The sequence below is a fragment of the Pseudoalteromonas sp. SR43-5 genome (genome assembly GCF_014163835.1).
GTDB lineage: Bacteria > Pseudomonadota > Gammaproteobacteria > Enterobacterales > Alteromonadaceae > Pseudoalteromonas > Pseudoalteromonas distincta.
The window spans coordinates 115,343-173,013 of record NZ_JACJEA010000003.1 but is presented as its reverse complement, the minus strand read 5'-3'; the positions used below and the strand labels follow the sequence as shown (position 1 = coordinate 173,013).

55 protein-coding genes and 1 tRNA gene (1 of these 56 cut by a window edge) are annotated in these 57,671 nt (G+C 38.7%); 20 read left to right on the top strand and 36 right to left on the bottom strand.

Annotated features, from left to right (window positions below; all coding sequences use genetic code 11):
* Window positions 1-3, top strand: partial view of a BCCT family transporter gene (locus tag H5090_RS03170; protein WP_182695004.1) — the 3' end only. Its footprint begins 1,578 nt before the window's first position; only the last 3 of its 1,581 coding nucleotides appear in the window; the start codon falls outside the window, past its left edge; it ends in the stop codon at window positions 1-3.
* Window positions 4-83: 80 nt separating this feature from the next.
* Here the strand turns inward: H5090_RS03170 and H5090_RS03165 are convergent, their stop codons facing one another.
* The 3 genes from H5090_RS03165 to H5090_RS03155 all read right to left on the bottom strand — a co-directional run bounded on the left by H5090_RS03165 (window position 84) and on the right by H5090_RS03155 (window position 3,849).
* Complete coding sequence (locus tag H5090_RS03165) at window positions 84-794, bottom strand: 3'-5' exonuclease (protein WP_154903181.1); 711 nt, start codon at window positions 792-794, stop codon at window positions 84-86.
* 3 nt (window positions 795-797) lie between these two features.
* A complete protein-coding gene (locus tag H5090_RS03160; protein ID WP_182695003.1) occupies window positions 798-2,693 on the bottom strand; it encodes a DUF294 nucleotidyltransferase-like domain-containing protein in 1,896 nt (631 codons plus the stop codon).
* A 148-nt stretch (window positions 2,694-2,841) separates the two neighbouring features.
* A complete protein-coding gene (locus H5090_RS03155; RefSeq protein ID WP_002961191.1) occupies window positions 2,842-3,849 on the bottom strand; it encodes a rhodanese-related sulfurtransferase in 1,008 nt (335 codons plus the stop codon).
* A gap of 208 nt (window positions 3,850-4,057) precedes the next feature.
* On the opposite strand from H5090_RS03155, the gene H5090_RS03150 reads away from it, so the two are divergent.
* Window positions 4,058-5,386: a DEAD/DEAH box helicase gene (locus H5090_RS03150; RefSeq protein ID WP_002961190.1), complete on the top strand. Its 1,329-nt coding sequence runs from the start codon at window positions 4,058-4,060 to the stop codon at window positions 5,384-5,386.
* 2 nt (window positions 5,387-5,388) lie between these two features.
* Window positions 5,389-6,222, top strand: coding sequence for a S1 RNA-binding domain-containing protein (locus H5090_RS03145; protein ID WP_002961188.1), 834 nt, complete (start codon window positions 5,389-5,391; stop codon window positions 6,220-6,222).
* A 39-nt stretch (window positions 6,223-6,261) separates the two neighbouring features.
* On the opposite strand, the gene H5090_RS03140 is transcribed toward H5090_RS03145, so the two are convergent.
* From H5090_RS03140 to gyrA, 10 genes are all read right to left on the bottom strand, one after another.
* Complete coding sequence (locus H5090_RS03140; RefSeq protein ID WP_024595713.1) at window positions 6,262-6,636, bottom strand: hypothetical protein; 375 nt, start codon at window positions 6,634-6,636, stop codon at window positions 6,262-6,264.
* 93 nt (window positions 6,637-6,729) lie between these two features.
* The gene (pyrF, locus tag H5090_RS03135; protein WP_149602755.1) at window positions 6,730-7,434 is read right to left on the bottom strand and encodes an orotidine-5'-phosphate decarboxylase; all 705 of its coding nucleotides are present in this window, start codon (window positions 7,432-7,434) and stop codon (window positions 6,730-6,732) included.
* A 44-nt stretch (window positions 7,435-7,478) separates the two neighbouring features.
* Window positions 7,479-8,615: a lipopolysaccharide assembly protein LapB gene (lapB, locus tag H5090_RS03130; RefSeq protein WP_002961182.1), complete on the bottom strand. Its 1,137-nt coding sequence runs from the start codon at window positions 8,613-8,615 to the stop codon at window positions 7,479-7,481.
* A gap of 2 nt (window positions 8,616-8,617) precedes the next feature.
* Complete coding sequence (locus H5090_RS03125; RefSeq protein WP_039489780.1) at window positions 8,618-8,899, bottom strand: lipopolysaccharide assembly protein LapA domain-containing protein; 282 nt, start codon at window positions 8,897-8,899, stop codon at window positions 8,618-8,620.
* Between the two features lie 21 nt (window positions 8,900-8,920).
* Window positions 8,921-9,208: an integration host factor subunit beta gene (gene ihfB / locus H5090_RS03120; protein WP_002961178.1), complete on the bottom strand. Its 288-nt coding sequence runs from the start codon at window positions 9,206-9,208 to the stop codon at window positions 8,921-8,923.
* A 67-nt stretch (window positions 9,209-9,275) separates the two neighbouring features.
* Entirely contained in the window at window positions 9,276-10,943 is a 1,668-nt protein-coding gene (gene rpsA / locus H5090_RS03115) for a 30S ribosomal protein S1 (RefSeq protein WP_002961176.1), read from the bottom strand.
* 95 nt (window positions 10,944-11,038) lie between these two features.
* Window positions 11,039-11,749, bottom strand: a complete 711-nt coding sequence (cmk, locus tag H5090_RS03110) for a (d)CMP kinase (RefSeq protein WP_154903185.1) — start codon at window positions 11,747-11,749, stop codon at window positions 11,039-11,041.
* A gap of 106 nt (window positions 11,750-11,855) precedes the next feature.
* Window positions 11,856-13,133 (bottom strand): 3-phosphoshikimate 1-carboxyvinyltransferase, encoded by a 1,278-nt coding sequence (aroA, locus tag H5090_RS03105; protein ID WP_182672604.1) that lies wholly within the window; start codon window positions 13,131-13,133, stop codon window positions 11,856-11,858.
* Window positions 13,133-14,215, bottom strand: coding sequence for a 3-phosphoserine/phosphohydroxythreonine transaminase (gene serC / locus H5090_RS03100; protein ID WP_182695002.1), 1,083 nt, complete (start codon window positions 14,213-14,215; stop codon window positions 13,133-13,135). Before serC ends, aroA begins: the two co-directional genes overlap by 1 nt.
* A 158-nt stretch (window positions 14,216-14,373) precedes the next feature.
* Window positions 14,374-17,073: a DNA topoisomerase (ATP-hydrolyzing) subunit A gene (gyrA, locus tag H5090_RS03095; RefSeq protein WP_002961163.1), complete on the bottom strand. Its 2,700-nt coding sequence runs from the start codon at window positions 17,071-17,073 to the stop codon at window positions 14,374-14,376.
* Between the two features lie 176 nt (window positions 17,074-17,249).
* Between gyrA and ubiG the strand changes: the two genes are divergently transcribed.
* The 5 genes from ubiG (at window position 17,250) to yfaE (ending at window position 22,799) form a co-directional block, all read left to right on the top strand.
* A complete protein-coding gene (ubiG, locus tag H5090_RS03090; protein ID WP_024597262.1) occupies window positions 17,250-17,960 on the top strand; it encodes a bifunctional 2-polyprenyl-6-hydroxyphenol methylase/3-demethylubiquinol 3-O-methyltransferase UbiG in 711 nt (236 codons plus the stop codon).
* Entirely contained in the window at window positions 17,960-18,640 is a 681-nt protein-coding gene (locus tag H5090_RS03085) for an HAD family hydrolase (protein WP_182695001.1), read from the top strand. The genes ubiG and H5090_RS03085 overlap by 1 nt, the downstream gene beginning before the upstream one ends.
* A 408-nt stretch (window positions 18,641-19,048) precedes the next feature.
* Complete coding sequence (gene nrdA / locus H5090_RS03080) at window positions 19,049-21,331, top strand: class 1a ribonucleoside-diphosphate reductase subunit alpha (protein ID WP_002961160.1); 2,283 nt, start codon at window positions 19,049-19,051, stop codon at window positions 21,329-21,331.
* A gap of 65 nt (window positions 21,332-21,396) precedes the next feature.
* Window positions 21,397-22,527 (top strand): class Ia ribonucleoside-diphosphate reductase subunit beta, encoded by a 1,131-nt coding sequence (gene nrdB, locus H5090_RS03075; protein ID WP_002961159.1) that lies wholly within the window; start codon window positions 21,397-21,399, stop codon window positions 22,525-22,527.
* Window positions 22,527-22,799: a class I ribonucleotide reductase maintenance protein YfaE gene (gene yfaE, locus H5090_RS03070; RefSeq protein WP_182672601.1), complete on the top strand. Its 273-nt coding sequence runs from the start codon at window positions 22,527-22,529 to the stop codon at window positions 22,797-22,799. Before nrdB ends, yfaE begins: the two co-directional genes overlap by 1 nt.
* Window positions 22,800-22,834: 35 nt before the next feature.
* On the opposite strand, the gene H5090_RS03065 is transcribed toward yfaE, so the two are convergent.
* Together H5090_RS03065 and H5090_RS03060 are read right to left on the bottom strand one after the other, a co-directional pair.
* Entirely contained in the window at window positions 22,835-23,422 is a 588-nt protein-coding gene (locus tag H5090_RS03065) for a DUF1287 domain-containing protein (RefSeq protein WP_182695000.1), read from the bottom strand.
* Window positions 23,423-23,449: 27 nt separating this feature from the next.
* Window positions 23,450-23,923, bottom strand: coding sequence for a hypothetical protein (locus H5090_RS03060; protein WP_182694999.1), 474 nt, complete (start codon window positions 23,921-23,923; stop codon window positions 23,450-23,452).
* A gap of 292 nt (window positions 23,924-24,215) precedes the next feature.
* Between H5090_RS03060 and H5090_RS20775 the strand changes: the two genes are divergently transcribed.
* The 5 genes from H5090_RS20775 (at window position 24,216) to H5090_RS20760 (ending at window position 26,178) form a co-directional block, all read left to right on the top strand.
* Window positions 24,216-24,440, top strand: a complete 225-nt coding sequence (locus tag H5090_RS20775; RefSeq protein WP_259395033.1) for a hypothetical protein — start codon at window positions 24,216-24,218, stop codon at window positions 24,438-24,440.
* Window positions 24,441-24,677: 237 nt separating this feature from the next.
* Entirely contained in the window at window positions 24,678-25,025 is a 348-nt protein-coding gene (locus H5090_RS03050) for a hypothetical protein (protein ID WP_182693641.1), read from the top strand.
* Window positions 25,026-25,189: 164 nt separating this feature from the next.
* A complete protein-coding gene (locus H5090_RS20770) occupies window positions 25,190-25,549 on the top strand; it encodes an alpha/beta fold hydrolase (RefSeq protein WP_259395032.1) in 360 nt (119 codons plus the stop codon).
* A gap of 96 nt (window positions 25,550-25,645) precedes the next feature.
* A complete protein-coding gene (locus tag H5090_RS20765; protein ID WP_259395031.1) occupies window positions 25,646-26,044 on the top strand; it encodes a hypothetical protein in 399 nt (132 codons plus the stop codon).
* Window positions 26,017-26,178 (top strand): alpha/beta fold hydrolase, encoded by a 162-nt coding sequence (locus H5090_RS20760; protein WP_259395030.1) that lies wholly within the window; start codon window positions 26,017-26,019, stop codon window positions 26,176-26,178. Before H5090_RS20765 ends, H5090_RS20760 begins: the two co-directional genes overlap by 28 nt.
* Before the next feature lie 137 nt (window positions 26,179-26,315).
* Here H5090_RS20760 and H5090_RS03040 read toward each other — a convergent pair whose 3' ends face one another.
* Entirely contained in the window at window positions 26,316-26,744 is a 429-nt protein-coding gene (locus tag H5090_RS03040; protein WP_002961147.1) for a hypothetical protein, read from the bottom strand.
* Window positions 26,745-26,943: 199 nt separating this feature from the next.
* On the bottom strand, window positions 26,944-27,123 hold the full coding sequence (locus H5090_RS03035; RefSeq protein WP_002961145.1) for a hypothetical protein: 180 nt from the start codon (window positions 27,121-27,123) through the stop codon (window positions 26,944-26,946).
* 280 nt (window positions 27,124-27,403) lie between these two features.
* On the opposite strand from H5090_RS03035, the gene H5090_RS03030 reads away from it, so the two are divergent.
* Window positions 27,404-27,793, top strand: a complete 390-nt coding sequence (locus tag H5090_RS03030) for a YkgJ family cysteine cluster protein (RefSeq protein ID WP_024597255.1) — start codon at window positions 27,404-27,406, stop codon at window positions 27,791-27,793.
* 215 nt (window positions 27,794-28,008) lie between these two features.
* On the top strand, window positions 28,009-30,378 hold the full coding sequence (locus H5090_RS03025) for a TonB-dependent receptor (protein ID WP_182694998.1): 2,370 nt from the start codon (window positions 28,009-28,011) through the stop codon (window positions 30,376-30,378).
* Window positions 30,379-30,739: 361 nt separating this feature from the next.
* Here H5090_RS03025 and H5090_RS03020 read toward each other — a convergent pair whose 3' ends face one another.
* From H5090_RS03020 to H5090_RS02990, 7 genes are all read right to left on the bottom strand, one after another.
* On the bottom strand, window positions 30,740-31,360 hold the full coding sequence (locus tag H5090_RS03020) for an FKBP-type peptidyl-prolyl cis-trans isomerase (protein WP_002962890.1): 621 nt from the start codon (window positions 31,358-31,360) through the stop codon (window positions 30,740-30,742).
* A gap of 69 nt (window positions 31,361-31,429) precedes the next feature.
* Window positions 31,430-31,816: a hypothetical protein gene (locus H5090_RS03015; RefSeq protein WP_024597253.1), complete on the bottom strand. Its 387-nt coding sequence runs from the start codon at window positions 31,814-31,816 to the stop codon at window positions 31,430-31,432.
* Window positions 31,817-31,868: 52 nt separating this feature from the next.
* A tRNA-Ser gene (locus H5090_RS03010) sits at window positions 31,869-31,959 on the bottom strand.
* A 144-nt stretch (window positions 31,960-32,103) separates the two neighbouring features.
* Complete coding sequence (locus H5090_RS03005; RefSeq protein WP_024596649.1) at window positions 32,104-32,481, bottom strand: hypothetical protein; 378 nt, start codon at window positions 32,479-32,481, stop codon at window positions 32,104-32,106.
* A gap of 203 nt (window positions 32,482-32,684) precedes the next feature.
* Window positions 32,685-33,233, bottom strand: coding sequence for an NAD(P)H nitroreductase (locus H5090_RS03000; RefSeq protein WP_138489000.1), 549 nt, complete (start codon window positions 33,231-33,233; stop codon window positions 32,685-32,687).
* Window positions 33,234-33,359: 126 nt separating this feature from the next.
* A complete protein-coding gene (locus H5090_RS02995; protein ID WP_182694997.1) occupies window positions 33,360-34,043 on the bottom strand; it encodes a DoxX family protein in 684 nt (227 codons plus the stop codon).
* 93 nt (window positions 34,044-34,136) lie between these two features.
* A complete protein-coding gene (locus tag H5090_RS02990) occupies window positions 34,137-36,098 on the bottom strand; it encodes an FAD-dependent oxidoreductase (RefSeq protein ID WP_182694996.1) in 1,962 nt (653 codons plus the stop codon).
* Between the two features lie 219 nt (window positions 36,099-36,317).
* On the opposite strand from H5090_RS02990, the gene sppA reads away from it, so the two are divergent.
* Both sppA and ansA read left to right on the top strand, forming a co-directional pair.
* On the top strand, window positions 36,318-38,183 hold the full coding sequence (gene sppA / locus H5090_RS02985) for a signal peptide peptidase SppA (protein WP_182694995.1): 1,866 nt from the start codon (window positions 36,318-36,320) through the stop codon (window positions 38,181-38,183).
* Between the two features lie 82 nt (window positions 38,184-38,265).
* Complete coding sequence (gene ansA, locus H5090_RS02980; protein ID WP_002962901.1) at window positions 38,266-39,276, top strand: asparaginase; 1,011 nt, start codon at window positions 38,266-38,268, stop codon at window positions 39,274-39,276.
* A gap of 68 nt (window positions 39,277-39,344) precedes the next feature.
* Here ansA and gndA read toward each other — a convergent pair whose 3' ends face one another.
* Window positions 39,345-40,718, bottom strand: coding sequence for an NADP-dependent phosphogluconate dehydrogenase (gene gndA, locus H5090_RS02975; RefSeq protein WP_024596644.1), 1,374 nt, complete (start codon window positions 40,716-40,718; stop codon window positions 39,345-39,347).
* Window positions 40,719-41,095: 377 nt separating this feature from the next.
* Here gndA and pyk point away from each other — a divergent pair, with 377 nt between their 5' ends.
* The gene (gene pyk / locus H5090_RS02970) at window positions 41,096-42,532 is read left to right on the top strand and encodes a pyruvate kinase (RefSeq protein WP_024596643.1); all 1,437 of its coding nucleotides are present in this window, start codon (window positions 41,096-41,098) and stop codon (window positions 42,530-42,532) included.
* 276 nt (window positions 42,533-42,808) lie between these two features.
* Here pyk and H5090_RS02965 read toward each other — a convergent pair whose 3' ends face one another.
* From H5090_RS02965 to thrS, 10 genes are all read right to left on the bottom strand, one after another.
* A complete protein-coding gene (locus H5090_RS02965; protein ID WP_024596642.1) occupies window positions 42,809-43,633 on the bottom strand; it encodes a LytTR family DNA-binding domain-containing protein in 825 nt (274 codons plus the stop codon).
* Window positions 43,626-44,702, bottom strand: coding sequence for a sensor histidine kinase (locus tag H5090_RS02960; protein ID WP_024596641.1), 1,077 nt, complete (start codon window positions 44,700-44,702; stop codon window positions 43,626-43,628). Before H5090_RS02960 ends, H5090_RS02965 begins: the two co-directional genes overlap by 8 nt.
* 249 nt (window positions 44,703-44,951) lie before the next feature.
* Window positions 44,952-46,508 (bottom strand): SulP family inorganic anion transporter, encoded by a 1,557-nt coding sequence (locus tag H5090_RS02955; RefSeq protein WP_024596640.1) that lies wholly within the window; start codon window positions 46,506-46,508, stop codon window positions 44,952-44,954.
* A 129-nt stretch (window positions 46,509-46,637) separates the two neighbouring features.
* Entirely contained in the window at window positions 46,638-47,096 is a 459-nt protein-coding gene (locus H5090_RS02950; protein ID WP_002960703.1) for an Lrp/AsnC family transcriptional regulator, read from the bottom strand.
* A gap of 106 nt (window positions 47,097-47,202) precedes the next feature.
* Window positions 47,203-47,844, bottom strand: coding sequence for an MBL fold metallo-hydrolase (locus H5090_RS02945; protein ID WP_182694994.1), 642 nt, complete (start codon window positions 47,842-47,844; stop codon window positions 47,203-47,205).
* A gap of 1 nt (window position 47,845) precedes the next feature.
* Window positions 47,846-49,663, bottom strand: coding sequence for a M14 family metallopeptidase (locus tag H5090_RS02940; RefSeq protein ID WP_182694993.1), 1,818 nt, complete (start codon window positions 49,661-49,663; stop codon window positions 47,846-47,848).
* Between the two features lie 441 nt (window positions 49,664-50,104).
* Window positions 50,105-50,464, bottom strand: coding sequence for a 50S ribosomal protein L20 (gene rplT / locus H5090_RS02935; protein WP_002960711.1), 360 nt, complete (start codon window positions 50,462-50,464; stop codon window positions 50,105-50,107).
* Window positions 50,465-50,479: 15 nt separating this feature from the next.
* Window positions 50,480-50,680 (bottom strand): 50S ribosomal protein L35, encoded by a 201-nt coding sequence (gene rpmI, locus H5090_RS02930; RefSeq protein ID WP_002960713.1) that lies wholly within the window; start codon window positions 50,678-50,680, stop codon window positions 50,480-50,482.
* 211 nt (window positions 50,681-50,891) lie between these two features.
* Window positions 50,892-51,452, bottom strand: coding sequence for a translation initiation factor IF-3 (gene infC, locus H5090_RS02925; protein WP_002960714.1), 561 nt, complete (start codon window positions 51,450-51,452; stop codon window positions 50,892-50,894).
* A gap of 59 nt (window positions 51,453-51,511) precedes the next feature.
* Window positions 51,512-53,422 carry a threonine--tRNA ligase gene (gene thrS, locus H5090_RS02920; protein ID WP_024595638.1) on the bottom strand — a complete coding sequence of 637 codons (1,911 nt, stop codon included), beginning with the start codon at window positions 53,420-53,422 and terminating at the stop codon, window positions 51,512-51,514.
* A 354-nt stretch (window positions 53,423-53,776) separates the two neighbouring features.
* Here thrS and H5090_RS02915 point away from each other — a divergent pair, with 354 nt between their 5' ends.
* Both H5090_RS02915 and H5090_RS02910 read left to right on the top strand, forming a co-directional pair.
* Complete coding sequence (locus H5090_RS02915) at window positions 53,777-54,223, top strand: DUF3010 family protein (protein ID WP_024595637.1); 447 nt, start codon at window positions 53,777-53,779, stop codon at window positions 54,221-54,223.
* Window positions 54,224-54,408: 185 nt separating this feature from the next.
* Window positions 54,409-56,142, top strand: coding sequence for an AMP-binding protein (locus H5090_RS02910; RefSeq protein ID WP_182694992.1), 1,734 nt, complete (start codon window positions 54,409-54,411; stop codon window positions 56,140-56,142).
* A gap of 142 nt (window positions 56,143-56,284) precedes the next feature.
* Here the strand turns inward: H5090_RS02910 and hflX are convergent, their stop codons facing one another.
* Window positions 56,285-57,634 carry a GTPase HflX gene (hflX, locus tag H5090_RS02905; protein WP_024595635.1) on the bottom strand — a complete coding sequence of 450 codons (1,350 nt, stop codon included), beginning with the start codon at window positions 57,632-57,634 and terminating at the stop codon, window positions 56,285-56,287.
* Window positions 57,635-57,671 lie beyond the last annotated feature (37 nt).

Below are 57,671 nucleotides of genomic sequence, written 5' to 3'. Positions count from 1 at the left end.
TAATACCTTTAATGAGTAATACTTTTAATTAGTAACGAAAACGCCGCAATTTTTGCGGCGTTTTTTTGTTTGGTCATTAAAAGCTAGAACCACAGCTCTGAGATTGGAGTATCTACACGATAATGATAACTCAGTTGCGCTTGTAAAAGTTCTGCTGTAGCAAGTGCATCCGTTAACGCATTGTGATTTTGATATGCTGGTAGGGAATAACGCGCACGGCAATCTGTTAGCCTAAGAGAACCTAATTTTGTGTTAAACAATCGCCCTAATAAACCCTGCCTTACTTTTAGTGCTCTTTTTTCTATTTCCATTGTATCAACAAGTGCAAACTCAATACCTTCTTTAAGCCTTAACAATAACGCATTATTTAAAAAGTGACGTTCTATTGCGGCATAATGCACCACGACAACTTTACCACTGAGCGCTTCAAGTAAAGGCTCTATAATTTGATTAAAGTCGGGGGCGTCGTCCACCTCAGAGTGCGTTATTCCATGTATTAAAATAGACTCTTCATGAAGGTTGCGCCTAGGCTGCACAACCCAATGCCGACTGTGCTTACAATAAATACGCTCTAAATTGAACGGCACCAAACCAACACTCACTATATCGTCGTTTTGGCTATTTAAGCCTGTTGTTTCAAAATCCATTGCTACAAAAGGCACGTCTTTTATTGCAGCTTTGTCTTGATTATAAGCACCCGCATAAAAGTGTTTTAAGAGTTTATTTTTGGTGCTATTGGCAAGCTCGTTATACCTAGCTTGCCAATCAATTGCTTTATGATTACGCGGATTCATAGGCTACTTCACACCAGAGTTTGCTGTGTAGCTAAATTTTAAATAGCTTTGTGCTTTTTCTAAAATGGCAAATGCCTCTTTTAAGTTTCGTTGCTCGAACGGAGAAAGTAAATGTGGATCTAAGTCGTTATCGGGCTCTTCGCCCTTCTCTATTTGCCACGCTTGATGGCGAATTCGCATCATGGCAATATACTCAAGTGCGTCACGTAAATCTTGCGCTTTACCCTGTGGTAACAGCTTAGCTTCAATAATATCTTCTAGCCGCTCAAACGAATTTTGTTTACGTGAGCCAATAGCCAATGCGTGCACGCGAATAACATCAGAAAGAGGTGCAGTCCCTCTTCGCTTTAAGTTCATTGAACGCTTATGTTGGCCATTATGCTCCATAACAAAGCCTTTAAAGAAACCTAGTGGAGGTGTTCTATTTCTAGCATTTGCTGCCATATTAGCTAAAAATACGCGATTTACTTTACTTTGTTTTGCTATAAATATTTTAAGCTCGTCGGCCCACTTGGTTTTACCCCACACACCGTCTAAGTCAAAAAATATAGAACTATTAAGCAATGCTTGTGGTTTTGGCTGCGCGATCCAATCTGCAAATTGATCGAACCACTGTGAGCGAGTTTTACGCCATTTTTTAAACGACGCCATAATTTCTCCATCACAGTAGGTGTAACCACACTGCGCTAAACCATCACACACAAAATCGGCAATATTTTGAAAATACGCGTTATGTTTTTCGTCGTCATAACTGTCATCTAAAATAAGCGCGTTGTCTTGATCGGTTACAATAAGTTGCTCGTCTCGAGCCATTGAGCCCAGAGCAATAAAACAGTAAGGCACAGGAGGTGGACCAAACTTTTCTTCAGCTAATACAAGCAATCTTTGTTTAAATGTACGACCGATAACGGCCATGGCGGTGCCAACCATGTGAGAGTTTGCATCTTCGTTAACCATACGAACAAATACGTTGGGCAACTGGCGCGCATAATGTGCCAAATCCTCAATTGTTTGTTGAGCAAGTATACCGCGCACAAGCAATAAGCTACTTTGCGATTCGTAACGTAAAATGTCAGAGAGAGAGATAACGCCTATAGGGCGCTTTTTTTGTACTACAGGCAAGTGATGTAAATTATCTCTAAGCATGGCAAGTACAGCTTCAAAAATATAGTCATTAGCGTCTAAGAGCACTAAGTTAGTTGACATAATATCTTTTGCTTGTGTGTTAAAGGCAAGGCCTTTAGCCACTACTTTTGAGCGTAAATCCCTATCGGTTATTATGCCAACGACCTGTCCATCATCTTCCTCAGGATCATCGTTTATAGGCTTATTTACGTCGGTTACCAAAACTGACGAAACCGCCTCTTCGGTCATTAATTTAGCGATATCTTGTATTGTAGAGGTTGCATCTACGGTGACTACATCTCGGTGAATTAATGATTTCACTTTCGCAGTTGTAAGGTCATTGCCATCAGCTTGTTCAACAATAGCTTGATGTAAACGCACATTACCATCTGTTTCAAAGTAATCAGCAAACGCATCAAACTCATCACAGTAACGATTAAATAGCTCAACGTTTATGCAGTATACTAATGTATCTTCAAGAGCTGTTGCAGGAAAACGTACCTTACGGTTCATCAATAAACCCATTTGACCAAATATACCTGCTGTAGCCAAACGATTATACAGCTCGCCATTTCGGCGGTACATTTCTACAGAGCCACTTCTAATTACATACAAATCAGAAATGTCTTGTCCAAAACTCAAGATATCTGTTTTTGCTCTAAAATAAGCCACTTCTACTTGTTGAGCTAGCTCATTAAGCGCTTTTTGAGGTAAGTCATCAAAAGGAGGATGTTGTGCTAAAAATTGTGCGATTTCAACTTGTTCGGCTTGCATAAATCCCTTCCTGTATGCGCATTAAAATGACTAAATCTGTTTTTCAGATTAACACTATCATCGGGGTGTGAAAACAATTACTGTACAAATTTAGGCACAAAAAAAGAGCCTAAATAGACTCTTTAAATGTAATACTTATTGTATAAATTTATTTACCGCGCTGAGCGTCTTTTTGGGCTTTTTTAGCTTCTTTACGTTGCTGTAAAACAGCTTGTGCTTCATTACCAATATGGCCCTCACCACGCGCTTGCGCTAATTCTATTTGCTTTTGGCGCTCTGCAAAACGTGCGCGTTGTTCGTCCGTTACTTCTTCAATACAATGATGACAAGAGACGCCCTCCATGTATTCAGGCTTTAACTTTTCGTCTTCTGTAATTGGCATACGACAGGCGTGACATTGATCATAAGAACCTTTTTGTAAGTCGTGATCAACCGCTACACGATTATCAAATACAAAACACTCGCCTTCCCACATTGTTTCTTCTTTTGGCACTTCTTCTAGGTATTTTAAGATACCGCCTTCAAGGTGATAAACTTCATCAAAACCTTGCTCTTTCATGTAGGCTGTCGATTTTTCGCAGCGGATACCGCCGGTACAAAACATCGCCACTTTTTTGTGTTTCTCAGGGTCTAAGTTTTCTTTTGCCCACTGTGGAAATTCGCGAAAGGTTTTAGTATTTGGATCGACCGCATTTTGAAATGTACCAATTTCAATTTCGTAATCATTACGTGTATCAATTAAAATTACTTCAGGGTCAGATATAAGTGCGTTCCACTCATTTGGCTTTACATAGCTACCCACAACTTTGAGCGGATCTACGCCTTCAACGCCCATCGTTACAATTTCTTTTTTTAGTTTTACTTTAGTACGGTAAAACGGACATTCATCGTCGTAAGATTCTTTTGTAACGATGTTTTTTAAATTTGGTTGCTCATCTAGCCATGCTAATAAGTTGTCTATCCCTTCACGTTTTGCAGAAACAGTGCCGTTTATACCTTCGGCAGCGAGCAATAAAGTACCGCGTACTTCATTTGCTTCCATAACTTCTAGTAATGGCTTACGGATAGCTTCAAATTCAGGTAAACCTACAAACTTATACAGCGCACACACTACAAAGTGATCGCCCGTTACATTATCTTTATGAACAACAGTCATTATATTTCCTATTTTGCCTTGTTAGCCAATATTGGCGTCTACCGAATCGTAAATCCGGCGCATATGGGGCGCGTATTTTACGCTTTTTTAGTTTAATTGCAAAAAATAGCGCTATAGATTGGTTTTTACTGTTAGCGACCTAGCTCTGTAAGCTATAATGCGCTAATAAATTTATAGAATTAATTTGCTCATTTTGGAGAAACACACATTGCAGTTTACTGATCTTGGGATTGATACACGCCTTGAAACACAATTAGCACATCAAGGGATCACCCAGCCCACCGATATTCAAGCGCATGCAGTGCCTACCGCACTTGCAGGGCATGACATTTTCGCTCAGTCTAAAACTGGGTCGGGCAAAACCTTGGCGTTTTTATTACCTGCTGTACAAAGGGTTATGAAACAAAAAGCACTCAGTAAACGCGATCCTCGTGTACTTATTGTTGCTCCTACGCGTGAGCTTGCTACGCAAGTATTTACTCAGCTACGTTTATTAATTGCTGGTACAGCTATTAAGGCAGTTAAAATACTTGGCGGCGAAAACTTTAATGACCAAATAAAAGCACTTAGAAACGACCCACAATTCGTAGTTGCTACACCTGGGCGTTTAGCTGATCACATTACAAAACGCTCATTGCAATTGAGTGGACTAGAACTGCTTATTTTTGATGAAGCCGACCGTATTTTAGATTTAGGCTTTACCGAGCAGTTAAAAATGATTAACGAGCAAGCTAATCACCGTCTACGTCAAACGTTATTGTTTTCTGCAACACTTGACCATGCACAAGTAGATGCACTATCACGTAACCTATTAAAAAAACCAAAGCAAATTACGCTAAGTGCAGCAAATGAGCAACATAGTGATATTAAACAAACGTTATACCTTGCCGATCACCTTGATCATAAAGAAGCGTTATTAGAGCATTTTTTAAACCAAGATGATGTTGGTCAATGTATTATCTTCACAGCAACGCGTTCTGACACGAGCCGTTTGAGTGAAGCGCTTAATGCTAAAGGCTTCAAATCTGTAGCGCTTGCTGGTGATTTAACGCAAAACAAACGTTTAGATATCATGGATTCGTTTAGTCGCGAAAACTTTAAAATATTGATCACCACCGACGTTGCATCTCGTGGTTTAGATTTATTAAGCGTAACGCACGTTATTAACTTTGATTTACCAAAACACGCTGAAGAGTATGTACACCGCATAGGTCGTACAGGACGTGCTGGCTTTAAAGGAAATGCAATTTCATTAGTTGGCCCAAAAGATTGGGCAAGTTATTTAGCTATTAAAGCATTTTTAAATGACGAATTAAAATTTGCGAGCGTAGAGAGCCTAAAAGCTAAGTTTAAAGGTTTAAAAGAGAAAAAACCTGAGGCAGCGTGGGACAAATCTAAAGAAAAAGCCGCCGCTGTTAAAAAGCCTGCATTTAAGCGCAAAGCTAAACCTAAAAAGCCCACAGCACCAATTAAAGCACCGATGAACATTGATGGCGATACACCAATGCGCCGTAAAAAAAAGCCTGAGCAGGAATAATTATGAGTTACCTAGGAACCACACAAACATTATTTGTAAAAGAAGTGAGTAACGAAGGTGCTTACTTAGACGGCCATGATTTAGGTGAAGTATTTTTACCAAAACAAGAAATAAAACATGAGCTTGAAGCAGGCGATAGTATTAGTGTATTTATCTTTTTAGACAATGCTAATTTAGCCACAGCAACAATAAAGAAACCACATGCTCAAGTAGGCGAGTATGCCCTACTACGCGTTAAAGAAATAAATAGTATTGGGGCATTTTTAGATTGGGGGCTTGAGAAAGATGTGCTTGCACCTTTTAATGAACAAAAGCCACGCATGCAAGAAGGCCATTCTTATTTAGTACGCCTGTATCTTGATAATGCAAGCCAACGTATTTGTGCCTCAAACAACTTTAATCGTTTCCTATCAAAAGATGAGCCGCAATATACTCACTTACAAGAAGTGGATTTAATTGTTGCTGGCAAAACAGATATTGGCTACAAAGTATTAATTGAAGAGTCGCACTTCGGTGTTGTTTTTTACAATATGGTATTTAAAAGCTTATTTGTGGGTCAAAAGCTTAAAGGCTATATTCAAAAAGTACGTGACGACGGAAAAATTGACGTTGTACTAGAAAAGCCAGGTATGGGAAAAGTAAGTGACCTTGGTGAAACTATTATGCAAAAGCTTAAAAACGAAGGCGGTGTTATTCCACTTGGTGATAAGTCTGATCCTGAAGCAATAAAGAAGATGTTTTCTACAAGTAAGGCTAATTATAAAAAAGCAATTGGTGGCTTATTTAAACAAGAGTTAATAGATATTGAAGCGAAATCCATTCGCTTAAGATCTTAATTATAATTGGCTGTAATTACTAATAATACTTGTTTGTAATTAACCTAAAATATATTTATAAGGCAATGTACATTGCGTATATTGCCTTGAATAATCAAGCACTTCAACTTCCGACTCAAGATTGAGCGGCGCCAAACGAAAAACCTTTTTTTCACATTCTGTTTTTTTATCATCAAGCTTTGATATACATTCACTAACGCTTACATGCTGAGATATGAGTGTATCTTCATTTTTGTAACACAGATGATGAGCATAATCTTGCATTGTTTTTTTAAAATCAAACATATCGACTGGGTACGTTGGAATTATATCTGTAACGGTTGTTACACCATCGTATGCTTTATTAGAAAAAACGTACTTATTTACTGAAAAACCCGCAATAACAATTACTATAGAACCAAAAAATAACTTCAAAACAAACCCCTACTACATTTTGATTTTATTAATGTAACATAAAACTCACATAAGGTAAGGGGTTTTAGCACTATATGACTGCTTATTGTTAAATTAAGCTATAGAGTTATTAACATCACTAAGCACTTTTACAGGATTATCTGCTTGAGTAATCGGTCTGCCTATAACTAAATAGTCACTTCCTGAATCTATAGCTTGCTTAGGTGTCATTATACGCTTTTGATCACCCGCATCACTCCCTTCAGGGCGTATACCAGGCGTAACAAGCTTAAAGCTATCACCTAACTCTGTTTTTAAAGCTTTTGCTTCTTGTGCAGAACACACAACACCATCAAGCCCAGCTTCCTTTGCAAGCTTAGCTAAATAAATAACTTGCTCTTGAGCTGATTTATCAACACCTAAACGCTTAAGCTCTGTTTCATCCATACTTGTTAACACAGTAACAGCGATAAGTAATGGCGCTTTGTCACCAAATTTCTCTAGAGCCGATTTAGCTTTGCTCATCATTTCAAAGCCACCAGATGCATGAACGTTTACCATCCACACCCCCATTTTAGCAGCTGCAGTAACCGCTTTAGCTACTGTATTAGGAATATCATGAAACTTTAAATCTAAGAAAACATCAAAACCTAAATCAATTAACTCTTTAACAAATGCAGGTCCAAAATAGGTAAACATTTCTTTGCCGACCTTGAGACGGCAAGTATCAGGAGAAAGTTGTTTAACAAAGTTTAAAGCAACTTCTTGATCATCGTAATCTAATGCAATAAGAATTTTTTTTGAGTGTTCGAAAGACATAACTATCCTAGTGAATGGCAGTAAAGTTATAAATTATGGGGTTATTAAAATCCGTCTAAGCCTCGACTTGGAACAATGGTTTCCCAATGCTTACAAGAAGGGCAATTCCAATATATGGTGTAGCTTGTAAAACCACAATGCTGGCATTGAAAATCTGGTTTTGTAGCAATATAAGAGGTTACAAGCTTATCAATTTCGTTAAGTACTTCTTTAGTATTTTTATTTTGGTCACCCATTAATTGCAGTAAAAAACTAAAACCACGAATAGTAGGTTGACGTTTTAAGCTATCAGTTAAAAATTCAAAGGCTTGCTTGGTGTGACCTTGCTCAAGTAATGCTTGGCAATGCTTTATTTTAATTAATACTCCGCCCTTCTCTAACAAGTCACTGACTAACTCGTGAAATTGATGCGTCAAATTCAATTGTTTATAACTGTGTGCCAGCTCATCAATAAACAACGGAGCAAACAAGGTAAATTGAGAGACAAGTTCACGCCAGTAATAAATAGCTTTAACGTAATCTTCTTTTGCGTAAGCAACTAACCCTAACTCGTAAAGCGGACGCACGGCTTTATAATTTAAGCTAATCGCTTTTCTCATTAGTTGGGGTGTATTGTCACTTAAAGCTGACTCACAATAAAAATTAGCAATTGCTTTAAATTGCTGTTCTTTTGAAAATAGTTCGCTATGGGCTTCAAACATGTTGATGCCTTTTTCCCACTCACGGGTTTGCGAATATAAAGTGATAATAGGGTCCAGCGCTTCTACATGCCCTGCTTTAACTAGCCAAACTAAGTGCTCTTCCGCACTATCTAGTAGTCCGGCCATTATATAATCTTCGGCTAATTCTAAACGGCTAGTTGCAGCTTGTTGTTCATTTAAGCTTGGGTGTTTTAATAGAAGTTCGTGAATTTTTATTGCGCGGTCTAATTCACCTCTACGGCGAAACATGGTGGCAAGTGTAGAATAGTGTTCAACCGAGTCGGCTGAAACTTCAAGTAAGTTGATTAAATGCTCTAAGCCTTGATCTTCTTCTCTATCGAGTAGAAATTTTAAGCCTTTGCTATATTCAGAAGTGATCTGACGATTAAGTTGATGAGCTTGGTTTTTAGCACTGTTTTTACCCATAATCCAACCGTAACCAGCGGCAACAGGTAATAGTAAAAACAAAAGCTCAATCATAGTTAGGTGTCTTTATTCGCGGCAAGCTTTTTTTTATCTTTTTCAGGCGCTAATTGCTTTTTTAAGCGGTAGTTTTGCCACTTTAATTGCGAAAACAATTTAAAGCTAATAAAACAACCAATCAAAACACCTAATAAAAAGCAGATACTTATTATTACAGCTAAAGGTAGCGTATTACTGGCTATAATGTAATTTACTTGTACTAACTGTGGGTTTTGTGACCCTAATACAAATGCACTGATAAGGCATAGTGCAACCAGAATAATTTTTAATACCTTGAACAAGTAACTACTCCACTAAGTTAACTAGGCAATGCTTTCATTCACGCGGTCGCGTAATTCTTTGCCTGGTTTAAAATGAGGTACATGCTTTCCTTCAAGCTCAACTGTATCGCCAGTCTTAGGATTACGACCTGTGCGAGGAGCGCGGAAATGCAAAGAGAAACTACCAAAACCTCTGATCTCAATACGATCTGAAGTAGATAATGAGCCGGCCATTTGTTCAAGAATTTCTTTTACAGCATTCTCAACATCTTTCACTGGAACGTGTGCGTGTTGTTCCGCAAGTATTTCTATCAATTCTGACTTAGTCATAGCGTTTCCTTAAAAAGAGATATAGGAAGGGCAAAAAATGCCCTTCCAACTAAAAACTAATTATATATTAGTCTTTTTGTGCATTTGCGAAAGCAGCTGCCATTGCGTTTTCAAACACTGGCTCTTCTTTCTTAAGCTTCTCTAGTACTTCTTTCTCTTCTGCTTCGAAAAGAGCTTTTACAGATAAGCTTAAAGTGCGGTTCTTACGATCAACACCAACGTATTTAACTTCAATCTCGTCGCCTACAGAAACAACAGTAGTTGCATCTTCAACGCGCTCTTGAGCGATATCAGCTACACGGATGTAACCTTCTACGCCTTCGATAAGTTCAACAGTTGCGCCTTTCGCATCAACTTCAGTCACTTTACCTTTAACAATAGCACCTTTTTTGTTTGCATCAAGGTAGTTATTGAATGGGTCAGCTTCGATTTGCTTAACACCTAGAGAGATACGTTCACGCTCTGGGTCAACTTGCAATACGATAGCAGTGATTTCGTCGCCTTTCTTGAATTCACGTACAGCTTCTTCGCCAGGTGTATTCCAAGAAATGTCTGAAAGGTGTACAAGACCGTCAATACCACCGTCAAGACCGATAAAGATACCGAAGTCAGTGATTGATTTGATCTTACCAGTAACTTGATCGCCTTTGTTTTGTAGACGAGCAAATTCCTGCCAAGGATTAGCAATACATTGCTTAAGACCAAGAGAAATACGACGACGTTCTTCGTCAATTTCTAAAACCATAACTTCAACAGTGTCGCCAAGGCTTACAACTTTTGAAGGATGGATGTTCTTGTTAGTCCAATCCATTTCAGAAACGTGTACTAAACCTTCAACGCCTTCTTCGATTTCCACGAAACAGCCGTAATCTGTAAGGTTAGTAACACGACCAGAAAGTTTAGAACCTTCTGGGTAACGACCAGCGATAGCTGCCCATGGATCTTCACCAAGCTGTTTAAGGCCTAGAGAAACACGAGTTTTATCTTTGTCGAATTTTAGAACTTTAACTGCGATTTCGTCGCCAACATTAACGATTTCTGAAGGGTGCTTAACACGCTTCCAAGCCATATCAGTAATGTGTAGTAGACCATCAACACCACCAAGGTCAACGAATGCACCGTAGTCAGTAAGGTTCTTAACGATACCTTTAACTTCTTGGCCTTCAACAAGGTTAGCAAGAAGCTCTTCACGTTCTTGTGAGTTTTCAGATTCGATAACTGCACGACGTGAAACAACAACGTTGTTACGTTTTTGGTCAAGCTTGATTACTTTAAATTCAAGCTCTTTGCCTTCAAGGTGAGTTGTGTCACGTACTGGACGAACATCAACAAGTGAACCAGGTAGGAAAGCACGGATTGAATCAACTTCAACTGTGAAACCGCCTTTAACTTTACCGTTGATAACACCAGTAACAGTCTCTTGCTCTTCACATGCTTTCTCAAGACGGATCCATGCTTCGTGACGCTTAGCTTTCTCACGAGAAAGGATAGTTTCACCGAAACCGTCTTCAATTGCATCTAGTGCAACATCTACTTCGTCGCCTACAGCAACTTCTAGTTCACCAGCAGCATTTTTGAACTGCTCTGCAGGGATAGCACTTTCTGATTTAAGACCAGCATCTACAAGTACAATGTTATTCTCGATAGAGATTACTGTACCTTTAACGATAGAGCCTTGCTCTGCTTCAAAACCCTTTAAGCTTTCTTCAAATAACTGCGCAAAATTTTCTGACATACGAATATACGTCTCATATATTAATACCAATAAGCAACCATGCTGCATGGGGTTGTTAAAATAGCACTGGCATCCTGCTGGCGCATAAAATGTGTTTAGCTTCGTTTAGGAAGCTTACCTTCAGAGATAGCAATATCCAATAAAGTTATTACCTTATCAAACACTTGCTGTGCATTAAGATCGCTAGTATCGATCTCAATAGCATCCTCTGCAGGTACAAGCGGAGCAACGGTGCGATTCATATCGCGCTCGTCACGAGCTTGAATGTCCTGTAATAGACCACTTAGTGTAACATCAAGGCCGCGCGTATTCAACTCAACAAAGCGTCTACGAGCACGCTCTTCTGCACTGGCTGTTAAATATATTTTTAACGGCGCATCTTGAAAAACCACAGTGCCCATATCACGGCCATCGGCAATTAAGCCATTTTCAGTGCGAAATGCACGCTGGCGACGTAATAACGCTTCACGAACGCGAGGTAATGCTGCAACTTTTGAAGCCGCAGCGCCTACTTCTTCATTACGAATAGTAGTGGTTACATCTTCGCCTTCTAAAATAACTTTTCCTGCATTAGTTTGGCTATCTACCAAAAACTGCACATCTAAATTTGCAGCAAGCGGGACAAGCCCTTCTTCATTGTCTAATGCAATTTGGTGATGAAGTGCAGCTAAAGATAAAACACGATAAATCGCACCGCTATCTAATACATCCCACCCTAACTTGTCGGCTAACAAGCGACAAACAGTTCCTTTACCTGAACCACTTGGGCCATCAACGGTGATCACGGGCATTAATAACGCCTGCATTTAAAACCTCCTGCAATGCACACCTAAATAAACCGCGACATTATACGTCAGTTATTAAAATATATCTGCTATTAGTGTGTAACTTTTGTAATTACTTCTAATTAGCTTATTCACTGACTGACGCTAAAACATTGAAAAATGTAGGAAATGTTTTATAGGTACACTTTGGATCATTAATTGTTATTGGCTTTCCACCAACAGCAACCATTGCAAAACACATGGCTATACGGTGATCGTCGTAAGTATCAACAGCAACATCATTAAATGTTTCAGGTGGGGTGATCTCTATAAAATCTTCACCTTCTACAACCTGTGCGCCTACTTTACGAAGCTCAGTTGCCATTGCATATAAACGGTCTGTCTCTTTTACTCGCCAGTTATAAATGTTACGAATGGCTGTTGGGCCTTTGGCAAAAAGAGCAACAGTTGCAAGAGTCATGGCTGCATCAGGAATTGCATTGGCGTCAATATCCACGCCTTTTAGTTCGCCTTTGCGAACAACTAAACGCTCATCATACCAATCAATTTTTGCGCCTACTTGCTCCATTACTTTGGCAAAGCCTATATCACCTTGCACCGATTTGGCACCCACGCCCTTAATTTCAATCTCACCGCCTGCAATTGCAGCCGCAGCAACAAAGTAAGAGGCAGAAGATGCATCGCCTTCAACCATTATGCGATCTAATGATTGATACTGTTGACCACCTTTAACTTTAAAAGTTGCATAATCACTGTGCTCAACATTAACTCCAAAACGTGCCATTACATCAAGTGTAATATCAATATAAGGTTTAGAGACTAAAGTACCTTTAATAGTTATTGTTGTATCACCGTTAAATAATGGCGCTGCCATTAATAGAGCGGTTAAAAATTGACTTGAAATACTGCCGTCAATTTCAACCTCACCGCCTTTTATTTGGCCACCGACAATTTTAAGTGGTGGGTAGTCTTTGTGCTTTGTATAAGTAACATCACCACCCAATGCTTGCAGCGCGTCAACCAAGTGCCCTATCGGGCGCTCTTCCATACGTGGCTCGCCTATTAGCTCGTATTCACCAGCAACGCCAGCAAGTACTGCCGTTAAAGGTCTATAAGCAGTACCCGCATTACCTAAAAACAATGGCTCAGTCGGTGTATTAAACACACCACTAACACCCTCTACGGTGGCTACAGTGCGGTCATCATTTAAAGTTACATTTACACCTAATAACTTTAAGGCGCCCAGCATATGGCGTATATCGTCACTATCAAGTAAGTTTTCTACAACGGTAGTACCGCTTGCAAGTGCTGCTAATAATAAAATTCTGTTCGATAGACTCTTTGAACCTGGTAGGGTTACTGTGCCATTTACTCTAGAAATAGGTTCTAAACGAAGCTGCTCCATTAGCTGTGCTCCTTTGCAAAAGCAGCCATAAAGTCTACAAGTGCTTGAACACCTTCAATAGGCATTGCGTTATAAATACTTGCGCGCATACCGCCCACAATTCTGTGGCCTTCAAGAGCAAGTAACCCTGCATCTTTAGACTGAGCAACAAACTTATCATTTAAGCTTTCATCATTAAGCCAAAACGGAACATTCATACGTGAACGGCAATGTTTAGCTACTTTATTGGTATAAAAGATCGATTCATCAATAAAGTCATAAAGTAGCTGCGCTTTAGCAATATTTTGAACTTCCATCGCTTTTACGCCACCATTACTTTCAAGCCATTGAAATACTTCAGCAGCTAAATACCAAGCAAATGTAGGAGGCGTGTTAAACATGCTGCCTTGTTTTGCTTCTAATGCGTAATCTAAAATGCCTGGCTTAGGTAAGCCTTCACGCTCAAGTAATGTTTTACGAACAATAACGATTGATATGCCCGACGGGCCGATATTTTTTTGCGCACCAGCGTAAATTAAATCAAATTTATTAACGTCTATCTCGCGTGATAAAATAGTTGACGACATATCAGCAACGATCGGTGCAGTTGGGTGGCTTGGTACATCAAAAATTTCTAAGCCGTCAACCGTTTCGTTAGGGCAATAGTGAATGTAAGATGCATCTTCTGGTAACACCCAATCAGCAACCTGTTTAATAGAAAACTCGCCATTGGCATCATTACGCACATCAATAGAGGTTGTTTGAGTAAACTTGTTGGCCTCGTCTGTTGCACTTTTTGACCACACGCCATTTTCGCAATAAACCGCAGCTTTGCCTTCTTGGTGTAAATTTAATGGCACAGCACTAAACTGACCACGACCACCACCATGCATAAACAGCACTTCAAATTCATCACTGATATTCATTAGGCGACGAAGGCTGGCTTCACATTTAGCTGTAAGGGCTAAAAACTCTTTGCTACGATGGCTTATTTCCATCACAGACACACCTAAATCTTGCCAATCTAGAAACTCTTTTTGTGCTTTTTTCATAACCGCTTGCGGAAGCATAGCTGGCCCCGCACAAAAATTATATTTACTCATTACCTTTGCCTCATTCCAGTAATTTAACTACTTAGCATGAATGCTCAATACCCACCCACTAAACCTTTGAGTTTTAGTGAATGAATATAACTTCACACCCTATTAATTTTTTTCAACAACATTAAAAAAAGCGGCCAAGGCCGCTTTTTCAATATCAATTATTCTGAAGGAGGATTATCATCCGCTACTTCATCAATAACCGTATCTACAGTTTCAACGTCTTCAATATCAATCAAGTCACTTTCTGTAACTTCAATCTCTTCTATACGTTGTAAACCAACTACTTGCTCTTCGTCAATAGTTCTGATCAAAATAACACCTTGGGTGTTACGTCCAACCGTAGAAACTTCATTAACGCGAGTACGTACTAAGGTACCACGATTTGAAATAATCATGATTTCGTCGTTATCATCAACTTGTACAGCGCCAACAACAGCACCGTTACGCTCACTCACCTTGATAGATACAACACCCTGTGTTGCACGGCTCTTAGATGGGTAATCTTCTAGTTGTGTACGCTTACCGTAACCATTTTCAGTTACCGTTAAAATAGCACCGTCAGTTTTTGGTACAATTAACGATACTACGCGTTGATCATCGGCCATTTTAATACCACGAACACCTGTAGCGGTACGACCCATTGGGCGAACGCCTTTGAAACGAATCTCAGGGTTACCTTCTTCGTCTAATACTGGGTTACCGTTTTCATCAACAACTGTTGTTTCTTCAGCTTCTTTAAAGCGTACAACTTTACCTGCATCAGTGAACAACATAATTTCGTTGCTACCATCGGTAATATCAACCCCAATCAGGCTATCGCCATCATTTAAGTTAACAGCAATAATACCGCTTGCACGTTGACGACTGTAAGCCGTTAATGGTGTTTTCTTAACTGTACCAAATGCTGTTGCCATAAAGATGTATTTATCTTCTGCGTACTCGCGTACTGGCAATATAGCAGTAATACGTTCATCAGCTTCAAGTGGTAACAAGTTAACAATTGGCTTACCGCGCGCTGCACGACTCGCTAATGGTAACTGATATACTTTAAGCCAATATAAACGACCGGCCGTAGAGAAACACAATATAGTATCGTGTGTATTTGCAACTAATAGACGTTCGATGAAATCTTCATCTTTCATCTTCGTTGCTGACTTACCTTTACCACCACGACGCTGTGCTTCGTAATCAGACAATGCTTGATACTTCACATAACCTTCGTGAGAAAGCGTTACGACTACGTTTTCTTCGGTAATTAAGTCTTCAAGGCTGATATCGTGAGCAGCTGCATTAATTTCAGTGCGACGCTCATCACCATATTGCTCTTTAATTTCAACTAGCTCGTCACGTATAACTTCCATTAAACGCTCAGGAGTTGCCAAAATATAAAGTAGTTCAGCAATTAGTTCTAATAACGCTTGGTATTCGGTCAAGATTTTTTCGTGTTCAAGACCTGTTAGCTTATGTAAACGCAAATCAAGAATTGCTTGAGCTTGTTGCTCAGAGATATAATATTGACCATCGCGAATACCAAGTTCGCTTGCTAACCAATCTGGACGAGCAACATTGTCTTCACCTGCTTTTTCAAGCATACCTTGTACATTACCTAATTCCCACGGACGCGCTGTTAAAGCAATTTTAGCTTCAGCAGGTGTAGGGGATTTACGAATAAGTTCGATAATTGGGTCAATGTTCGCAAGCGCAATCGCTAAGCCTTCAAGCGTGTGTGCACGGTCACGGGCTTTACGTAAATCAAATACTGTACGACGAGTTACTACTTCACGACGGTGAATAATAAACTCTTCTAACATTTCTTTTAAATTGAAACATTTAGGTTGGTTATTAATTAGCGCAACCATATTCATACCAAACACAGTTTGTAACTGAGTTTGTGAATACAAGTTGTTTAAAATAACTTCGCCTACGTCACCACGTTTGATTTCAATAACGATACGCATACCGTCTTTATCTGATTCATCACGTAGCGCACTAATACCTTCAATTTTCTTATCTTTAACCAGCTCAGCAATTTTTTCAATTAAACGAGCTTTATTAACTTGATAAGGAATTTCGTGAACGATGATTGTTTCACGGCCTGTTTTTTCATCGGTTTCGATGTCGGCGCGTGCACGCATGTACACTTTACCACGGCCAGTTAAGTAGGCTTGTTCAATACCCTTCTTACCGTTGATAATTGCAGCCGTTGGGAAATCAGGACCAGGAATATAATCCATTAACTCTAAAATAGTTAAATCTGGATTTTGAATAAGTGCCAAACAACCATTTACAACTTCAGTTAAGTTATGTGGTGGTATATTTGTAGCCATACCTACTGCAATACCTGACGAACCATTCACTAATAAATTAGGAACTTTCGTTGGTAAAACATCAGGGATGAACTCAGTGCCATCGTAGTTAGGAACGAAATCAACCGTTTCTTTTTCAAGATCGGCTAATAACTCATGCGACATTTTAGCCATACGTACTTCTGTATAACGCATTGCCGCTGCTGAATCACCATCAACCGAACCGAAGTTACCTTGGCCATCTACTAGCATATAACGCAGTGAGAATGGCTGAGCCATACGAACTATCGTGTCATAAACTGCACTGTCGCCGTGTGGGTGGTATTTACCGATTACGTCACCGACCACACGGGCCGATTTTTTGTAAGGCTTGTTCCAGTCATTACTAAGCTCGTTCATTGCAAACAAAACGCGGCGATGAACAGGTTTTAAGCCGTCACGTACGTCTGGTAATGCACGTCCTACAATTACGCTCATTGCGTAATCTAAGTAGGAGTTTTTTAACTCGTCTTCAATATTGACTGGCAGAATTTCATTGGCGAGATCAGTCATTTGATATCACATTCCTTCAGTATCAGCTCTCAACAACCCGGTATTGGGTATTAAGAGTATTGTTATTATTTCTAACAGCCATGCTATCACAATTAATTTTAATTTACAGGCGCAAAACTTTGCGATTTATCAATTTAGCCCTATATAATGGCCTCAGATTGACGAGGAAGTATTTTATGACCGAACATCAAAATGTAGATCACGCAGAAATAGCAAAATTTGAAGCCATCGCCGAGCGTTGGTGGGACCTAGACGGAGAATTCAAACCTCTTCACGAAATTAACCCGTTACGTTTAGACTTTATAGCAAACAAAACGCAAGGCTTATTCGATAAAGAAACACTCGATGTTGGCTGTGGTGGCGGTATTTTAAGCCAAAGCATGGCGCGCATGGGCGCAAAAGTAACTGGCATCGATATGGGGCAAGAGCCTTTAACTGTTGCTAAGTTGCACAGTTTAGAAACTGGCGTAAATGTAGATTACATAAAAGTGCCAGCAGAAGAGTTTGCATCGCAACACCCAGAGCGCTTTGATGTAATAACCTGTATGGAAATGCTTGAGCACGTTCCCGACCCAGCATCTATCATTCATGCCGTAGCTGCACTTGCCAAACCAGGCGCAGACGTGTTTTTTTCAACCCTAAACAAAACACCTAAAGCATATTTATACGCTATTGTTGGTGCTGAAAAGCTTTTAAAAATGGTGCCTGAAGGTACACACGACCATAAAAAGTTTATAAAACCTGCACAGCTTATTACATGGGCAGAGCAAGCGGGTTTAAAAGTTCGTGCAAGTACAGGCCTTTCTTATAACCCACTATCAAAGCAATATACGCTCAATAGTGACGTTAGCGTAAATTACATACTGTACTTCGAGAAGTTAGCTTAATGGCTAACTCTCAAGCCCCCCTCCCCCTTATTGAGTACGATGCATTTTTATTTGATTTAGACGGCACTCTACTCGACACCGCTGATGATTTAGGTGCGGCTTTAAATGCAGTTCTCATTAATAATAAAATAGAGCCTGTTAGTAGTGATGTATACCGTCCTGCGGCATCTAACGGCGCAGGCGCATTATTAGAGGCTGGTTTTAAAGAGTTATGGGACACACAACCTCAAAGCGAGCTTATTAAGCAATTAGTTGACGAATACGCTGCAAACATAGCAAATCACACACATTGCTTCAGCGGTGTTGAATCGTTGCTTATTGCCCTTGATCAGAAAAAGATCAAATGGGGGATCATGACTAACAAACCAGGGTTTTTAACTGATCCTTTAGTGGCAGCAATTCCCGCATTGAAAAATGCTAGTGTAGTAATAAGTGGCGACACCTTAGCTGAAGCTAAGCCATCCCCTTTACCGCTGCTACACTGTGCAAAGCTTATGGGAGTGCAACCAAAACGCTGTTTGTACATTGGTGATGCACAGCGAGACATACAAGCAGGCAAAGCCGCAGGTATGCATACCGCAACGGCACTTTGGGGTTACATACCAAGTATTGATGAAGCCAACAGCTGGAATGCTGATTTTAACTGGCAAAGCCCAATTGATGGTTTTAACCATATATAGTGCCATGTTAATTAATAAACACTATATATTGTGATTGTGTTAGTTTTTACGCAAAGCTTGCTGATAAAAAAAGCAGTCAAAATTTATTTTTAAAATGCGTAAATTTAGCAGATCATTAGTTGATTTTTGCATATTTCAACTTAAATGATTGTTCGAAGGTGAGTATCTACTAACACAAATACGTTATCCCGAAGTTATCCACAAATAGGGGCAATTATGTCCCTTGCAAAACAACTCAGACCACACTATCTTGTGATCTCTAAATTGAACAACACCAGATATTGTGGCCAAATGTTATTCAATTAAATTCGCAAATATGGCGAAACTTATAATAAATGAGTATATACCTTGCCTCGGCGAGGTATAAAGCATTGGTCAAAATACATAATTCCCAAGGAATACAGGCAAATGAACCAACAGTTATCTGTAAGCAAACGTGACGGGCGTAAAGAGCCTCTTGATCTGGATAAGATCCATCGCGTTATTGAGTGGGCCGCCGAAGGTTTAAACAACGTTTCGGTTTCGCAAGTTGAATTAAAGTCGCACATTCAGTTTTACGACGGTATTCGTACTAAAGACATTCACGAAACCATCATTAAAGCAGCAGCGGATCAGATTTCAAAAGAATCGCCTGATTACCAATACTTAGCTGCACGTTTAGCTGTATTCCATTTACGTAAAAAAGCATACGGTCAATTTGAGCCACCACGTTTATTTGACCACGTAACAAAAATGGTTGGCGATAAACGCTACGATGCTCATTTACTAGTAGATTACACAGAGCAAGAGTTAGATGAGCTTGATGCATACCTTGATCATTCTCGCGATCTTAACTTTAGCTACGCTGCTGTAAAGCAACTTGAAGGTAAGTACCTCGTTCAAAACCGTGTATCGGGTGAAATATACGAAAGTGCACAGTTTTTATATATTTTAGTTGCGGCAAGCTTATTTTCAGATTACCCACGTGAAACACGTACTGATTACATTAAACGTTTTTACGATGCAGTATCTTTATTTAAAATATCTCTACCAACGCCAATTATGTCGGGTGTACGTACGCCTACTCGCCAGTTTAGCTCGTGTGTATTGATTGAATGTGGCGACAGCCTTGATTCAATCAATGCAACGTCGTCAGCTATTGTTAAATACGTTTCACAACGTGCGGGAATTGGTATTAATGCAGGTCGAATTCGTGCGCTAGGTAGCCATATTCGTAACGGCGAAGCGTATCACACAGGTTGTATCCCTTTTTATAAGCACTTTCAAACAGCGGTTAAAAGTTGTTCACAAGGTGGTGTACGTGGCGGCGCAGCAACATTATTCTACCCGCTTTGGCATTTAGAAGTAGAGAACCTACTTGTACTTAAAAATAACCGTGGTGTAGATGACAACCGCGTTCGTCACCTAGATTACGGCGTACAGTTTAATAAACTAATGTACTCTCGTTTAATTAAAGACGACTACATTACGTTATTTAGCCCATCAGATGTGCCTGGCCTTTATGATGCATTTTTTGAAGACCAAGCTGAGTTTGACGCACTTTACGTTAAATACGAACAAGACGAGTCTATTCGTAAAAAACGCATTAAAGCCATTGAGCTTTTCTCTATGTTTGCACAAGAGCGTGCAAGTACTGGTCGTATTTATTTACAAAATGTGGATCACTGTAATACACACAGCCCATTTATTTCTAAAGTTGCGCCAATTCGCCAATCTAACTTATGTTTAGAAATTGCATTGCCAACTAAGCCACTTAATAACGTGAATGACGAAGAAGGCGAAATTGCCCTTTGTACACTTTCTGCGTTTAACCTAGGTGCAATAGAGTCACTTGATGAGCTTGAAGAGCTAGCTGAACTTGCAGTACGCGCACTTGATAACTTACTTGATTTCCAAGACTACCCTGTACCGGCTGCTAAAAATGCAACTATGGGTCGTCGTACACTAGGAATAGGCGTAATTAACTACGCATACTACCTAGCTAAAAACGGTAAGCGTTATTCTGATGGCAGCGCTAATGCATTAACGCATAAAACCTTTGAAGCTATTCAATATTACTTGATGAAAGCATCAAACGAGCTTGCTAAAGAACGTGGCGCATGTCCTAAGTTTAACGAGACAACGTATTCACAAGGTATTATGCCAACAGATACGTATAAACGTGATTTAGATAAAATTTGTGATGAGCCACTTCATCTTGATTGGGATACACTACGTGCAAGTATTAAAGAGCACGGTATGCGTAACTCAACACTAAGTGCATTAATGCCATCAGAAACATCGTCGCAAATCTCTAACGCAACTAACGGTATTGAGCCACCACGTGGGCATATTAGCGTTAAAGCAAGTAAAGACGGTATTTTAAAACAAGTTGTTCCTGAGTATGAGCGTTTAAAAGATCAGTACGAGCTACTATGGGACATTCCATCAAACGATGGTTATCTACAACTTGTTGGCATAATGCAAAAATTTGTTGACCAAACAATTTCTGCAAATACAAATTATGATCCAAACAAGTTCGAAGGCGGTAAAGTACCTATGCAAGTCTTATTAAAAGACTTACTAAGCGCGTACAAACTAGGTGTTAAAACCTTGTATTACCACAATACTCGCGATGGCGCCTCAGATTCACAAGAAGATGCTCCAGAAGTGGAAGATGACGATTGTGAAGGCGGCGCGTGTAAAATATAACTGCTGATTTTTATTTTAAGCGGGCATTTAGCCCGCTTTTTCTGATAGTTTTTTGAGTGATAAACATGTCTTATACTACTTTTAGCCGAAACCATAATAACCAAATGCAAGAGCCAATGTTTTTTGGCCAAACTGTAAACGTATCTCGTTACGACCAACAAAAATACCCAATTTTTGAAAAGTTAATTGAAAAGCAACTGTCTTTCTTTTGGCGTCCTGAGGAAGTAGATGTAAGTAAAGACCGTTTAGACTTTCAAGCATTACCAGATCACGAAAAGCATATATTTTTAAGCAACTTAAAATACCAAACACTGCTTGATAGTGTACAAGGTCGTTCGCCAAACGTGGCTCTACTTCCAATTGTATCGCTACCAGAGCTTGAAACATGGATAGAAACGTGGGCGTTCAGTGAAACAATTCACAGCCGCTCATACACACATATTATCCGTAACGTAACACAAGCACCTGAGCTTATTTTTGATGACATTGTTAGCAACGATAAAATTAGCGAACGTGCTGATGCCGTAACTAAATACTACGATGACTTAATTAACTCTGTATCGCTTTACAACTTATACGGTGAAGGCAAACACGAGATTAACGGTAAAACAGTTATCATTAATTTATTTGAGCTTAAAAAGAAACTTTACCTGGCTATGATGTCGGTAAATATTCTTGAAGCGATTCGCTTTTACGTAAGTTTTGCATGTTCGTTTGCATTTGCTGAGCGCGAGCTAATGGAAGGTAACGCTAAAATCATCAAGCTAATTGCACGCGATGAAGCACTTCACCTTTCTGGTACTCAGCATATTTTAAACATCATGCAAGACGGTAAGGACGATCCAGAAATGGCGATTGTTGCTGCCCAGTGCCGCGACGAAGCAATTAAAATGTTTGTTGATGCTGCAGAGCAAGAAAAAGAGTGGGCCGAATACTTATTTAAAGATGGTTCAATGATTGGCTTAAATAAACATATTTTATGTCAGTACGTTGAATACATTACCAATGCACGTATGACTGCGATTGGTTTGCCAGCACAGTTTGAAAATAACAGTAACCCTATCCCGTGGATAAACTCGTGGTTAGTGTCTGATAACGTGCAAGTAGCACCACAAGAAGCAGAAATAAGCTCATACCTTGTTGGTCAAATAGACTCTCAAGTTGATGCATCAGAATTTGGTGATTTTGATTTATAATGAGTGACAAGTCTACTGCAAGCATAACGCTTGCAGAAAACAGCCAGTGTATAGAATTTACCGCTGGCTGCCCTTCTCTTTTACACTGCTTAGAATCCATGAAAATAGACGTCGCATTCCAATGCCGTGAAGGCTATTGCGGCGCTTGTAGAGCAACGTTAGTGTCAGGCAGTGTTGAGTATAACGAAGAGCCACTTGCGTTTGTACGCGAAGGCGAAATACTGTTGTGCTGCTGTAAACCCAATGGCAATGTAAGTATTGATCTGAAATAAAAATCAATACTTACATCCATCGTTTATTAAACTTATCAATAGTGTGGAACGAACCGGTAATGTCCGGTAATTTTATAATCAAAAAGCATATCGCTTTTTTGCGGACCACGCCCTATATTATGCACAATAAGTGGGTTACCCGTATCTTGAGATAACTCATTAATCACCATACCTATATGAGGTAAATTACCTGGTAACATCCACGTTACTATATCACCGGTTTTATAATCACTCACTTTGTTGGATTTACTTAATACGTTTGCATGGCGCTCAAAGTAAGCTTGTAAATTTGGAACACGTCGGTGATCTATATTTTTATCAGTCTTAGTTAAGCCCCAAATACGTTTAGATGGATACAGCGCAAAGTTTTTTTGCATGTCTTCATGCACGAGTTTCTGTAAATCAACACCTAACTTTCTGTAACTTCTAATTATTACATCGGTGCACACACCTATATTTTTAGGTACATCCCCACCAGGGTAGCCAATAGAGCGATAAGCGCCGTCGTAAGTCACATCATGAGTTGTACGCTCAAGCAGAGCTGAAACAATATCTTCTTCAAACGATGCTGCATTACTATTAATACACGCTAAAGTAAGTAAACACCCAATAACCTTGTTCATATAAATTCCTTTAAACCTAAGGTTGAATTACAGCGTTTGAGATACGTACTTAGGCACATCTATTTTATCGCCTTTACTTACGAATTGCTCATCCAGAGCGTATGCCATTTTTTCAAGCGGTGCGTCGTTGTATCCCACACGTTGAATTTCGCTAATGTAACGTAGGATAAACACGTCTGGGCCAAGTTTGAGCCACTGCGCTACATGCACAAGCTCATGAAAATGAACCCTCAAATCTTTGGCAGCATCAGGAAGTATATAATAGGTATTTTTATACGTGATACCTGCTGCATCCATATCTACAAAATCGCCTAAACCCATTTCTCGCAGACCCGCAAAGTCTGGCTTTGGTATTTGGTCTACAACAACGTAATACGCGTTTATTAAAAACTCGGCAGGATAAAACCCATAAAATTCATTACTGAATTTATCACAACTCACTTTTTGACTACTGTATTTTAAATTTGTAGCGTCAATCCAATTTTCTATTTGTTCTAGCACAGCTCCTCTCCTAAAGTACAAATGCAACACACCATGTGTAAACCTTAATCTAATATTGTAGTAAATTTTTTAACCAGCACTTTTAGTATTAACACCTCGCAACTAGCGAAGAAAATAGAACACATAGAATATCTAAACACAAAGCTCTAAATCAAAATTATCATATAAGCATAACCGGTCTATAAACAGTAAAAACCTTTTTATACTTTTTAAAGTGTTATTATTTGTAACTAAAACAGTAACACTTAGAATCATGTATAATTTTACTAATACACTCTTTCGCATGAAAATAATGCGTTTCAGTCCCATTGTCTTACTGAGCATATTAAGTAATACAGTAAATGCTGAAAATATAAAACCGTTCACATCAGATGGCTGTAGTGCTTTTCCGGACGGCACCACAAAAGATAAAAAGTTGTGGCTTGCATGTTGTAAAGCGCACGACTACGCCTACTGGCAAGGTGGCACTTATTGGCAACGTTTAGAAGCAGATAAAGCCTTGCAACAGTGTTATTGAAGCCGGCGAAACGAGTATAGCGAACATTATGCTTGCTGGAGTTCGATTTGGTGGCAGCCCTTATATACCATCGACTTTCAGATGGGGCTATGGTTGGCCCTACCCTAGGTTATATCAAGCATTAACAACTGATGAAATTAAGCAAATTGCTGCTTTAAAAACGGTATTAATCCAAACCAATTAACACATTGTGAAAAACTGGGTTATGCAAATAATATCAAAAGGAATTGAATCACTATGCTTATACTGCTAAGTATCATTTTAACTTTGTTTCCAACGGTAATATCTTATTTTGTTTCACGTAATTACGCTAAAAAGGCTAAAGCGACTAATAAAGGTGCTTACATCAGAGCAGTGCTTTGGCCTAGTGTTTTCTCGTGGACACTATTTGCTGCTGTTGGGCACGGTGCAATCATCTTCCCCTTACCTTCAACGTTTGCGGTCGTGTTATATGTGTTTCTATATGACGAACGCGGTATCTATTTCCATCCTCACATATTTTTAAGCCCAACGATTCCAATAGCCGTTTATTTAATAAGCTATTTCAAATACAAAAAAGCGGTCAATAAAGAGCTAACGCCCTAGCCCACTGTTGGCTCATCAGTATCTTGTAAGGTCCAAAGCTGCACTTACTCCTGCTGTACACTTCTTTGCTGTGAAACTACAACGTTATTATCTGAATATAAATGTGTAAATAATAGGTCTGGTAAATAAATAAAGCGTCATTACCAAAAATAACGAGTTTACTAATGCACCTAGATATACAAAAAAGCCTTAAAGTAAAACCTGCTCACATCGTCTCATTTATTGTGTTTTTATTTGTTTCAATATCTACGTTTACCGCTCAAGTATATGCCGCTGATGCAGTATGGCCTTCAAAAACCACTTACAAATATGCAAATGTAAACGGTAAAAAGATATTTTACCGAGAAGCTGGCGCGCAGCATAAGCAAACCATTGTACTTTTACATGGGTATCCGTCGTCTTCACACAGCTACCGAGAATTGATCCCACTCTTATCAGGTCGTTATCATGTGATTGCACCTGATTATTTAGGCTCTGGTTATAGCGCACGCCCAAACCCAAAAACTCAAAAATATACTTTTTAATTTCTAGCTCAATACGTTGAAGGATTACTAACAACACTTAAAGTAAAGCGCTACAGCCTTTATATACACGACTTTGGAGCTCCTGTGGGCTTTAGAATGTTATTAAATAACCCAAATAAACTTGATGCACTTATTGTACAAAATGGTAATGCGTATTTAGAGGGGCTAACCCTACCGAGGCAAGCTTTTTTTAAAGCCGCGAATGAGGACAAATCACAAGCGCAGAGTGATAAAATTTATTCGTTCACGTCTAATAAAGCCATTATTAATAAGCAATATTTACGAAACGTACAAAGTAACCCAGAAGTAATGAGCCCTAATAGCTGGATGCACGATCTTCACTTTTTACAAACTAAATCCGATAGAGTAATTCAAGTACAATTGCTACAAGATTACTACAATAACCTTCTCGACTACCCTAAATGGCAAGCTTATTTACGCAAGTACCAACCAGCAACATTAATTGTATGGGTAAAAACGACCCTGCGTTTATAGCCGCAGGCGCTAAAGCATATTTAAAAGATGTACCGAACGCTGAAATACATTTACTCGATTCAGGACACTTTAGTGTTGAAGAAAAACCAGTTGAGATTGCAAAGTACATTGTGAACTTTATGGATAAGCTATAAATAGCGGAAATAAAAAACGCTGAGGGTATAAACCATCAGCGTTTCATTAAATTGTACTAACTTAAGCTAAATCCAAAGAAATAGTATTTAATATGGGTAACTGTCAGATCAAGTCTGAGCTAGTAAATTTTAAGTATTTAACCTTCTTCTTCAATAAGTGACTCTAGTAGATCGTGTATTTCAGCTTTAAGCTCTTTATCTTCAATTTTATTAGCACTAACCTTAGCATTTTGAAGATTTTTAATAGCCTCGTCTTTTTGACCAAGTTCTAGCTGCAGTGTAGCCATTGAAAAAGAAACTGATGACATGTGATCTTTGTTATTAATCGCAACAGACTTTTCTAATGCTTTTTCATAAGTCGTGATTGCCTCTTCTAGCTCTTCGGTAAAATCAGCCAAAGTTTCCCATTGTACTGGGTGATCTTTTGAGGTATTTTCGTTTTCAATACAAATCGCTTTTAATTGAGCAAATAAAGATTCAAATTTTTCTCGGTTATTTTTGTTAGCCGCCGCCATTAAATCTTCTGCTAGGTCATGTACCGCTTTATATATTTTTGTATTCATCATCACTGGTTATCCTTTAGTGCAACTAAACTAATTTACTGACTCAATTTAGCTAAAATGTATCATTACAGTCATTATAAAATGTATTTAAACAACTGATTTATTTAATTTGGTGTATAGCGTAATAATACATTAATAATGAACATCGCGTAGGCGTTAAACACACTGTAATTAAACTTTATCGCAATTACTCTTAGTAACCTCACACACTGAATAAACTTGCAACCCAATCCAACGTAAAGATGGTCGTAAACACTTTAAGTGCAATGACAACTATAAATAATAAGATGATTGCCGCTTTGGCTTTACTACTTTTGAGGTTGTTCCAATATAATAACTTTGCATTAAATTCTGTTTTTAACTTAGTAACAGCTTCTTTCATAATTACATCCTACTTAGGGATCCCGCTCAGCAACATTTAATAACTACAAAGCTGCCCAAGCAGGTTTCATAATATTTTTCGCCACCTTAGAGTAAAGCATTAAATAAAGCCTGTACTATATAAAATGTAACAAGGGGTTTTAACTTAAGTTATTGTATCTAACTTTTTTACACACCCAAAAAGCAAACACTGGGGCAATTCAGTAGAGCGTTAATAATAAATTTGGTGCTACACTAATACCTAACTTAAATGTGTTAACAGCCAACTAAATTAGCAAATTATGAAAGAGTGCAACCAGTGTGGTAAATGCTGTATTAAATATGGTGGCGGCGACTTAAGCGCAACGAAAGAAGAAATAGGTTTATGGGAGCTCTTTAACCCCGAAATTTATGAGTACGTTAAAAACAACGAAATTTGGTTTGACCCAAAAACAGGCTTAAGACTTCAAGTGTGCCCATTTTTAGAAATTGCGCCTAAAAAGGAGCCTCTCGCTAAAAATATGTATACCTGCAGTATTTACCTTGACCGTCCAGAAGACTGCCGTCACTACCCTAGCCTTATTTCAGAGATGATCCGCGACGAATGCGAAATGATTGAATCTATAGATATAACAAACCAGACAAGAGCGCAGCATAAACTAGATTTGATAATGATAGATAGCCGCTCTTAAATACCCAGATAAACCTGCAGCGCTATGAGTCTCGCACTTAAATAAATAAGTATTTCTATTAACATACCTATTATTATAATTTTTATAAAATTGGTTTAATCGTCATTTTTAGATCATTCATCGCAAAACACAAAGTTATACTATAACATTGTTGATTCACTGATTTTGCGGTGTTATATTATATCACAACATAATAACCGCGAACCAATATATCCATGACAAAGTTAACATTAATCTCCTCTGCTATTTTTTCTGTTTTATGTTCTCAATCAGCTTTGGCTGCCACTGTTACTGGTAAAGTAATGGATGATAAAAATCAACCAATCAAAAATGCCTCAATTCATGTGCATGGCAAAAACCAAAGCGTTAAAAGTAATGATTTAGGCGAATTTGCTATAGAAATCGATGCAAATAGCCAATTACATATTAGTAAAGACAACTACGTAGACTCTCGTATTGCTGTAAGCGAATCTTCAAATAATCTGTCTGTGTCACTTAAGCCAACATCAGTTGAGACAGTGGTTGTTTATGCCTCTGCACTTCATAAAAATAGCCTCGAGATGATATCGCCAGTAAGCGTGCTCTCAGGTGATGAATTAAGAAATAAATCTAAACCAACTCTTGGTGAAACGCTAAAAGGTTTACCAGGCGTAAATGCAAGTTACTTTGGCCCTGTATCATCAAGCCCAATTATTCGTGGTTTAGATGGCCCTCGCGTTAAAATCACACAAAACGGATTAGATGCCAGCGATGCATCACGTATTGGCCCAGACCATGCGACATCAAGCGATAGCCTAGCAGCAGAACAAATTGAAGTATTACGTGGCCCAAGTACCCTACTTTATGGCTCTGGTGCAATTGGCGGTGTTGTAAACGTGGTTGATAACCGCATTCCTACAGACAATATCGACGAGCTTACGGGTGCTGCTGAATACAGCCACGATACAGTGTCAAACTCAAACACAGTAGCTGCAAAACTTGAAACAGGTAATGAAGGCTTTAACCTTCATTTTGATGGCACTAAGCGCAGTGGCGATGATTACCAAACACCCACCTTCACTATTGCCGACGATGATGGCGATGTAGAAACAGAGAATTCTGTAGAAAATACTTTTATTGATAGCGAAACACTTAACTTTGGTACTAGCTATGTTGGCGATCATTTAACGATTGGTTTTTCGTACGGTAGTATTGATACCGATTACGGTATTCCTGGGCATGAGCATCATCACGATCACGAAGGTGAAACTGAAGAAGAGCATGCAGAACATGAAGACGAAGCAGCTGAAGAGCCGGTTTATGCACATTTAGAGCAAGATCGCTGGCAAGGGCTTGTAAGTTACGCCCTTCATAATAACTGGATTGAAACCATCAACCTACGTGTTGGCTACACAGATTACTCGCACAGCGAAATTGAAGATGGCGAAATTGGTACTACTTTTAAAAATAAAACGACTGAAGCACGTTTAAATGTAGAGCATAAGTTTGCTGATTGGCACGGAATGATGGGCTATCACTACAGCGATTCTGACTACGATGCAATTGGTGAAGAAGCCTTTACACCCGCAAGTGTAACTACAACTAACGCATTATATTTACTAGAAGAGCGTGAATTTGGCGACATTACAATTGAACTTGGCGCACGTGTTGAAGATTACAAAATTGAAAGCCAAATCATGGCACACGAGCATAGCCACGATGAAGTAGAAATAGATCACAGCGACGAAGAAACCATTGGGTATAATGAAAGTTTTACCAATTTAAGTGCCTCTGCTGGTGCCATTTGGCAATACAAGCCAGGTCATAGTATCGCTACGAGTATTTCTCATTCAGAACGAGCACCACTTTCGGCAGAGCTTTTATCTAACGGTTTACACATTGCAACTGGCACTTACGAGCTAGGCCTTGGTTACAATATTGAAGATAATGAAGCGCATTTTGAGCCAGAAAATATCAAGCAGGAAACTTCAACAAACTTAGATTTAAGCTTTAGACGCTTTAGCGGCGATTTTGGTTACACCGTTAACTTTTTCTATAACGATATCAAAAACTTTTATTTTCAAGAAAATACGGGGTTAGTTTACGATGAAGAAGATGGTTTAGAATCAGCTATTGGTGCACATGACGATGCTGTTGCGGTTTATCAATTTACAAGTAAAGACGCAGAGCTTTATGGAATTGAGTTTGACGCGCATTACCAAGTAACACCAAGCGCTATGGTTAAAGTATTTGGTGACTCAACTCGTGCAAAACTAAAAGACGACGAAGGTAATTTACCACGTATCCCTGCCAATAAATTAGGCTCTGAGTTACAGTACGATTTAGGTGACTTACAACTAACATTAACGGGTACTCATTACTTTGATCAAAACGATGTAACTGCCTTTGAAACTCAAACTGATGGCTATACGTTATTTGATGCACAAGCTAATTACCAATTAGGTTTAGGCAGTGTCGATGCACAGCTGTATATAAACGTTGATAACATTACTGATGAGTTAGGTTTTGTACATAGCTCATTTATTAAAGATAAAGCCCCACTACCAGGCAGAAACTTCCGCTTTGGTGTTCGTGGCTATTTTTAATAATTAAAAGTAGTTTTAGTTTATAAACCGCATTTTATTAATGCGGTTTTTTTATTTTTAGAATATATAATATCGATCGGCAATAATACTTGATCAATTCAAGGGATTAAACTTTGCGCTAACTGCGTAAAAAATTATGATATACGACTGCATTGATGCAAAAGGTAGAGCAATGCAGGAGCAATTAGTGATAACAATTAGTTAGAAAAGTTTTTGCCTTGTTATCAACCCTATTTTCTTAGCGCAAAATAGATCACTTAATTAATCGAATTGGTATAAAACACTTAGATTACAGACACAAAAAAGCCGTATTCAGATTGAATACGGCTTTTTAAACTCTTAATTTTAAAATTTATTTAAATTAAGAAATGATTTCGTGTAGTTCAACGTCAAATACAAGCGTTGAGAAAGGTGCGATTGCAGCACCTGCGCCACGTTCACCATAAGCAAGCTCATGAGGAACGTAGATACGCCATTTAGTACCTACAGGCATCATTTGTAATGCTTCAGTCCAGCCTTTGATCACGCCACCAACTGGAAATTCAGCTGGTTGACCGCGCTCGTATGAGCTATCAAACACAGTACCGTTAATTAGTGTACCGTGGTAATCAACACGTACTGTAGACTCAGCTGTTGGCTTTTCGCCTTCGCCAGTCGCTAGTACTTCGTATTGAAGACCAGACTCAGTTACTGTGATTTCAGGACGTTTTGCGTTTTCTTCTAAGAATGCAATACCTTCGGCAGAAAGTACTTTAGATTCTTCTTCACGACGAGCTTGGATCTCTTCGTTAATCTTTTCGAATGCAGCTTGAATCTCAGGGATCTCAACTTGAAATGCGCTACCAGCGTACGCATCTTTCATGCCTTCAAATACTGAATTTAGGTTTAAGCCTTCAAAAGGATTAGACTTAAGTTGCTCACCCATTTGTAAGCCAATACCGTAACTTGCTTTTTCAGCATCTGTAGTAAAATTATCTGACATAATGTGTTTTTCACGTTTTGTTAGTTAAAAGACACGTATATGCTATCACAAAATAAACCCCGTTTGGGGCTAGTTTTTGCTGAGTTTTAGCTTAATTAGGCCAACAATATAACTACAAAGCGGTAAAGTGAATAAAATTCCAACAAGTAAAGGAATAGCTAATAATCCAGATTCACCAGACAATAAAAATGGCACTGCAACTAAGCCTACTAAACCAATAAAAGCAGAGCCAATTACTGGCCAATGTTTATCATATTTAGTAATAAGATGGGCAGCCAAAATATTAAAACCAAGACCATAAGCAAAAGCGGTAATTAATGGATATTCTGGCTGTGCGTCGACCGCCATTTTTGCCAACAAGCTAATAGCACTTTGATAGCAGTAACCAAATACCACCCATAATAAAAGATGTTTTATTAATAGCTGTGAGGTTGATAGGTTCGTTGCTTTAGTCATTAATTAAACTCCACAAAGCAAAAAACCGCCTATAAGGCGGTTTTTTTAATAATGGTGGAGAGATAGGGATTTGAACCCTAGATGGGCTATAAACCCATGCCGGTTTTCAAGACCGGTGCATTCGACCACTCTGCCATCTCTCCGTACGGCGCGAATAATATGGTTAAACGTGTTACTTGTAAAGAGCTAAATATAAATTAATCGTAAATAATAATTAAACGATTAAAAACAAGTCACATTGCTCTTTTGTTAAGCTAATTACTTCAACACGCTTATTAATTCAATACTCAATAATATTGTTTAGGCCTGCGAGCAATCCAAGAACAAATTAAACAAGCCAATAAACTCAATGCCGCGAATGTTACACTTTGAAAAATTAAGTCAAATCGATTTAAATCATCACTTGGCACTATTACAAACATAAAAGCGGGGAGTACACTTAGCGCTAAAACATAACAACACACTTTAAATGCCCGTCCAAAGTCAAAACGTTTAGACTGTTGCATCCACAAAGTTAACAGTATTAGCATACCTATTGCAGAGCCTGCTATAAAATGCGCTGCATTTGTACTCATTGCAACATACAAGGTTACAAAAGCACCAACAATTCCCCAAATTGACCACGCAAGCCAGTTTTCTTTTTCCTGTAAAAATAAATTTCCCATTGTTTTCGTCTTCTTTATCGTTATTTTTATTAAGACTTTCCATAATGTATCAAAAAACAACCGATTAAAAAACAAACTGAAGAAGAATTATTAACTTTTGTGCTTCCAAGCGCTTCTCACAGCCAAACCACTAACTCTTTTATATTACTCTTAGTAACCTTAATGAATTATGACTATGCAAATTGCATAAAGTTCATACTATTTCACAAATTACTAAAATAATGTTCTGGTTTATGGCGAGGTGACTTTTTACACTCAACTTGAGGAGTACCTATGTATAAGTACCCTACAATTTCATCTTGCTCATGTAAGTTAAGCGCTTTTTTGACTGCTCTACTTTGTGCAAAGTAACCTGTGCGCCAAACACCACCTAAACCTTGAGCAAATGCAGCTTGTTGCATTGCTAATACACTGCAGCCTGCACTTTGTACCTGCTCGATACGAGGAACTTTTGGGTGTTCTTGATATTTAGCAATTGCTATTACAATCATAGGCGCACGAAGGGGAAGCTCTTTAGCACGGTTAATTACTTTTTCTGTCTGTTGCTCTGCCACTGCACTTTGATGGTAAATTTCACCCAGTTTATTGCGTGCATCACCTTGAGCAATGATGAACTGCCACGGTGCTATACAGCCATGATCAGGAACACGTAATGCTGCTTGCTTAATTATGTCGAGCTGCTCAGGCGTAGGGCCCGGCTCTGTTAGTTTAGAGTCTGATTGACGAGTAAGTAAAAGCTCGATAGCGTTCATAACGATTCCTCAAAATTCAAAACGCTAGAGTAACATTTAAAACCTTAATAAATAAATACTGGGAGTCTAAAACGTAAAACAGCCGCACAAAATGGATTTATGCGGCCTTTTTAAATAGGTTTAGCGCTATTGATTTAAAATATTTCGCTTTAACCAGTAATCGATACTAACAAAGCGCCCTCCTCCCATAAAAAATAAGCTAAGGAGCATTGCAAAGTATATTGCCGAAAACTCTATACCATTATTTAAAATAGAGGGTTTGCCTTTTTCGTATAGGTAATCAGGAAAGCCGTGCTCTTCAACTAAGTCTCGAATTTTTCCTATCCTGTCTTGTACTTCTAATGAGTTTTCGAGGCTTTCTTTTGCACCTGGGATAGATAACCAATCAAGTACTTGCGCAGCACTTGTTTCTGGATTAGTCGGCGCTATTGCAAACCACCCGTTATGCCAATGTACTGAAGTAGCCGCTACAACCATTGTGAACATAAGCGGGATACTGACTAAGCGAGTTAAAAGGCCAAATAATAACAACCAACCACCTAAAAATTCACTCCATCCAGCTAAGAAGGCTAGTAAATCAGGAAACGGTAAGCCTAAACCCCATTCACTATTACCAAACCATTGAACGACATCAGGCGATGCTAAAAAGTTATTTAGAAAGCCTTCTGTTTCAGTACTTATAGCAAGTTTGTTATAACCTGCGATGATCATAACGGGAGCTAAAATTAATCGAAATAGTAAAGCAGGTAAACCATCTAAAAACGATAGTTTACCCAATATTGTGTTATAAAAACTGATTAGTTTATTCATGCGTATCCTGTGTGTTCAATGTTTATTAAGTTATAGACTATAAACAAAAAAGACCGTATAGATTGATAAACTATTTCAATTTATTTACAAAGGTTAAATACTTCTCGCCACTTGTAGAGCTTCAAAAATAGCGCGTTTAGCATCAATTGCAGCAGCCAATTTAGCTCCGCCTATCACATGCACTTTTGCGTTATCTGTGTAACCTTCTAGCACTTCGCTATTAGAAACCTGACCAATACACGCAATAACAGTATCTACCGGCAGTACTTGAACTTCTCCAGCAACATTAATTGTTAACCCATTCTTATCAAAACTTTGATATTGGCAGTCAGCAATTTGTTTAACACCATGCTGTTTAGCAACTTGGCGATGTATCCAACCAGTGGTTTTACCAAGCTCACTACCAAAACGACCCGAACTGCGTTTTAACATATACAATTGGCGCTCGTCTTTATGAGGTTGTGCATCACACTCAATCCCCCATTGCGTTTTAAACTCGCTAATAGATTGTGATTTATGTTCACTTAAAAAAGCAACCATATCAAAACCAATACCGCCAGCACCTAAAATAGCGATTGATTTGCCCAGTTCTACTTCGCCGCGTATGACTTCGTCATAAGCAAACACACGCTTATCATCACTACATTTAATAGAGGCTTCACGCGGCCTAACGCCTGTTGCAAAAACAATATCATCATAATCTTTAAGCATTGAATCGTCGTAAGCTTTACTAAGCTCCACAGTTACTTTTAATCGCTCGAGCTCATTAGTGAAGTAAGTAAGTGTATGGTTAAAGTCTTCTTTACCCGGTATTTGCATGGCTAAATTAAATTGACCGCCCATTTGCGATTTTTGATCAATTAACGTGACGTTATGCCCTTTTTGAGCCAAGTAACAACTTGCTGATAAACCAGCAGGACCTGCACCGACAACTAATACATTTTTAGCTTTAGCTGCTTGCTCTAGCGGGTAATCTAGCTCAAATGCAGCTTGTGGATTAACTAAACACGTAGCACGTTTATTTTTAAATACGTGATCTAGACAACCCTGGTTACAGCCAATACAAATATTGATTTGTTTAGATTGATTGTTTACGTACTTATTAAAAAACTCAGGATCAGCTAATAATGGACGTGCCATCGAAATTAAATCAGCCTCGCCTGCATTTAAAATATCGTTAGCAACTTCTGGAGTATTAATTCGGTTAACAGCAATCACAGGGACATTAACTACGTCTTTTAAACGCTTTGATGCTTCTTTAAATGCACCCGGTGGCACCATACTCGCAATAGTTGGTACACGCGCTTCGTGCCAACCAATACCAGTGTTAAATATATCAACACCCGCTTTTTCAAGTTCGGTAGCCTGAATAACAACTTCCTCTGGTGTTGAACCGTTTGGAATCAAATCAATGACCGACAATCTAAAAATAATTAAGAATTTTTCAGATACTTTTGCTCTTACAGCTTTAACTATTTCAAGTGCAAGTCGCATTCTATTTTCTAAGCTGCCACCAAACTCATCATCGCGTTTATTGGTATGAGGCGCCATAAACTCATTAATCAAATACCCTTCAGAACCCATGACTTCTACGCCATCGTAGCCGGCTTTTTCAGCCATATAGGCAGAATGCGCAAAGTCTTTAATTGTTTTTTTAATCGAGCCAAGCGACATCGCTTTAGGTTTATAAGGATTAATAGGTGCTTTTATTGCACTTGGTGCTTGATTGAAAGGATGGTATGCATAACGTCCAGCATGTAATAATTGCAAACAAATTTTTCCACCGTGTTTATGCACAGCATCTGTGTAAGCGCGATGCTTAAACACATCGTAATAACTATTAAATGAGGAAGAAATAGGTGTTAGCTTGCCACGTAAATTAGGGCTGTATCCGCCTGTAATTAACATCGCGGTGCCACCTTTTGCACGTGCTTCATAAAATGCACGTAAGCGTTTGCGGTTATGCCAGCCCTCTTCAAGGCCTGTATGCATTGAGCCCATAACCAAGCGGTTACGTAATTGTGTGTGTTTTAGTTGTAATTGTTGTTCTAACATCTTGTGCCCCGTTAACTGGTCTAACCTGTATACATTAGCTAATTCTGCTTTAATGGCAAGTAATAAGCAATATGTGCATGCATTTAATTAAAAATAGCAGTAAAAACTTACGTTTATATAGGTTCATAAACACTTCGTTACGATTTAGCAGTTAAATTTATTTTTATTCTAGGCTAAGATGGAACTAATGTATTAACTGTACCAAATTAAGGAGCTATTTTGATAGCAAAGGTATTTAAAGGTATTTGGGCTGGAATTAATTTTTCTCGTCGCTTAATACTAAACATTTTGTTTTTATTACTGGTAATTGTTTTCTTTGTGTCACTCTCAAGTGACGATGATCAAATAATAGTTGAAAATGGCTCTGTACTCAGGCTTAACTTAAATGGCCCTATTGTTGAAGAGAAAACATATATAGACCCAGTTGAAGCCGCAATTAGTGATGCAACTTCTGGTTCTGAAGCACCAAGCGAAATATTACTCGACGATATTGTTGAAGTAATAAACGAAGCGACTAAAGACGATCGTATCTCGGTGATATTGCTTGATTTACAAGAGATGCCTAAAGCACATTTAAATAAACTTAAGCAAATTACAAAGGCTATTGATGCCTTCAAGCAAGCTGGCAAAAAAGTAATTGCATCGGGTTATTACTATACTCAAGCACAATACTATATTGCATCGCATGCTGACGAAATAGCTATGCACCCATACGGCAGCGTAGGTATTGAAGGTTATGGCATGTACCCGCTTTACTTTAAAGATGCACTTGAAAAGCTTGAAGTAACGCAGCATATTTTCCGTGTTGGTACATTTAAGTCAGCAGTAGAACCTTTTATTCGTAACGACATGTCCGATGCAGCTAAAGAAGCTAACCGCGTTTGGTTAGGCGCTCTTTGGAGCGAATACAAACAAGATGTTGCCGCTGTTCGCCCGTTTGATGAGTCAAATTTTGACGAAACAATGGACGTATATCTAGAAAAAATGAAAGCTGCCGATGGCGATGCAGGTAAATATGCACTTGATCACCAGTGGGTTGACTCTTTAAAAACAAATCAGCAAGTTCGTAAACAATTAATTGATTTAGTAGGCACACAAGAAGATGGTAAGACATTTAAGCAAGTTTCATTTCGTGAATACTTAAGCTTAATTAAACCGCCTATTGAAATTGATAACCCTATTACCGAAAAAGTAGCGGTAGTTGTTGCTAAAGGTACGATTGTTGATGGTGAGCGTAAAGCAGGCGAAATTGGGGGTGACTCTACAGCTGCCCTACTTCGTAAAGCACGCCTAGATGATAAAGTTAAAGCGGTTGTACTACGTATAGACTCTGGTGGCGGTAGTATGTTTGCCTCTGAAGTTATTCGTGCTGAAGTATTAGCCCTTAAGGCTGCTGGTAAACCTGTTATTGCTTCAATGAGTTCTGTGGCTGCATCAGGTGGTTATTGGATTGCCTCTGCTGCAAACGAAATTTGGGCAGCACCAAGTACAATTACAGGCTCAATTGGTGTATTTGGTACGTTTATGACATTTGAGAAAACCTTATCGAAAATTGGTGTTTATTCAGATGGCGTTGCAACAACCGAAATGGCTGGCTTTTCTATCACTCGTCCACTAAATGAAAAGATGGGTCAAGTAATTCAAATGAACGTTGAGGAAGCATACGGTCGCTTTTTAAATGTTGTTGCTGATGCGCGTAATATGACGCCTGAGCAAGTTGACAAAATTGCCCAAGGCCGCGTATGGATTGCATCTCAAGCACTTGAACTAGGTTTGGTTGATAAGCTAGGCGACAAACAAGGTGCGATTGAAGCCGCTGCTGCACTTGCCAAGCTTAATCATTATGAAGTTAAAACTATTAAACAAGATTTAAGCTCGCAAGAAAAAATGATTCAAAACATTTTTGGTAATGCGTCTATTAAATCTATGCTTGGTTTGCAAACACAAAAAACATCTGTGCTAGCAACACAAGCTAATTTACGAAGTGTTATTAACCAATTAAGTACTGAAGTTGAAAACCTTAAAGATTACAACGATCCACAAGGTGTATACGCACGCTGTTTAGTGTGTAACGTTGCACAATAAAAGTGCATAGCTTCACCTAATCAGCTGTATTTAAAGCTGCTTAACGTTATACTAGGCCCAGTTTTTTTACTGGGCTTTTTTTATGAAACGTAAACGCATTTATATCGCTTATACTGGCGGTACTATAGGTATGAAAAAATCGAGTCGAGGCTATATTCCAGCTGAAGGTTTTTTAACAGAAACCGTAGTGAATAACGCAGAATTTAATCGTGATGAAATGCCTTTGTTTGATATTCACGAATACTGCCCTCTTATAGATTCTTCAGACATGTCTCCAGAGCATTGGCAACTCATTGCTAATGATATCAAAGATAAATACCAAGATTATGATGGTTTTGTGGTGCTCCATGGCACTGATACTATGGCGTATACAGCCTCAGCGCTGTCATTTATGTTCGAAAATTTGACTAAACCTGTGATTGTAACCGGCTCACAAATTCCGCTCTCACAATTACGTTCTGATGGCCAAGTAAACTTACTTAATGCCATGTATTTAGCTGCAAATTATCCTATTGCTGAAGTAAGTCTCTTTTTTAATAACCAACTGTTTAGAGGTAATAGAGCAACTAAAGCACACGCGGATGGGTTTAATGCTTTTGCCTCGCCGAATCTAGACCCTCTCGCGTTATCGGGTATTAATATTCAACTTATTAAGGGTCAGCTTAGCCCATATGTTGAAAATGAGCTGCAAGTTACACCTATTACACCTCAACCTATCGGGGTGCTTTATTTGTACCCTGGCATTAGCCAAGAGGTAGTTAAAAGCTTGGTCAATGGCAATATTAAATCACTGGTGCTACTGAGTTTTGGTGTAGGTAATGCACCACAAGATCCGAGCTTTTTGTCAATACTCGAAGAAGCAAGTAAACGTGGCGTCGTAATTGTTAACTTAACTCAGTGTTTAAAAGGTCATGTAAACATGGGTGGCTATGCAACAGGTAATGCGCTATTAAATATTGGTGTAATAAGTGGGTACGATATGACTCTTGAAGCATGTTTAACTAAGTTACATTATTTATTTAGCCAAAAGCTTGAAGTCGAAACGATTCGTCATTTAATGCAAGATAACTTACGTGGTGAGTTGAGCCGTTAATTTTTAGCCTGTAAAAATACAAAAGGCACGCTAAATAGCGTGCCTTTATCGTTTTAAACAACTGTTTTTTATCTAACTTTAGCGTCTATATCTACTAAATCAGTTAAATGACACATTTCACCACTGTGGGTTTTTATGCCGTGCTCACCAAAGTAATCACGCTGGGCTTGAACTAAATGCCCATTACTCGGTGTAGTTAATGTTGCTAAATACGTTTGTGTAGCTCCCAATACAGGGAATGCTAAACCAGTCATTATTGCTTGACCGGTAATTTTTCGCAAAGAGTTAGACTCTTTTTCAAGAGTGTCAATAAATTCAACACCTTGTGCAACGCTATCAAGGTAGTCAGCACGAATTATACAACCAGCGCGCCACGTTTGAAGCGTTTTAGATAAATCTACTTTCCACTGATGAGTACGTGATGCACCTTTAATTAGCGCTAGACCTTGACGATACGCAAGTAAGCTTGCAAGTAAGAACGCATCTTTTAGCTCTTCTAAATCAATTTCAACATTGTTCGTTGATTTAGATGCATATGTCATCTCTTGTGCAGCCGTTGTGTTGCATGCATTAGTTAAATGACGAGCTTGAACAGCAGCAACAAGTGAAGGGACAGCAATACCAAGTTCGAGTGCATTTTGCGCAGTCCAAAGACCAGTGCCTTTAGCGCCAACTTTATTATCAATTAAGTCCGCAAGCGGTACATTATTATGATTTTCAAGTGACAATATATGGCTAGAAATAGACAGTAAGTAACTATTTAATTGACCTTCTGACCAGTCATTAAATATCTCAGCTACTTCTTTTGGAGAACGATTAGTACCTAAACGAAGTAATTGGTACACTTCTGCAATAAGTTGCATCAGTGCGTATTCAATACCGTTGTGAACCATTTTTACAAAATGACCACTTGCTGATTGGCCAACACGTGCAAAACATGAATCGCCATTATAGCTAGCAGCTACTTTTTCAAACCATGGCTCAATACGTTCCCAACCACCTTCAGAACCACTTGCCATCATTGCAGGACCATGGCGAGCGCCTTCTGCACCGCCAGAAATTCCCATAGTGGCAAATTCAAATTTATTTTGGTATTTGAGTTTACGCGTTATACCGTCTTTATAATTACTATTGCCGCAATCGACTATCATATCGTTACAATTAACGCCGGCCTCTACAAGTTCATTACAAACTGTATCAACTAACTCACCAGCTGGAACAAGTAATAAAATAGAACGAGGTGCCTCTAAACGCCTTACCATGTCACTTAAATCAGAGACAATGTGAAGCCTATCAGCCATGCCTTGTGATTTGGCACAACTTAGTAACTCTTCACCCGCATGTGGGTTTTTATCATAAGCGACTAGCGTTATCCCTTTTTCAATCAAGTTTAGGGCAAGATTTTTTCCCATAACGCCTAACCCTACTAATGCAACTTGCATCTAGTGTCCTCCTCGGTAACAACTATTTGGTTAGAAAATTCAGTGTATAAATTAAATAATACCGCGTGCATTATACTCATACAGTCATAAAATACTAACTATGAGCCCATACAACATGCTTTTTTATTACAGATAAATAAGCTACGTAATTATATCAAACATCAATGCTCTCGGGGTGACTAAAAGCAACGCTAATTGAAATTAAGATCATTGACGCATTCTGACACCGGTGTCATAATGATGACACAATAGTTTTGTATAAAATAGTGGCAAACCTTTGAAGTTTGCACATAATTAAAATATTTTAATCTAATATAGATATTTTAATTCAACAAAATAACGTCAACATGCTTTCACCAAGCAAACAGGAGAAATTGATGCTAAGACGCACGAAAATAGTCGCTACCCTTGGACCTGCTACCGATAGAGATAACAACTTAGAAAAAATTATTATCGCTGGGGCTAATGTAGTACGTTTAAACTTCTCACATGGTGTTGCCCAAGATCATAAAGACCGTGCGCAAGCTGTACGCGATATTGCAAAAAAATTAGGCAAGCATATTGCTATTCTTGCTGACCTTCAAGGCCCTAAAATCCGCGTTTCTACTTTTAAAGAAGGTAAAGTAACGCTTTCTGTGGGTGCAAAGTTCACTCTTGATGCAAAAATGGAAAAAGGCGAAGGCGATGTTAACTCTGTAGGTATTGATTATAAAGAATTACCTAACGACGTTAGCCCTAACGACTTACTACTCCTAAATGACGGCCTTATTCAACTAACTGTTGATGAAGTAGCTGGGCACTTAGTACATTGTACTGTAACTGTTGGCGGTGTTTTATCTAACAATAAAGGTATTAACCGTTTAGGTGGTGGCTTAACTGCTCCAGCATTTACTGAAAAAGATAAAGAAGATTTAATAACTGCCGCTGAAATTGACGTAGATTACATTGCCGTATCATTCCCACGTAGTGGCGACGATATGCGCTACGTACGCTCACTTGCTGAAGCTGCTGGTTCAAAAGCACAACTACTTGCAAAAATTGAACGTGCTGAAGCCGTTGAAACACAAGAAGCTGTTGATGACATCATTCTAGCGTCTGACGCTGTAATGGTTGCCCGTGGTGATTTAGGTGTTGAAATTGGTGATGCAGCTCTTATGGGCAAGCAAAAACTAATTATTCGTCGTGCTCGTTCATTAAACCGTACTGTAGTAACAGCAACGCAAATGATGGAATCGATGATCGATAACCCTATGCCTACACGTGCAGAAGTTATGGATGTTGCAAATGCTGTTCTTGATGGAACAGATGCTGTAATGCTTTCAGCTGAAACAGCTGCTGGTGATTACCCTGAAGAAACTGTTGCAACTATGGCACGTGTTTGTTTAGGTGCTGAATCTCAAAAAGAAACGCATGTTTCTAAGCATCGTTTAGATAGTCGTTTTTCTAACAATGCAGAATCTATTGCACTTTCTGCTATGTATGCAGCTAATCACTTAGATTCTGTTAAAGCTATCATCACGCTTACTGAATCTGGTAGCACGGCTAAATTAATGTCACGTATCAGCTCTGGCTTACCAATCTACTCGCTTTCACGCCATGCGAGTACATTAGGTCAAACAGCACTTTATCGTGGTGTTTACCCAGTATTTTTTGATTCTACAAAAACTGAAAAAGACGGTATGGTAAAAGCGGCACTTGATACTTTAGTTTCTCAAGGTTCTTTACAGTCTGGCGATACAGTAATTATTACTCACGGTGACTCAATGGAAACTGTGGGCGCAACTAACACAATGAAAATTGTAACTGTCGCATAATTAATACCAATTCGCTTAATTAAGTGATCTATTTTGAGGATAGAAAAACGTGTTGATAGCTATTCAAAAAATCGCTATTTAGTTGTTCTCGGCAATTGCTCCTGCATTGCTCTACCTTCTGCATCCATGCAGTCGTAAATGAGAATTTTTTAACACAGGTAGCGACACGTTAGCCCCGCAAAATAACTAAGTATTGTTGCGGATTGGTGTAATTACTAAATATAAAAAATGCGAGCTTAGCTCGCATTTTTTGTACCTGTAATAAAAGCGTTGGCTTTAACTTGCTAATGCCGCTTTAACCTTATCTCGATAGCTACGGCTCACTTTTAATTCTTGTCCGTTTTCAAGTACTAATAAATACTCGCCACTTACTTGTGTAACCAGCTTACTAATTTGTTTTGTGTTTACTATCGCACTGCGGTGTACACGCACAAATAACTGAGGGTCTAGCTCTTGCTCAAGCTCTTTCATTGTTTTACGAAGTATATGCGTTTGTCCATCTTCACAATGTAAACACATATAGTCACCTGCAGCATCAACCCATTGGATAGTCGCTACAGGTACCCGTATAATTTCACCCTGCTCTTTTACTGCAAGCGATTCTGGGTAACGTCTATCTGTTAAGGTATCGCCAGTGGCTAATTTTTTTAATATTTCTTCGCAATTATTACCAGTAATACCGGCTACAAAACTCGCTAGTTTTTTCTTATGGGCGTTGTCTTGCTGCGTTTTTAAATAAGTATGCACTTTTTCTACCGCCTGTTTTAATCTGTTATCATCAACGGGTTTTAAAATGTAATCGAGAGCATGAATTTCAAATGCTTTTACAGCAAACTGATCAAAAGCAGTTACAAATACAATAGCAGGTAGTACTTTTGTACTTTCGCTAAGCGCTCTTGCCACCTCAAAGCCATTCATACCTGGCATCTGAATATCTAAAAAAACCAAATCGATTTTCTCGCTTTGGCACATTTCAATTGCATCAGCGCCTGAACTACACAATTTAATTACTTCAATATCAGAATATTCTTCAAGTCTTACCGCTAAACCTTTTCGCGCTAACGGTTCATCATCAACAATGAGTGTTTTTATTTTAGTCATTTTTCACAGCCTTCTCAAAAGGTACTCGCAGATTAACTTTTAATCCACTTGGCGTATTATGTGATAATACAAACGAATAATTATTTTCATACAACGTTTTTAATCTATCTTTGGTGTTAGCAACACCTACACCTTGAGCGTTAACTAATTGGCCATCAAGTATTTCAGTGCCTGGGCCGTTGTCACCCACTTCTAGTAATAATTCATTCGCAAATACTTGTGCTTTAATATCAATTACACCACCTTCTGTCAGATGGGCAATGGCATATTTAATCGCGTTTTCTATAATTGGTTGCAAAATTAAGCTCGGTACTAAAGCCTCTTTTGCTTGCTCGCTAATATCTACATTTACTTTCAATCGCTCATCAAAACGGACGCGCTCTATTTCTAAATAAAGCATGAGAGCATGTAGCTCTTGCTCAAGCGGTACTTTTTTAATTGGATCGGTATTAAGTGTGTAACGTAAAAAGTCACTTAACCTTGCTACCATTAAGTTAGCATCTTTGTTTTCTTTAACCAAAATTAAAGTAGAAATAGCGTTAAGTGTATTGAATAGAAAATGGGGGTTGAGCTGATACCTGAGCATTTTTAGTTGCGCTTCGTGTGCCATCGTTGTGGCCTTTAACGCTTTTTGTCGCTCACTTTGTAATAACTGATAATATTTAACGCCAAAGTACAAACCACTCCAACATAAAATAATATAAACCGAATCTAAACCTTGCTGCAGGTAATAAAACCACTCCTCTGGTCTATAACCATGGCGATATATTTCCCATAGATTGAATTTTTGAACGACAGCCCATAGAGTGCCCGTTATATAAGAGGCACCAAATACTACAATCATTAACACCCAGGGCGAGGCATTCCAAATTTTACGGTAAATATACCTAAGCGGCACTGTCATCAAACAACCAGCGTAAGCATTCAATAAAATAACAAATACATATATATCACGCATTTCAAATACTTTAGAGCCGATATAATTTACTAACGCGTAACCAATCCAGCCCGCGATTTGCAAAAGCCAAAAAAAACGTTGCCTGTTATCGACTAAAGATTGCCAGTTCAAAATAGATGTTTACTCCGTATGGTTAAAACTAATTCCATAAAATAGGCGTTTGTTATTTTTATTATTTTTACCTATGTAGGGCTAATTTTCACAAAATTAGATAGCCTTATTATATAGATTTATGAGTTTGCATAGCACTACAGCTTGCCTTGCTTTTTAAGAGTCTTACCGCAAACAAATAGTCGAGACACTAAAAAAGCGAAAGGTTATCCACCTTCCGCTTTTTAAATATCAATAGCTTTGTGTAAATTAAGCTAGTTTATCTGATGCTACCTTGTACGTTGGATCTTCAATCACATTCACTTCAACTAAATCACGTGCTTTATGAAGCAACTGCGTACAGTCTTTACTTAAGTGACGTAAATGAAGTTGTTTACCTGCTTTTGTGTATTTGTCAGCAAGTGTATCAATTGCTTCTATTGCACTGTGGTCAGATACGCGGCTGTGTTTAAATTCAACAATCACATTTTTAGGATCATTTTTCACATCGAATAGCTCAGAAAAGTTTTTAACAGAGCCAAAGAATAACGGACCATGTAGTTCGTACACCTTAGCGCCTTCCTGATCAATGTAGTTAGTTGTATATATCTGCTTCGCATGCTGCCAAGCAAATACTAGAGCCGATACAATAACACCCACACATACAGCAATCGCTAAATCAGTAATAACCGTCACGCCCGACACAAGAACAATTACAAATGCATCAGATAATGGTACGCGCTTCATCATTTTAAAGCTTGCCCATTCAAATGTACCAAGTACTACCATAAACATAACACCAACAAGTGCAGCTAATGGGATCATTTCAATTAAGCTAGAGGCAAAAATAATAAAACCAAGTAGCATAAGTGCAGCGCTTATACCTGATAAACGAGAGCGACCACCTGAATTTATATTGATCATTGATTGACCAATCATTGCACAACCACCCATTGCACCAAACATACCGCAGGTAATATTTGCAGCACCTTGACCAATACATTCTTTATTACTATGACCACGGGTTTCTGTAATCTCATCAATTAAGCTAAGCGTTAATAATGATTCAATTAAACCAATAGCCGCTAAAATAAGTGCATAAGGAAAAATAATTTGTAGCGTTTCGAAAGTAAACGGCACCATAGGAATATGAAATTCAGGCAAGCCGCCAGCGATTGTTGCAGCTTCGTCTCCAGTCATTCCTTTTAAGAAATCTAATACTGTATGCGCTTCTAAATCAAATCCAATCACTAATCCAGTTACAGTTACAATAGCAACTAGAGATGAAGGCACTGCTGTAGTCAATTTTGGCAAAAAGTGGATTATTGCCATGGTTAATGCAACTAAGCCAAGCATGATAAATAATGGATTACCTGTCATCCATTCTTGTCCGCCCATACCATCTGGCACTTTAAACTGCCCTAGCTGAGCTAAAAATATAACAATTGCTAACCCGTTTACAAAACCAAGCATTACCGGATGAGGAACCATACGGATAAACTTACCGAGCTTAAATACACCCGCGAGAATTTGCAGTATTCCCATCAGCAACACAGTTGCAAATAGATACTCAACACCGTGATCAAGCACTAAACTTACCATGACAACAGCTAGTGCACCGGTTGCACCTGAAATCATACCAGGGCGACCACCAAAAATAGCCGTAATTAAACCAACGATAAACGCGGCATATAGACCAACCAAAGGTTCTACATTTGCAACAAAGGCAAACGCAACTGCTTCTGGGACTAAGGCTAACGCCACAGTTAATCCAGATAGAATATCGTTTTTAGCAGAGCTAGGCGCCCTACTGAGTAAGTTAAACATTGAGGTCCTCAAATGGTGTAATGGGTATCAAAAAAAGCGCTAAATTCTACCAAATTAGCGCTCAGTTAACAATTATCATTATGTGGTTAAGCTAAACTAAAAATGGTTTAGCTTTTAAAAGAAGTGCTTTTACAAAGGAAGGGAAGTACTGCGTTTTACACATGTCATTGTTACATTAGAATGTACTTCTTGGACGTATTCTAAGCTTAGTAAATTATCGCGCACAAAATGCTCATACCCTTCTATGCCTTGTGAAATTATGCGTAGCATAAAGTCCATGGTACCAGCCATAGTGTAACACTCTGTTACCTCGTCGTAGCTCATGATCAGCTTTTCAAACTCAGCAAGATTCTTTTTACCGTGATTTGATAAACGCACATGTGCATATACAAGCATATCAAACCCAAGTTTTTTCTCATCTAAAAGAGCCACTTTGCTTTTTATATAACCATCTTGCTCTAGCTTAGCGATTCGACGCCAGCATGGAGATTGAGACAAGCCTACTTTATCTGCAATTTCTGCGGTTGATAAACTAGCATCTTGTTGTAAAAGTGCCAATATTTGGCGATCTACGTGATTTAGAGACATTTTATTTCTTATTTATCAAATAAACTGGTTAAATTATACAACCATTTTAAAACTCAGTCTGCTTATTTTTAATGTTTATGCAGTTTGTAAACTTAAAATAAGCAACTTAACCAAACTTACCACTTACAAAAGGATTTGTTTTCTTTTCAAACCCCACCGTAGTGTCGCTACCATGTCCTGCCAATATTTTAGTATTATCAGGTAAGGTTAAAATATGCGTCTTAATCGACTCTATAAGTTGTTCACTGTTCCCCTTAGGAAAGTCAGTGCGCCCTACTGAGCCTTTAAAAATAACGTCACCGACAATAACGCACTCATAGTCTGGTTGGTAAAACACTATATGACCGGGTGTATGCCCCGGGCAATGTTTCACTAAAAAGCTAAGTTTACCTACGCTCACGGTGTCATTATGGTTTAGCCAAATATCCGGATAAAACGGTTCAATGGGTTTAAATCCAAACATCTGTGCTTGCATACGTAAGTTTTCAAACCAAAAGTACTCATCTTTTTGTGGACCAATAATTTGTACGTTAAATTGATTTCGTAAAATATCAGCCCCACCCACATGATCTAAATGCCCGTGCGTTAACCAAATAGCACTTAATGCTAGTTTATGCTCATTAAGGACCGTTATTATTTTATCAGTGTCGCCACCTGGGTCGATAACCACAGCGTGTTTAGTTTCGCTACACCAAATAATACGACTGTTTTGTGCAAAGGCAGTGACAGGTATAGTTATGATTTCCATATTAAATTTCTTTACTTTTTTGATCTGGAATAACAACTTCTTCTTCGAATGACATAAGTATTGGATACTTTAAGTACGCTTGATCATAAAATGGACTTTGTTCATATAACCAGTTTAATCGAGCTTCTGCGTCACTCGCGAATGATTTATCTTTAAGTTTTTCATCAAACTTAAGCGCAAGCTTTGGGTTATCTTTTAGCATTTGGCGTGCATACGGAATTAGCGCATAGTTTTCCATGTACTCGGTACGCTGAAAAATAGTATTAAACTCACCCCACGCAAAAAATGAATCAGGAGCTTCTGGGTGCAATAAATGCACAGCAAGCTCACCTGCTTTTTGTTGAGTATTGACTTGATACCAACCATCTAAATCTACATTTATAGCAGGGACGTAATCAAAAGTTGCTGATACTCTAAAACGCCCTTCAAATGGTGCTTTATCAAACGTGTAGTCAGCCACCTTTGCAACTTTCAAAGGCTGTGTGTTTGCCCCTTCAAGTTTATTAATAGAGACACCATGTAACTTTAGTTTCTCAATAATGTTGCTATATACAGGCGGAATAAAAAAAGCTTTAGGTACTTCAACTGTATGTTGTACATCTTTTTGCCAATAAATAGGTAAGTCAGTATATGTATGTGCTTTACCCAAATATTTCACTTCATTTTGACCCGAAAGTGAATTCATGCTTGATGAATATTCAATGCCTTTAAACTGCGCAATCGTATCAGCTTGCTTGGCATAGCCACGCTTTACAATTAGCTGTTTAGGAACAAATTCTTGTTCTTTTTTAACTGCATTTGCTAATTCATGACTGTGCTTTGATAGCGCAGTAATAGCACCATCTAAAAATACATAAGTTCCCAATACACGTTGCTTGTAAGGCTTCAATGAATGATTTTCGACTAAAATAGTCGGCAATGACTTTAAATCCCCCCAACCATTTGAAAAACGTGGCGTAGCAACCCAGCCCGCTAACCCTTTTTTAAAGTCGCGCTTGTCCATAACAAAAACAAGTGGTCCTGGGGTGTGTCCTTGCTTCGCTAGCGTATCGTCAATGAGAGGTTTAAAAAACTGGTTTAATGTATCTGATACCGCAGGCGATTCGCTCGAAAATACCGGATTGTAACCATAAGTCACATCGTATTGGTAATCTGCGCCGTCGGTAACGTGTACATCAATGTATAAATTTGGGTTGTAGTCGTTAATAACCTTTAAAACACTTCTAACTTCTGGGGTATCTAATTTAGTAAAATCACGATTTAAATTAAGGTTATTAGCATTTGTTCTAAAGCCCATTTTTGCAGGGCCCCTTTGATTAATACGATTGAATGCACTGCTACGTTCGTGGCCATCTACATTTAAAATAGGAATAAATAATATGTTTACCTTTTTTAAAATGTCACGGCGCTTGCCCGTCGCTATATCTCTGAGTAACATAAACATGGCATCTTTACCGTCTATTTCACCAGAATGTATTCCTGCCTGAATAAAAATAGTTGGCTTAGTGCTATTAGCCATTTGCCTTGCTTCAAAAAAGCCTTGTTCACTGGCAATCAACATTTTTATTGCGCGTTTACTATTACTATAGCCAATGGTTTGAGATTGAAACTGAGTAGGGTTTGCAGCAACTAACCTATCTACAAATGCCATTGTATTTGCATAATCGGGCGACGCTTCACCTGCAGATAACTCAAAGTCAGTAGTTAACGGGCCTTGTTTTTGTAAAAGCTCTACGCTTTTCCCCTGCCACTCAATGAGTGGAGGTAAGTGTGCGTCATACGCCACACTTGCAGATAAAATTAGTAAACTTGCAAACATATAATTCTCTAACAAACGCCTTAATTATATAAATTATATCAACTAAATTTTTTATAATGAGGAAACTGCGGTGATTCAACAAAAAAATGCAGCCAAATACATTTCACTGATTCACACCTGTGTTTTTAGGCTTTATAACCTTATTAAGTATTATACCAATGTGCAATAATACTTAATCATTTTGCGGGGCTAAACATGTCGCTACCTGCGTTAAAAAACTCTCATTTATGTCTGCATGGATGCAGAAGGTAGAGCAATGCAGGAGCAATTGCCGAGAACAACTAAATAGCGAATTTTTTGCCTAGCTATCAACACGTTTTTCCGCCCTCAAAATAGATCATTTAATTAAGCGAATTAGTATTACTCATTGGGTTAAGTTACTAAATTACAAGCACAAAAAAAGGAGCCATAGGCTCCTTTTTAATACTTATATAAAAAAGCTTAAGCGGCTAGGCCTTCTTTTGCTTTTTCTACAAGCGCTGCGAATGCAACTTGGTCATAAACAGCGATATCTGCAAGGATCTTACGATCGATTTCTACAGAAGTCTTTTTAAGACCATTGATAAAACGGCTGTAAGACAGACCATTTTGACGTGAAGCAGCATTGATACGTGCAATCCATAATTGACGGAAAGTACGTTTCTTCGCACGACGGTCACGGTAAGCGTATTGACCCGCTTTAGTAACAGCCTGGAAAGCTACGCGGTAAACACGTGAACGTGCTCCGTAGTAACCTTTTGCTTGTTTTAAAACTTTTTTGTGACGTGCACGTGCGACAACGCCGCGTTTAACTCTTGCCATTTCTAAAAACCCCTATTAAGCGAACGGTAACATACGTGAAACTAGACCATGGTCATTTTTATGAACCATCATCTTAGGACGTAGGTGTAACTTACGCTTAGAAGTTTTCTTAGTCAGAATATGACGAAGATGCGCTTGTTTACGCTTGAAACCGCCAGAAGCAGTCTTTTTGAAACGCTTAGCAGCGCCACTGTGACTTTTTAGCTTATAAGCCATTGCAATAACTCCAATTGTATTGCTTTTAAATTAGTAAGCAGGCGTGAGATATATTTCTATAGCTCCACTTTTAGGCCTAACTTACTGCCATGTTCCGGTGAAGACCCAACATAAATGCCGCAATCTTGCTTTAAGACCGGTTAACTCAGGTGAATATTCGCATATTGCTTGCAGACCTGAGCTAATTTCGGTGCGTATTATCGCTTAAAAATTATTTTTTAGCAACAGGCGCCATCATCATAACCATTTGGCGGCCTTCAACACGATTTGGGAAAGACTCAACTACTGCAAGCTCTTCTAAATCGGCTTTGATACGGTTTAATAATTCTATACCAATTTCTTGGTGAGCCATTTCACGACCACGGAAGCGGATAGTAATCTTAGCTTTATCACCAGCTTCTAAGAACTTACGTAAGTTGCGAAGCTTAACCTGATAATCACCTTCATCCGTACCAGGACGGAATTTGATTTCTTTTATCTGGATTTGCTTTTGCTTCTTCTTCTGCTCTTTTAGTTCTTTGCTTTTTTCAAAGATGAACTTACCGTAGTCCATGATTCTACAAACAGGCGGCTCAGCGTTTGGACTGATCTCAACAAGATCAACACCCGCTGCATCGGCCATAGTTTGCGCGTCTTGTAATGACTGAATTCCAGCTTGTTCGCCTTCAATGTCAATTAAACGAACTTCTTGCGCTGTAATTTCTTCGTTAATACGATTTTTTTGAGCTGTTTGTTGCCCTTTCTTGCCGCCTCTAATAGTACGTTCCTCCAAGAATATCAATAATATAAGCGTGTAAATGGCTGTTTGTTAATGCCTTACACGCTCGATTTTTACTGTCGATTTTTAATTTCTTCACTAATTTTAGCTACAAAATCATCAACATTAAATTTGCCAAGGTCTTCACCTGTGCGAGTACGCACTGCTACTTCTTGCTGTTCAACTTCTTTATCGCCAACAACAAGTAAATATGGAATACGCTTCAGTGTATGCTCACGGATTTTAAAGCCAATCTTCTCATTTCTCAAGTCAGCAGCGGCTCTAATTCCAAGTTTATTTAATTTTTGTACAACTTCTTTAACATAAGGAGCCTGTTTATCGGTAATATTCATAATTACCACTTGCTTTGGTGCAAGCCACGTCGGGAATAAACCAGCGTACTCTTCAGTTAAAATGCCAATAAAGCGTTCAATAGAACCTAAAATAGCACGATGTATCATTACAGGTGTACGACGCTCGTTATTTTCTGCTACATAAGTAGCACCTAAACGACCCGGTAATGCAAAGTCTAATTGCACTGTACCACACTGCCACGCTCTGTCTAAACAATCGTACAAAGTAAATTCAATCTTAGGACCGTAAAACGCGCCTTCGCCCGGAAGATAATCAAATTCAATATCGTTTAGCTTAAGTGCATCAGCTAAAGCAAGCTCTGCTTTATCCCACATATGGTCTTCACCAATGCGTTGTTCTGGGCGAGTAGATAGCTTAACTACAATCTTCTCAAATCCGAATGTTTCATATGTATCATAAACCATCTTAATACACGCTGACACTTCGTCCATTATCTGCTCTTCAGTACAGAAAATGTGAGCGTCATCTTGTGTAAAGCCACGTACACGCATTAAACCGTGTAGTGCACCTGATGGTTCATTACGGTGACAACAACCAAATTCAGCCATACGAAGTGGTAAATCACGGTACGATTTTAAACCTTGGTTAAAGATTTGCACGTGACCAGGGCAGTTCATTGGTTTAATTGCGTATTCACGTTTTTCAGACTCAGTGGTAAACATTGCTTCTGAATATTTTTCCCAGTGACCTGATTTTTCCCAAAGTGAACGGTCCATCATCATTGGACCTTTTACTTCTTCGTACTCATATTCGCGTAATTTTTCACGTACAAATTCTTCAAGCTCGCGGTAAATGCTCCAACCATCGTTGTGCCAAAATACCATGCCTGGCGCTTCTTCTTGCCAATGCCATAAATCAAGCGCTTTACCAATACGACGGTGATCGCGTTTTTCAGCTTCTTCAAGGCGCTTTAAATACGCTTTAAGTTGCTTTTTATCGCCCCACGCGGTGCCGTAAATGCGTTGTAGCATTTTGTTTTCTGAATCACCACGCCAATATGCACCCGCCACTTTCATTATTTTAAAGTTTTGGCAAAATTTCATGTTAGGAACGTGAGGTCCACGACACATGTCTACATATTCTTCGTGATGATATAACCCAGGACGGTCATCTTTAGCGATGTTTTCGTCCAAAATTTCTATTTTGTATGTTTCGCCACGCGCTTCAAATGTATCGCGTGCTTCTTGCCAGCTTACTGTTTTTTTCACTACGTCGTAGTTGGTTTTTGCAAGTTGCAGCATACGCTTTTCAATTGCTTCAAGATCATCTTGTGATAGTGAGTGTTCCATATCGATATCGTAGTAAAAACCGTTATCAATGGTAGGACCAATTGCCATTTTTGCGTCTGGGAAAAGTTGCTTAACTGCATGACCGATTAAGTGAGCACAAGAGTGACGAATGATTTCAAGGCCGTCATCGTCTTTAGCGGTAATGATCTCAAGACGAGAGTCATCACTAATTAAATCACATGCATCAACACGGTCGCCATTTACACGGCCCGCAATGGTCGCTTTAGCTAAACCAGGACCAATGTCGTTTGCAACATCAAGCGTGCTTACAGGGTTTTCAAAACTACGTTGACTTCCGTCTGGAAGAGTAATAACTGGCATTATAAATCCTTGCTACAGTGGTGACACCTACAATGTATCACGTGTATTTTTAATAAATTAAATGAGAATGACTCGACAACGCTTTTACGAATAAGCATTGACTAATATATGTAGATGAGGAGTCTATTCAACTACAAAGATATATTGTCGCGTGCCGCGCATTTAATTACAAGTTTAAAGGGGTGAAATCGCCCCGTTTTATCCACAAAATGTAGCTTTTAAAGCAAAAAAATCATTTTATTAAAATATAAAAGCATCAATGCATTAATTACGCGCCTACAGCTATACCCACACTCGCATTTTAATGTGCGTTGCGTATAATACTGCGTAATTAAGTTATTTTAGAGAATAGACATGAGAACATGTGGTGTAGAAATTACCGGTAGTGATGTACTACTTTGTATTTTAAGTAAAGATAATGACGTATTTGATATTCGCGATGTGCGCCAAACACGCTTTACCTTAGGTAACGGTAACGACACTGAAGTAATGCGTAAATTTCAATTCGATTTTGCAAAACTAATGCAAGATTACCAAATTGATTCTGTTGCAATTCGTGAGCGTCAGCCTAAAGGTAAATTTGCTGGCAGTGCAAAAGGCTTTAAAATGGAAACTGCAATTCAATTAATCAACAACTTAGATGTACGTTTATTTACTACAACGGAAGTTAAAGAGCAGTTAAAACGCAACCCCATCCCTATTGATTTTGAAGAAACAGGCCTTAAAAAGTACCAAGAAAATGCTTTTGTAAACGCTTACGTTTATATCATGAAAAAAACATACCGCAGCGACGAAATGTAAACTCATTACTCGTTTAAAAACGCGTACTTACATTGTAAGACGCGTTTTTTTGTGTCTAAAAAGTAGTATTAGCTTTTATTAATCTAATAATACATTAGTCTAACCACACTTCTCTTTGTCGACAATATGTGTTTATTTTAACTTTGTAGTTTACATAACTCACACACATTTTCATGGAGAGAGCAATGCACACACACACTACCCCGGTAAAAGAAGTAGAACAAATAAATCACTTGCCGTTATCTCAAAGCTACTTTAAAGGTATACAAAGCACACCTTTAACAAATTCAACTATAGGCGATTACTTTGACTTCATTGTCGACAAAAACCCAGAGGCGTTAGCTGTTGTAGTTCATCACCAAGGTATTAGATTAACGTATAAAGAATTTCAAAAAGAAGTTAATCAGCTTGCTATGGGGTTACTTGCCCTTGGCGTAAAACCAGGTGAGCGCGTTGGTATTTGGTCTCCTAATAATATTGAGTGGTGCTTAACCCAATTTGCAACGGCAAAAATTGGCGCAATAATGGTGTGCATCAACCCGGCCTATCGTCCTAACGAATTACAATATGCTTTAAATAGTGTTGAATGCTCTACTCTAATCACAGCATCAAATTTTAAAGGCAGTGATTACTTAGAAATGCTTAATTGTTTAGCGCCAGAACTTGCAACTTGCGATAAGTACACACTTAATTTAAAAGCACTACCCACTCTTAAAAATATAATCCGCATTGGCGATGAAGCATCTCCTGGTATGCACTCTTTTAATGATGTTATTAACTTGCCAACAGCAGCTCATGAGCTTGAATTAAAAGCAATAGGTGAAAACTTAAATGCTGATCAAGACATCAATATACAATTTACATCAGGTACAACAGGCAACCCAAAAGGCGCAACGCTCACTCATAAAAATATTTTAAATAATGCGCTATTCGTCGCCGAATCTATGCACTTTACGAGCGATGACAAGTTATGTATCCCTATCCCGTTATATCATTGCTTTGCAATGGTATTGGGTAGCTTATTGTGTGTTAGTAAAGGTGCAGCAGCCATTTACCCTAGTGATTCGTTCGATGCAAAAACCACGCTTGATGTAGTTCAACAAGAAGGATGTACAGCGCTGCACGGTGTACCTACTATGTTTATTAGTGAGCTTGAGCTGAGTAATTTTAACGATTATGACTTAAGTACTTTACGCACGGGTGTAATGGCAGGCTCTACATGCCCAGAGCAAGTAATGCGCAAAGTACAAACACAAATGAACATGCATCAAGTACTGATTGCTTACGGGCAAACGGAGTGCAGCCCCATAAACAACATTACCGAAACAGACTCTTCAATAGAGCGGCAAGTAACGACAGTTGGCCGCGCCCTTGCCCATACCGAGGTTAAAATAATTGACGAGCTGGGTAACATTCAAAAAATTGGTCAACCTGGCGAAGTATGTAGTAAAGGTGCAGGCATAATGCGCTGCTATTGGAATGACGAAGCTAAAACAAAAGCCACAATAGATGACGAAGGTTGGCTGCACTCTGGCGATTTAGGTGTCATGGATACAGAAGGGTTTGTCACGATTGTTGGGCGTATAAAAGATATGATTATTCGCGGAGGCGAAAACATTTACCCTCGAGAAATAGAGGAAGTACTTTACACCTACCCGGGCATTCAAGATGCTGCCATATTTGGTATAACCGATGAAAAGTATGGCGAAGAAGTATGCGCTTGGATCCAACCAAAAGAAGATGCTGTACTTGATGAGCAAGCAATTCGTGAGTTTTTAAAAGATAAACTAGCCTACTTTAAAATGCCACGACATATCCGTTTCGTAGAAAACTACCCAATGACAGTAACAGGTAAACTGCAAAAATTTAAAATGCGCGAGCAAATGCAAGAAGAGCTAAGCGACAACGCTTTTTCCTAGTTTCGTCTTTAAGTAACTGAGGCTCTGGGTAGGGAATTTATCTCAGAGCTATGTTCAGAGCTAGCAGCGTTAAATTTACGTATGTTAGGACTAATACTAAAAAGCACAGCCAATTGGCTGTGCTTTTTATGTACTGAATTTATTATAAATTCAACATTCTCTTTTTTAAACGTTCTAAATCAATCGCACTCGAGCGCACTGTTAATTTAATATGGCTGTATTCATATTCTTCTTTAACAACACTCATACTCGATCGAATTTCGCCCACAATACCTTTAGCTGTGTACGGTATAACAATCTCTTCTTCAATCATGTCCTCTTGAGCAATGCCAATAATGTATTTGTGCAGTTTACTAATATCATCTGGATTACGTGTAGAAGTCATCATCGCATCAGGAAACTCATCCATTAGCGACTGCTGTTGATCAGTACTTAATTGGTCTGACTTATTCAGTACTAATAATTTTTTGCTACCTTCTACCCCAACTTCTGCCAGTACTTTATGTACTACTTCAAGTTGTGAGCGAAAAGAAGGATCTGAAGCATCTACAACATATAACAGTAACGACGCATCATGTGCCTCAGCGAGCGTTGAATGAAATGAAGCAACCAAATCATGAGGTAATTTTTTAATAAAACCAACCGTATCTGAAACCAATATACGAGGCTGGGTAATCGGATACAGCGCGCGAACAGTGGTATCTAGCGTTGCAAAAAGTTTGTTTTCGCCTTCTACATCACTACCTGTAATTGCGCGCATCATTGATGACTTGCCCGCATTGGTATACCCAATTAAAGCCACTGAGAATAGCTCAGAGCGCTGCGTACGTCTGTCCATCATTACATCTTGAACACTAACAAGTTCGCGCTTTAATTCTGCTAACTGATCGCGCACCTTACGGCGATTTAGCTCAAGTGTGGTTTCACCCGCACCTTTACCCATTTGGCGTTCTTTATCACCTGTTGATGTTTCACGAAGCCGTGGCGCGACATAATTAAGGCGAGCAATTTCAACTTGTAATTTTGCTGTTTTAGTACGCGCATGACGGCTAAATATTTCAATGATAATACCAGTGCGATCAAATACTTCTACACCTAATTGGTTCTCAACATTACGCAGTTGAGAAGGCGTTAAATCGCAGTCAAATACCACTACATCGGCACATGCAAACTCTAAATCGTTTGATGGAATTTCTGAGGATATTTCGGTTAAAGGGTCTTCATCAAGTAAATCATCTTCTTGCTCGTTTTCAACCATCCCTTTATTGCCGGTAAGGTGTGCTATTTCAGCTAGTTTTCCTGAGCCCAGTACATTAACTTTTTGGGTAGAACTTTGCTTTTGCGATTGTGTACCTACTACTTTAAAGCCTAATGTAGTTACCAAACGAGCAAGCTCTGCAAGCGATTCTGTTGCTTCGTCGCCTTTAAATTGTGGTGTACTAATAGAAATAAGTAACGCATTAGGAAGTGATGGTTTTGCAGTTAGTTGCATAATTTTTTATATGTTAATGCACCTAAAGTGCAAACCT

Coding starts and splice junctions, on each gene's coding strand:
- lapB (WP_002961182.1), bottom strand. CDS start 8,615: ATGATTGAGCTTTTGTTTTTACTATTACCTGTTGCCGCTGGTTACGGT.
- yfaE (WP_182672601.1), top strand. CDS start 22,527: ATGAGTGACAAGTCTACTGCAAGCATAACGCTTGCAGAAAACAGCCAG.
- H5090_RS03085 (WP_182695001.1), top strand. CDS start 17,960: ATGGCTAACTCTCAAGCCCCCCTCCCCCTTATTGAGTACGATGCATTT.
- H5090_RS02990 (WP_182694996.1), bottom strand. CDS start 36,098: ATGTTAGAACAACAATTACAACTAAAACACACACAATTACGTAACCGC.
- H5090_RS03155 (WP_002961191.1), bottom strand. CDS start 3,849: ATGACTGTTGTTCATAAAGATAATGTAACGGGCGATCACTTTGTAGTG.
- H5090_RS02945 (WP_182694994.1), bottom strand. CDS start 47,844: ATGGAAATCATAACTATACCTGTCACTGCCTTTGCACAAAACAGTCGT.
- pyk (WP_024596643.1), top strand. CDS start 41,096: ATGCTAAGACGCACGAAAATAGTCGCTACCCTTGGACCTGCTACCGAT.
- H5090_RS03065 (WP_182695000.1), bottom strand. CDS start 23,422: ATGAACAAGGTTATTGGGTGTTTACTTACTTTAGCGTGTATTAATAGT.
- gndA (WP_024596644.1), bottom strand. CDS start 40,718: ATGCAAGTTGCATTAGTAGGGTTAGGCGTTATGGGAAAAAATCTTGCC.
- H5090_RS03015 (WP_024597253.1), bottom strand. CDS start 31,816: ATGACTAAAGCAACGAACCTATCAACCTCACAGCTATTAATAAAACAT.
- gyrA (WP_002961163.1), bottom strand. CDS start 17,073: ATGACTGATCTCGCCAATGAAATTCTGCCAGTCAATATTGAAGACGAG.
- H5090_RS02955 (WP_024596640.1), bottom strand. CDS start 46,508: ATGTTTAACTTACTCAGTAGGGCGCCTAGCTCTGCTAAAAACGATATT.
- serC (WP_182695002.1), bottom strand. CDS start 14,215: ATGAGTAAATATAATTTTTGTGCGGGGCCAGCTATGCTTCCGCAAGCG.
- H5090_RS03160 (WP_182695003.1), bottom strand. CDS start 2,693: ATGCAAGCCGAACAAGTTGAAATCGCACAATTTTTAGCACAACATCCT.
- rplT (WP_002960711.1), bottom strand. CDS start 50,464: ATGGCAAGAGTTAAACGCGGCGTTGTCGCACGTGCACGTCACAAAAAA.
- aroA (WP_182672604.1), bottom strand. CDS start 13,133: ATGGAGCAGCTTCGTTTAGAACCTATTTCTAGAGTAAATGGCACAGTA.
- H5090_RS20770 (WP_259395032.1), top strand. CDS start 25,190: ATGCACCTAGATATACAAAAAAGCCTTAAAGTAAAACCTGCTCACATC.
- H5090_RS03145 (WP_002961188.1), top strand. CDS start 5,389: ATGAGTTACCTAGGAACCACACAAACATTATTTGTAAAAGAAGTGAGT.
- H5090_RS03000 (WP_138489000.1), bottom strand. CDS start 33,233: ATGAACGCTATCGAGCTTTTACTTACTCGTCAATCAGACTCTAAACTA.
- ansA (WP_002962901.1), top strand. CDS start 38,266: ATGAAACGTAAACGCATTTATATCGCTTATACTGGCGGTACTATAGGT.
- H5090_RS03050 (WP_182693641.1), top strand. CDS start 24,678: ATGCTTATACTGCTAAGTATCATTTTAACTTTGTTTCCAACGGTAATA.
- H5090_RS03025 (WP_182694998.1), top strand. CDS start 28,009: ATGACAAAGTTAACATTAATCTCCTCTGCTATTTTTTCTGTTTTATGT.
- hflX (WP_024595635.1), bottom strand. CDS start 57,634: ATGCAACTAACTGCAAAACCATCACTTCCTAATGCGTTACTTATTTCT.
- cmk (WP_154903185.1), bottom strand. CDS start 11,749: ATGCAGGCGTTATTAATGCCCGTGATCACCGTTGATGGCCCAAGTGGT.
- ubiG (WP_024597262.1), top strand. CDS start 17,250: ATGACCGAACATCAAAATGTAGATCACGCAGAAATAGCAAAATTTGAA.
- H5090_RS20760 (WP_259395030.1), top strand. CDS start 26,017: ATGGGTAAAAACGACCCTGCGTTTATAGCCGCAGGCGCTAAAGCATAT.
- H5090_RS02940 (WP_182694993.1), bottom strand. CDS start 49,663: ATGTTTGCAAGTTTACTAATTTTATCTGCAAGTGTGGCGTATGACGCA.
- H5090_RS03165 (WP_154903181.1), bottom strand. CDS start 794: ATGAATCCGCGTAATCATAAAGCAATTGATTGGCAAGCTAGGTATAAC.
- H5090_RS03005 (WP_024596649.1), bottom strand. CDS start 32,481: ATGGGAAATTTATTTTTACAGGAAAAAGAAAACTGGCTTGCGTGGTCA.
- H5090_RS02915 (WP_024595637.1), top strand. CDS start 53,777: ATGAGAACATGTGGTGTAGAAATTACCGGTAGTGATGTACTACTTTGT.
- H5090_RS03040 (WP_002961147.1), bottom strand. CDS start 26,744: ATGATGAATACAAAAATATATAAAGCGGTACATGACCTAGCAGAAGAT.
- H5090_RS03030 (WP_024597255.1), top strand. CDS start 27,404: ATGAAAGAGTGCAACCAGTGTGGTAAATGCTGTATTAAATATGGTGGC.
- rpsA (WP_002961176.1), bottom strand. CDS start 10,943: ATGTCAGAAAATTTTGCGCAGTTATTTGAAGAAAGCTTAAAGGGTTTT.
- pyrF (WP_149602755.1), bottom strand. CDS start 7,434: ATGTCTTTCGAACACTCAAAAAAAATTCTTATTGCATTAGATTACGAT.
- rpmI (WP_002960713.1), bottom strand. CDS start 50,680: ATGGCTTATAAGCTAAAAAGTCACAGTGGCGCTGCTAAGCGTTTCAAA.
- H5090_RS20775 (WP_259395033.1), top strand. CDS start 24,216: ATGCGTTTCAGTCCCATTGTCTTACTGAGCATATTAAGTAATACAGTA.
- ihfB (WP_002961178.1), bottom strand. CDS start 9,208: ATGACTAAGTCAGAATTGATAGAAATACTTGCGGAACAACACGCACAC.
- nrdA (WP_002961160.1), top strand. CDS start 19,049: ATGAACCAACAGTTATCTGTAAGCAAACGTGACGGGCGTAAAGAGCCT.
- nrdB (WP_002961159.1), top strand. CDS start 21,397: ATGTCTTATACTACTTTTAGCCGAAACCATAATAACCAAATGCAAGAG.
- thrS (WP_024595638.1), bottom strand. CDS start 53,422: ATGCCAGTTATTACTCTTCCAGACGGAAGTCAACGTAGTTTTGAAAAC.
- H5090_RS02910 (WP_182694992.1), top strand. CDS start 54,409: ATGCACACACACACTACCCCGGTAAAAGAAGTAGAACAAATAAATCAC.
- H5090_RS03020 (WP_002962890.1), bottom strand. CDS start 31,360: ATGTCAGATAATTTTACTACAGATGCTGAAAAAGCAAGTTACGGTATT.
- H5090_RS02950 (WP_002960703.1), bottom strand. CDS start 47,096: ATGTCTCTAAATCACGTAGATCGCCAAATATTGGCACTTTTACAACAA.
- H5090_RS20765 (WP_259395031.1), top strand. CDS start 25,646: ATGTTATTAAATAACCCAAATAAACTTGATGCACTTATTGTACAAAAT.
- H5090_RS02995 (WP_182694997.1), bottom strand. CDS start 34,043: ATGAATAAACTAATCAGTTTTTATAACACAATATTGGGTAAACTATCG.
- H5090_RS03035 (WP_002961145.1), bottom strand. CDS start 27,123: ATGAAAGAAGCTGTTACTAAGTTAAAAACAGAATTTAATGCAAAGTTA.
- H5090_RS02965 (WP_024596642.1), bottom strand. CDS start 43,633: ATGACTAAAATAAAAACACTCATTGTTGATGATGAACCGTTAGCGCGA.